The following is a 56,116-nucleotide window of genomic DNA, read 5'->3' as shown; positions in this document are numbered from 1 at the left end:
TGTCCGACGGGCGCCCCGTGCTGGCGATGACCCCGCGCGGAAAAGCGCTGACCCAGGCGCGGGTGCGGGAACTGGCCGACGGTCCCGGCGCGATCATCCTGTGCGGCCGGTTCGAAGGGTTCGACGAACGCCTGTTCGAAGCGCGCGACATCGAACCGGTCGCGATCGGCGATTACGTGCTGTCGGGTGGAGAAATGGGGGCGCTGGTGCTGCTCGACGCTTGCGTCCGGTTGCTTCCCGGCGTAATGGGCGCGGCTTCGAGTGGTATCGAGGAGAGCTTCGAAAGCGGCCTTCTCGAATATCCTCAATATACCCGACCCTATGATTGGGAAGGGCGTGTGATCCCCGAGGTGTTGCGATCGGGGGATCATGCGCGGATCGCGGCGTGGCGCAAGGCACGTTCGGAATCCGATACACGGCTATGGCGGCCGGACCTGTGGGAGCGTCATGTCGACGCTCGGGTTCGTTCGCCCTCTGGCGCGCACAAGCAAGACGAAGGTCAGAAGAAATGAACCTCCTCCAGACGCTCGAAGCGGAACAGATCGCCAAGTTCCTCGAATCGAAGTCGATCCCCGAATTTCGCGCTGGTGACACCCTCAAGGTCGGCGTGAAGGTCGTCGAAGGCGAGCGTACCCGCGTGCAGAACTACGAAGGCGTGTGCATCGCACGCTCGAACGCCGGCATGGGTTCGTCGTTCACCGTCCGCAAGATGAGCTTCGGTGAAGGCGTCGAGCGCGTGTTCCCGCTCTATTCGCCAAACATCGATTCGATCGACGTCGTGCGTCGCGGTGTCGTGCGTCGCGCGAAGCTCTATTATCTGCGTGGTCGCACCGGCAAGTCGGCGCGTATCGCCGAGCGTCGCGATCCGCGTCCGGCAAAGGCAACCGCCGCCGAGTAATCGGTTGCGTGCTTTTGCGCGAAGTAAGGGGCGCGGTGACCAGTGGTCGCCGCGCCCTTTTTTCTGTCGCACCTGCCGGATACCATGCGGTATCGGCTAATCGTGCAAAGCCGTTCGCGATCATTGAAAGGGACTTTGGTGGAACGCATCCCGCTCCGCGACCCAGCCGATCGGCGGTCTGCCAACACCACCTATCGTTTCATCGCCACCGCGGCACGATTGACGTTGTCGCTGTTCGGCCGGCTGGAGGTTGTTGGAACGGGGCAAGTCCCGGCGGATGGCGGAGTCATCGTGGCGAACCACATCGGCTGGCTCGACCCGCTATGGATCGGGTTGGCGGTTTGGCCACGACCGGTGTTCTTCATGGCCAAGCGCGAACTGTTCATCCCGGTGTTCGGATCGATCCTGCGGTCCGCTGGCGTATTTCCGGTTGATCGCGGTGCTCCGGGGCCTAGTGCGCTCAAATTGCCGCTGGAAATATTGGCGAACGGCGGCTTGCTGGTGATTTTTCCGGGCGGCACCCGTAGCCTGCAACTCGACAGCCTGAAGCGCGGTGCGGCGACGATCGCGACCCTTGCAAACAAACCGATACTTCCCGTTCACTATGCCGGCCCAGCGCGGCTCCGGCTGCGCGATCTGCTGCATCGCCCAACAGTTACCGTGGAACTGATGCCGTACATCCTGCCGCCGGAGCGCAACGGTGCCAAATTACGCGAAGTGACGGAAACGCTCTCCAACAGGATCGGCGAAGCCATCCATGGCGATCGAAGCGAATGAAGGGCGGGTCTTCTACACCTGGTCAGGCGTCGCGATCGGTGCGGATACGGTAAAGCGCAGGCCCGGCGCGTTGTCGCTTTCCTCTATCGTCCCGTCGAGCCGCTTGATCATCGCGCCCAGCATCCGCGTGCCGAAGCCGGTGCGAGTGCCGGTGCGCCCCTGTCCCCGGTCGGCGACGGTCAGGCGGAAGCGGTTGCGGACCTTTTCCAACGTGATCGCGATCGGCCCGGGCTGTCCGGCATAGGCATATTTCTGGGCGTTGATGACCAGTTCGACCAGCACCAGCCCGATCTGCACCGCTGCATCGGCGGTGATGAGCAGGGGGGCAAGGTCCATGGTCAGCCGCCCGGTCCATTCCGCGCCCATTGATGACTGCATCTCGGACAACAGGTCCTCGATATAGCGGCCGAGGTCGATGACGGTTACCGTATCCTCCGAATAGAGCCGGCGATGGACCAGTGCGACCGCCGACAGCCGCCGCTGCGCCTCGCCCAGATGGCGGGTCAGCGTCGGGTCGTTTTCGGCATTGGCCTGCATCGCCAGGAACGCGACCACCAACTGCAGGCTGTTCTGCACCCGGTGGTTCACTTCCTTGATAAGCGTTTCCTGCTGGGCGAGCAGCGCATCCTTGTCGGTCACCGCACGGGTCAGTTCGCGGTTCAACTCGCGAATGCGGCGACGCTGGCGCACGTCGAACAGCAGGCGGGACAGGCGATGCGCCGCCTCTATCTCCGCCGGGCTCCACGGGTGGGCGCGACCACGGATTTCCTCACTCCATGCCGCGAACGACGCGCGGGGGGTGAGCGGCTGGTTCGGGTCCTGGCCAACGGCCTTGTGCGGATTGCCGGCCCATTGGATCGTCTGCAACGTTTCCGCACGGAACCACAGCAGGACCACCGGTTCGTCCGCCGACAGGGTGATAGCAAGCAGCCCGCTGGCGAGATCGCGATACGCCCGTGCCGATGGCAGCCTTTGTTCCAACGAGGCGGTGTGGAGCAGGATACTGCCCTGCGTGCGTATCCATTGCAGGATGTCGGCGATGGTTTCGGGCGGCGGCACATGGCCGCTCGAATGCAGCATCGCCCCCCGTTGCAACACGAAGCCATCGGCATGGAGCAGCCGTTGCAGATCGCTGGCGATCAGCGCCGACATTTGCTCAGGATCATATTCCTGCGCCAGCCGCTGGGCCAGCGCATCCTCGGCCGTACGCAGCCGCAGGCGTTCGCGATATTCGGCGGCTTCTTCCTTTGCCCCGACCTGCTGGGCGAACGACGCCGCGATCAGCTCGCACGTCTTGCGTTGCAGGTAGGACAGGTTGCGGGGGCTGCGGTGATGGCACGCGACCAGCCCCCACAGCACGCCGTCCTTGACGATCGAAACCGATGCCGATGCGGCGACGCCCATGTTCTTGAGATACTGGACATGGATCGGCGACACCGCCCGCACGCCGATGTTGCTCAGGTCCATGTCGACCAGTGTCGGATCGATACCGATGATCGGCGCCGGGACATAGGCCGCATCGGGGATCACCCGGACCCGATTGCGGACATAGAGCGCGCGCGCCTGGCGCGGGATGTCGGACGCCGGAAAATGGTGGTTCAGGAATCCGTCGATGTCCGGCGCATGGCGTTCGGCCACGACCTTTCCGGAATCATCGTCCAGAAAGCGATAAATCATCACCCGGTCAAATCCGGTGAGACGCGAGAAGATGGTCGCGGCGCGGGCCGTCAGGTCGTCGAGATCGACGGCCCTTGAGAATTCCTCGCCGCCATGTTCGATCCACGTCAGCGCGTCGTCGGTCCCGGGCTCGCCCGGCGCGGTCGGCTCCAGCTCGATCAGCCATACGCGGCCTTCGCGACTGGCCACGGCGGACAGCGTCTCGGTCGTGACGGTTCCCAGGTTGACCGGGCCGGCGACGGTCGATCGCAGTATTGCCAGCCCGGCATCACCGATCAGGCCGGAAATGGGTCCGCCCAGCCACTGTGCACCTAGCAACGCCGTGACATCGCCCGCTCCACCGACGACGACCCCGTCGACGGGATCGACGATCAACAAAATGCCGTGCGGCTGAATCGCCCCCGGCATATGGATCGGTTCGCGGTCGCAGACGGTCAGATCATGCCCGAGGGTGGAAAGCGAGGTCGCCAATCCGTCATCCTGGGCATTTGCACTGGTTGCCACGCGTAGCCCTTTCGTCATCCGATTACTGCCCGGCGACTGGGATCGTAGCGGGAACGTATTGCAGTATAACCGAAAGCGACTTTCATCAACCGGTACCGGTCGCGCCGTCAAGCACTTGGCGAACACGCATGGCCAGATCGACCCGCTTATACGGCTTGCCGATCAGGTCGAATTCGGTGCCGCGTGCATCCACCCGTTCGATCGATGCCTCGGCATAGCCCGTGGTCAGCAGCACCTTCAGCCGGGGCCGCATCCGCCGTGCTTCCCGCGCGACCATCACCCCGTTCATTCCACCGGGCATGATGAGGTCGGTGAACAGCAGGTCGATCGCCGCATCGCTCTCCAATATCGCGATTGCCTCCGGCCCGTTGCCTGCGCGGAGTGCGGCATAGCCAAAATCTCTGAGGATTGCTTCGGCCAGATCGCCGACGTCGCGCTGGTCCTCGACGATCAGTACGGTTTCGTCGCCGCGCAGGTCGCTGTCGCTGCGCGTGCGATGTTGTCGGATAGGCTCAGCGACCGATCGCGCGGCGGGGAACAGCAGGCAGACGGTGGTGCCGCGGCCTTCCTGTGATTTGATGTGCAGCGCCCCATCGGACTGTTTCATGAAGCCATAGACCATCGACAGGCCAAGGCCCGTACCCTTGCCCTGATCCTTGGTCGTGAAGAACGGTTCGGTCACGCGGGCGCGGACTTCTTCCGACATGCCGGTCCCGGTATCAGCGATCGACAGCGCGACGAATTCGCCGCGCAGTTTGTCGCCATAGCGCGGATCGCTGCCGTCGAGGGTAACGTGTTCGGCCGAAATCATGATCGTGCCGCCATCCGGCATCGCATCGCGGGCGTTCATGACGATACCGATGACCGCCGCCTCCGCCTGCACCGGGTCGATGCGGGCGTTGCACTGTTCACCGCATGGTTTGACGTCGATCGTGATCCCCGCGCTGCCAATCGTGCGCTTCAGCATCGGCAGCAGCGTCCGGACCAGTTCGTCGACATTGGTGACCCGGCCCGACAGCTTTTGTCGCCGGGAAAAGGCGAGCAACTGCTGCGTCAGCTCCGCGCCGCGATCCGCCGCCTCCATCACCGCACGCAACGAGCGGCGGGCGCGATCGGTGGGAAGGGGGCGTTCCTGGCTTCGGTCGATCTGATGGAGCAGGACGTCGGTAAAGCCCTGGATCACGGTCAGCAGGTTGTTGAAATCATGCGCGATGCCGCCGGTCAGCTGCCCCACCGCCTCCATTTTCTGCGCCTGTCGCAGCGCTTCCTCGGCATCGCGGCGGCGCGTGACGTCCAGCTGCGATGCGAAATGATAGCGCAGCGTATCGTCGGCATCGAACACGGGCGAGATGAACAGCGCGTTCCAGAAGGCGCTGCCGTTCTTCTTGTAATTGATGATCTCGACCGACGTCTCACGCTGTTCGCGGATCGCCCGGCCAATCTCGGCTACCGTTTCCTGGTCGGTGTCGGCCCCCTGCAGGAACCGGCAGTTGCGCCCCAGTATCTCCTCGGCATCATAGCCGGTCATGTTGAGGAACGCGGGGTTGGCAAAGATGATCGGGTTGTCGGGCAGGTTGGGATCGGTCACGATCATCGGCATCCGTGTCGTCTTGACCGCGGCAAAGAAGATGCCGTTGCCCGGATCGTGCATTTCCGGACCCGACATCGCCGCCTGGCGCTGCACGATGTCGAGCGGCTTTTCCGGGCTGGGGGGTGAGGACATGAACGGGCCTGTCGGTTCGAGTAGGAGGGACAAAGGTCGCGAGCGAGCGATTTGGTTCCGGAACGATCGGACCCGACGTCGCGCTCCGCTCGTTCCCGCACCATGAACTCATTTCGCCAGACCATCGCCCGTCAAGTCCGTGGCCTGACCGGGGCCGGGGATGGCGCGATCGACCTCCGGCGACCGCCGGGTGACGACGGGCTGTTCGGACCGGCATCGGTCAGCTGGCGGGTACATGGCGACTTTTCGTCGATGATGATCGGCGGCACGGCCGCGCTGCTGATGCAGATGCTGCATCCCGGCGCGCTGGCGGGGGTGTGGGACCACAGCAATTTCCGGTACGACATGCTGGGCCGCCTGAAGCGGACCGCGCAGTTCATCGCCGCCACCACCTATGGCAGCACTGCCGAGGCCGGACGGCTGATCGATCATGTCCGGCAGATTCATGATCGGGTGCATGGGGTCCTGCCCGACGGTGCGCCCTATGACGCCAACGACCCCCACCTGCTGACCTGGGTCCATGTCGCCGAGACCGATTCGTTCCTGCGCGCCTATCTCCGCTACCGCGACCCGCATCTGCCGCGCGCCGACCAGGACCGCTATTTCGCCGAGAATGTCGTGGTCGCCGAGCGGCTGGGCGCACGCGACGTGCCCGCCAGTCGCGCGGCGGTGGATGCGTGGCTGCTTGCGGCGCGGGGCGAACTGCGCTGCGACGTCCGCACCCGGACGGTGCGCGACGCGCTGCTGCACCAGCCGCTGCCCAATCCGTTGCTTAAAGGGTTCGGCGCGCTCAACACCGCCGCCGCGATCGACCTGCTACCGCCCTGGGCGCGGGCGATGCTGGAACTGCGCAGCACCGCGCCGCTGGGCGTGCGTGCCGGGGCGCAGGGCATGGCGCGGATGCTGCGCTGGGCGCTTGGCGGATCGGCGTCGGAAAAGACGGCGCGGGCGCAGGGTTAGCGCGGCGGCAGCTTCGCCCTTAGCTCCTCGACCCACACCGTCGCCACGCCGTCCGACGGCGCGCGCCAGTCACCACGCGGCGACAATGCCCCCCCGGCCGACACCTTCGGCCCGTTGGGAAGAGCCGACCGCTTGAACTGGCTGGTCTGGAAGAATCGCCACAGGAACTTCTCCAGCCATGTGGCGATGGTTGCCAGGTCGTAGCTGCCCTTTGCTTCCTCCGGAAAATCGATCGGCCAGCGTCCGGCAGCGGCATCGCGCCACGCGTGCCAGCACAGGAATGCGACCTTCGACGGCCGCTGCCCATAGCGGACGATATGGTGCAGGAAGAAATCGTTCAGCGCATAGGGACCGACGCGGTCCTCGGTGCTTTGCATCCGGCCATCGGCGTCGGCGGGGACCAGTTCGGGCGAAATCTCGGTATTCAGGATCGCGTCGAGCACGGCATCGGTATCGCGGTCGAACTGATCGGTGCGGATGGTCCAGCGGATGAGGTACTGGATCAGCGTCTTGGGCACGCCGGCATTGACGCCGTAATGGCTCATATGGTCGCCGACGCCGTAGGTGCACCAGCCGAGCGCCAGTTCGGACAAGTCGCCGGTCCCCAGCACCAGCGCCTCGCGCTGGTTGGCCAAGCGGAACAGGTAGTCGGTGCGCAGGCCCGCCTGCACATTCTCGAACGTCACGTCATAGACCGGCTCGCCGCTGGCGAAGGGATGGCCCATATCGCCCAGCATCTGGCGCGCGGCGGGACGGATATCGATCTCGTCGCCGGTGATCCCCAGCGCCCGCATCAGCTTCCACGCATTGCCCTTGGTCGCCTCACCGGTCGCGAAGCCGGGCATGGTGAAGCCCAAAATGTCGGTGCGCGGGCGGTCCAGCCGGTCGAACGCCTTGGCCGCGACGATCAGGGCATGGGTGGAATCCAGCCCCCCCGACACGCCGATCACCAACCGTTTGGTCCCCGACGCGACCAGCCGCTTGCGCAACGCCTCGACCTGGATGTTGAACGCTTCGTAGCAGTCGTCGTCAAGCCGCTCGGGCGTGTTGGGGACGAAGGGGTAGCGCCGCACCGGCCGGAGCAGCCCGATATCGCCCTGCGCCGGCGCATGGTCGAACGCGATCCGGCGAAACCGTGTTTCGGGGTGGCCGCTGGCCGCCGCGCAGTCGTTGAACGTGCCCATCCGCATCCGTTCCAACCGCAGCCGATCCAGATCGACATCGGCATAGGCGATGCCCGACGACTGGTCGAACCGGTCCGACTGGACCAGCAGCTCGCCCAGTTCGTGGACGGACCCTTGTCCGTCCCATGCCAGGTCGGTCGTGCTCTCGCCGATGCCGGCCGCCGCATAGATATAGGCAGAGACGGTCCGCGCCGATTGCGACGCGCACAACATCTCGCGGTCGCGCGCCTTGCCGATGACGATGTTCGATGCCGACAAATTGCACAGCACCAGCGCGCCGGCCATCGCCCCGGCGGTCGAGGGGGGGAGGGGCGACCAGAAATCCTCGCAGATTTCGGCATGGAACACGAAGTCGGGCAGGGCGGTGGCGGCGAAGAGTAGGTCGGTTCCGAACGGTACTTCCTGTCCGGCCAGCGTCATCGTCAGCCCGGTCAACCCGACGCCGGGCGCGAACCAGCGCTTCTCATAATATTCGCGGTAATTGGGCAGGTATGTTTTGGGAACCACGCCCAGGACGCGCCCGCGCGACACCGCCACCGCGCAATTATACAGGCGTCCGTTGCGGCGAAGGGCGGCCCCCAGCAGCAGGACCGGGCGCAGTTCCGCGCTGGCCGCGACGACCGCCGCCAGCGCCGCTTCGGTCGCATCGCACAGCGCGTCCTGCAGATGCAGATCGTCGATGGCGTAGGCGGACAGGTTCAGTTCGGGAAAGACCAGCAGGTCCGCGCCCGCGTCATGCCCCTGCCGCGCCAGTTCGATCGCGGCGCGTCCGCCCGCCGCGGGATCGCCGACATGGGCGGGCGGGGTACACGCTCCGACGCGGAGCAGGCCGTGGCTGTGGATCGAATGAAACGGATGCATGGTCATGCCCGCATCCTAGGGACGCACGACCGGGGCAACAAGGATGGTCACGTAGATCCGGGCTGAAGCACGAGATCGCGGCCATAGTTGATTCCGTCACCCTACACATAGCCGTTCGGTTCGAGCAGCTTCGAGCTTGTCGAGAAGCGTCTGTCGAAAACGGTCCGCCCCGGGGAAGGCGTTCTCGATACGCGCTCTCGACAAGCTCGATCGCTACTCGAACTGAACGGGATGCAGTTGCTGGACAAAGTTGCAGGTTAGACCTGGGCGCAACCTCTGCCCCCAGCCTCAAACCTTAGCGGCGTAGATCATCCGGCCTTCGCCCAGCAGGTCGAACACGCGCGCCAGATCGCCTTCGGCCACCGCGAAACAGCCCTGGCTGCGGCCGAGCTTGCCGTGCTGCGCGATCATTTCCGGGTTGGCATACCATGCCCCGTGGACGACGATCGCCCGCATGAGCGCATTGTCGTTGGTCGGGTCCAGCCCGAGAAGCCGCTGCGACCGGCCATGCTTGCCGACATAATAATTGTCGGTGATGAACGCGCCTTCCGACGTGGCGTTCGAATCGGGTACGTTGCTGAAGCGCGTCAGCGACCCGCAATGTGCCGGGTCCGATCCGCTCCCATGCGCAACGCGCATCGCGGAGACGACACCGCTATGCATGTCGATGAACTGAAAACGTGGATGGGCCGAATCGACCGCAAAGTCGGCGATGGCGATGCGGTCGGTCCGGCCGATCCGTCCGGCATGGCGATCCATCGACGCCAGCGCGCGTTCGAACAGCCGGGGGTTGACCGTGGCCGGTGCCCGCATCTGCTTGACCGGGGCGGCCGGGACGGGGGCGGATGCCAGCCGCTGCGGCGGCGGCACGATGGCCGCATTCTGCCGAACGGGAATGATCGCGTTCGTCGTGCAACCCTGTGCCAGCACGGCGCCGGCCAACCCGCCTGCCGCCTTCAGCACCGCTCGCCGCGATCGAACTGCTTCGTCCCGCATCCAATTCCTCGCCAAATCGTTGAGACTTAGAGATACGGGCGACGCGCCTTCCATTCAATTAACATGGAGGCATCCGTTCCGCCGCTTGTCGTGTTGGGGGAACGGGCGGTCGAGTCCGTCGAATATGGTTACCGCCAAATTTGCCATTCTGGCCGCGCTGCGGAATAACTGGGCCATGACCTTCGCGCTTCGCCTTGGCCTGCTGCTGGCTATCCTGCCGCTGCCCGCCATGGGGCAGGAGCCGGCGTCTCTTGCCGTCGAACGGGCGGCGGTGGCCATGCAGCCGGGCGACCATCGCTGGGCCGATGATCCGTCGTTGCCGGGACCGGTCAGCATCGTCGTCAGCGTGCCGATGCAGATGGCCTTCGTCTATCGCGGCGATCGGTTGATCGGTGCGACGACGGTATCGACCGGCAAGCCGGGCAAGATGACGCCGATCGGTGAATACACCATCCTGCAGAAGCGGCCGTTCCATCGGTCGAACCTCTACAACAACGCGCCGATGCCGTTCATGCAGCGGTTGACGTGGGACGGGGTGGCGCTCCACGCTGGCAACCTGCCGGGTTTCCCTGCGTCGCATGGCTGCATCCGGATACCGACCGCGTTCGCGCGAAAGCTGTTCGAAGCGACGCAGCTCGGCGGACAGGTGGCGGTGGTCAACGACGTCATCGCCTTTCCCGCTTATCGCCCGGCCGATGCCGCGCCGCAATTGTCGGTTAATGCGGTTGCTGCGCTTGCCAGCCGAGACGACCGGGTGAGCATTGGAACTGGCCATGACGCGCCGCACTGACCGGTCGATGCTGCTGCTCGGGCTGCTGCTGGCGGGCTGTGGTGGGGGCGGGGAGCCGGTGGCGGAGAACGCCGTCGCGCCGATCCCGACTCCCAAGCCTGTTGCAACACGGGTGGCACCGCCCGCGACACCAGCCGCCACCGGCTCGGTGCCGGAACGACTGACTGTGACGACCAACGAACCCTTCTATACGGTCCGGATCGCGGGCGACTCCCTGCTGCTGAGCGGCGTCGACCTGCCCGAACGACGCTTTCCGGTAACCGATCGCCGAACCGCTGCCGATGCGCGCGAATGGGAGGCGCAGGCCGACGGGCGAACCCTACGCGTCCGCGTCGTCCGCGCGCCGTGCAAGGACGATATGTCGGGCGCCCCGCGTGACTTCAGCGCGACGCTGACGGTGGACGGTCGGACGGTGCGGGGCTGCGGCTTTGTCGGAACACCCGCTCCACCGCCGGGCGAGGAGAGGGCGGCTCCGCCCGACACCATCCCGATGCAGTTCGTCGGCCGCTGGAACCGCGACGCCGCCGCCTGCACCCGCCCGGCCGCCTTGATCGAGGGCGTGCGGGTGACGCCGAACGAACTGTGGTTCCACGAAAGCGTCGGCGCGGTGAAGCGGGTCGAGCCGCTCAGCGCCGGGCGGTTTCGCATCACCGCCGATTATGATGGCGAGGGGCAGCGCTGGACCGCGACGCAGACGTTGCGCGTCGATGGCGATCGCCTGACGATCGTGACCGATGGTCAACCGTTCAGCAGGATACGCTGCCCGTAGTAGCAGTCGCCAGCGCGACGGCGCCCAGCAACTGTTCGCTGGTAAAGGGCTTGGTCAGCACCGGTACGCCGATCTGCGTGTCGCCGATCTCGGCGAACCCGGTGATGAGCAGGACGGGCGTATCCGGGCAGCAGGCGCGGACCCGGGCGGCCACGTCGGTCCCCGACATGTCGGGCATGGCATAGTCGGTCAGCACCATGTCGAACCGCTCGCCTGCCTCCAGCACAGCGACCGCGCGGACGGCAGAGTCATGGACCACGACGCTGTGGCCGGCTGCCTCTAGCTGCGCGGCGACGACGGCGCGTACTTCGGGGTCGTCCTCGACCAGCATCAGGCGGCGGGGAACGATCCGGTCGATCGCCGGCTGGACGGTCGTGACCGGGCCGGCATCGATCCGCGGCAGCCACAGGTGGATGCTGGTGCCGCGCCCCACTTCGCTGTCGATCGTCACGTCGCCGCCGGCGGCTCGCGCCATCGCGCGCACCATCGGCAGGCCCAGGCCGGTGCCGGCCCCCTGTTCTTTTGTGGTAAAGAAGGGTTCGAACACTCGCTCGCGCACCGCGCTGTCGATGCCGCTGCCGGTATCGCTTACCGAAACACGCACGAACGGGCCGGAAAAATCGGGCAGGAACGCGGCGGCATCCTCGATATTCGCCGTGCCGATCCGCACCGTCCCGCTGCCGTCCATCGCATCGCGCGCGTTGATCGCGAGATTGAGGATGGCGAGTTCGAACTGTCCGACATCGGTTCGCACCGACCAGCACGGCGCGACAAAGTCGTACGCGACACGGATGCGCCCGGCAGCTGTGCGGACGATCAGTTCCTCGATCGACCGGATCACATCGTCGGGCTGGAAGATTTCGGCAGCAAGGTCGCGTTGCCGACTGAAGCTGAGCAGCCGGCGGGTAATGGCGCTGCCGCGCCCCGCCGCCTCACCTGCCGCTGCCAGATAGCGTTGCAATCGCTCGCGATCGTCGATCCGCCGTCCGGCCAGTTCGAGATTGCCGATGATCGCCGCCAGCAGATTGTTGAAGTCATGGGCGATGCCGCCCGACAGCGTGCCCAGCGCCTCCAGCTTTTCGGACTGGTGGTGGCGTCGCTCGGCTAGCCGCCGGTCGGTGTCGTCGCGCTCGATCTTCAACAGATAGCGCTCGGTGCCGATGGTGAACGGAATACGCCGGATATGGGTCCAACGATCGCCCGATGGCTCGGCCAGATGGCGGTCCTCGGTGTCGCTGCCATCCTGCGTCATGATCGTGAGGTCACGCGGGTCGATGCCATCGGGTCGCGGCGCGCCGCGCACGACTTGGCCGTCGCAGTCGAGGATCGTCACGATATCCCCCGAACTGTCGGCCAGCCCGCGAAACGCAGCGCGCTCGAACGCCAGCGCCTGACGCAATGCGAAGCGGTCGGCGGCGGCGGCGATCATCGCGAGCAGCGCTTCGGCATCCCATGGCTTGTTCGCATAGCCGCTGATCGCGCCCTCATTGAGCGCGGCGACGACGGCCGACAGGTCGGCATAGCCGGTCAGCAGGATCGCCTCCGCCTCGGTCTGCGCACGGGCACGGGCGAGGAACTGGCTGCCGGTCAGCTCCGGCATTCGTTGATCGGACACGATCACTGCGATGTCGGGATGACTCCGCACCAGTTCCAGCGCCTCGACCGGCGAAGCGGTCGACAGGATGCGGTACCGGTCCTCCAGCAGATCGCTAAGCGCAACCAGAATCTCCGGCTCGTCATCGACCAGCAGCAACAAGGGCAGGGAACCGGGCATTTCCATTACGGACGTGCTGGTATCGTGATCGTGAAGGAAGCGCCACCCTGCACGGCGCGATCGATGGCGATCGTGCCGCCATGCGACCGCACGACGCCATATGCGATGGCGAGGCCGAGGCCCGTTCCCGCACCCACATCCTTGGTCGTGAAGAATGGCTCGAAGACCCGTTCCCGCCGGTCGTCGGGGATGCCCGGGCCGTTATCGTCGATCCGGATGCAGAACATGCCGTCGGCGGCGCCGGTAGCGATCACGATCCGTCCGGTCGCCGGATCGACCGCATCGGCGGCGTTGGCGACGATGTTCATCACGACCTGATTGACCAGCGCCCCCGAACATTCGAGCATCCGGTTAGGGCCGTAGTTCCGGATGACCTCGACCGTGCCCAGGCGCGGGGCGAGCAGGGTGAGAACCGCGTCGATCGCGTCGGGGATGTCGATCATCGACACCTCGCCATCGTCCAGTCGCGAAAATCGGCGGAGCTTGACGACAAGTTCCTGAATGCGGGTCAGGCCGGAGCGGATCGACTGCAACCGGTCCGATGCCTTGGTCAGCAGTGCGGTGCGGGCGGTATCGTCGGCGGTGGCGGCATTGGCGACGGCGCGCTCGACCGTCGCCTGATGAGCGAGGATGAACGCCAACGGATTGTTGATCTCATGCGCGATGCCGGCGACGAGTTCCCCGAGGGACGCCATCTTGGCCGACTGGACCAGTTGCGCCTGCGTCTCGCGCAACAGGGCGTTCGCACCGGCCAGTTCGTCGTTGGCCCGGGCGAGGCGTTCGGCGGAATCGGCTTCGGCCCGTGCCTGCGCCAGCGCTATCGCCTGCGCCCGCTCGCGGGCGATGCCGGCGGCTTCCTCATCACGTGCCAGCTTGCGGCGGACGATCGCGCGAATTCGGACGAGCAGCATGTCGCCGTCGCGTCCGCGCGACACCACGTCGTCCGCACCCGCGGCAAGACCCGAGAGCACCGTCGCCGGTTCGGCATCCTCGGTCAGCGCGACCAGTGCAACACCGCTCGCCCGTTCCGTCCGACGCCCATCCAGCGCTGCCGACAGGTGGAAGCCGGGTGGATCGCGCGGCTCGACGACGAGGATGCCGTCGGCGCTTTCCGTATCGATCGCCGCCAGCGCGTCGGCGATCGCATCGACATGGACGACATGATAGCCCTCGGTCGCCAACTGCGTCACCAACCGGTCCGACGGATCAGTATGCGGTGCCAGTAACAGCAGCCGGGCCTGCCTCAGCGCTGCGGCGGGACCGTCGCCCACCGGCCGCGCCCGCACCTGCCGCAGCAGTGCACGGACGCGCGACAGGATCAGTTCGGCACCGCCGCGTTTGGGCACATAGGCGTTGGCACCGCTGTCGAGACCCTGGCGTTCGACGTCCGACGCATCGTCGCCGGTCAGCATCAGGATGGGCAGGGTCCGTGTCGCCCCCGTCTGCCGCACGATCCGCACCAGTTCGTCGCCGTTCATGCCGGGCAGGCGGTAATCGACGATCAGCAGGTCGGGACGACTGTGGTTCAGCGTTTCGAGCGCGGTTTCGGCGTCGCGGGTCCGGTCGATGCGAAACCCGGCGCGTTCGAACATCCGGCGCAGTTGCAGCGCCTGCGTATCCGAATCCTCGATCAGCAGGATGGCGGCGTCTTCGCTCACCGGGGGCGTTCCACGATCCGGCGGACGTGCGGCGCGATCAGGTCGAGCGGGAGCGATAGCGCGCCCGCCCGGTGGGCGGCGGCAGGCATCCCATAGACGACCGACGTGCTGGCGTCCTCCGCCACCGCATGTCCCCCCGCCGCGAGCAGCGCGCGGACGCCGGTCGCGCCGTCCTCCCCCATGCCGGTCAGCACCACTGCGAGCGCGGCACCGTCGATTGCGGTTGCTGCGCTTTCGATCAGGCGGGTAGCGGAGGGACGCTGGCCGCCAACCGGGCCGTCGGTCGCGATCCGCAAGGTGCCGCCGCGGGCCAGCATCAGATGGGCGTCGCCCGGCGCGACGTGAATGGTTCCGGCGCGCGGCATTTCACCGCTTAGGGCGATTTCGACCCGTTGCGGCACCACGCTGTCGAGCCAGCTGGCAAAGCCCGCCATGAAGCTGGCCCCCATATGCTGCACCAGCAGCACCGGGACGGGCAGGTCGGCCGGAAGCGCGCCGAACAGTCGGGCTAGTGCGGGCGGTCCGCCGGTGGACGCGGCGACGAGCAGGACGGACGGCGTGCGCTGTCGGGGCGGCTGGACCGGGACGACCGGCGTGGCGGGCATCCGCCGCCGCACGACCGCCACCTCGCTCATGATCGCCAGCTGCGTGCGAATCTCATGCGCGACCTGCGCATAGGCGGCATCGCCCAGACCAACCGGCTTTTCGACGACCGACAGTGCGCCGGCGCGCAGGGCGTCCATGCTGGTGCCCATTGCCCCGCCGTCCATGCTGGCGGAGATCACCACGATCGGGGTTGGGTGATCGGACATGATCCGCCGCGTCGCCTCCAACCCGTCAATGCCGGGCAGGCGGATGTCCATCGAGATCACATCGGGTTTGAGCGACGGCAACGCGTCGATCGCTTCCTCCGCCGTGGCGAAGCTGGCGGCGACGGTTAGGCGCGGATCGCTGCCGACGATATGGGTCAGCAAGGTGCGAACGACCGTCGAATCCTCGACGATCATCACGCGCGCGGGAGCAGGTCGGACAGTCATCGCGTCAGATCAGCTGCTGAACGACGCCGATCAACATGCCCTGATCGAAATCCTGCTTGGTCACATACGCATCCGCACCCAGACTCAGGCCGCGTTCGATGTCGTCAGGGCTGTTGCGCGATGTCATCATGATGACCGGTAAAGTTTTGAGTGCCGGATCGTTCCGTATCGCCGCCAATAGCGCGAAACCATCCATGCGCGGCATTTCGACATCGGCGACGACCAGATCGATCGCGTCGAGGCCGGAACGCAGCCGTTCCAGCCCCGCCAGGCCATCGACCTCGACCAGCACGTGATACCCCTGCGCCTCCAGGATGCTGCGCTCCAGCGTGCGGGTGGTGATCGAATCGTCGACGACCAGGATCGTTCGCGTCCGCGCCTCCGCCTTTTGTACGGCAAAGGGCGTGGGCGTCCGGGCGGACGTCCGGTCGCGCACCAGTTGCGTCGGATCGAGCACCAGCACGACCTCTCCGTTCAACAACACCGTACCCAGCACCAGCGGCAGGTCGGCGGCGATGGCGGCGGCATCGCCGACCAGCAGCGCGCGGACGTCGCTGAGCGCATCGACGATCAGCACGCGGCGGATGCCATCGGCCTCCACCACCACCGCCTGAAGCGTCGTGCCGGAGTCCGGCTGGGCAATGCCCAGCGCATCGCCCAGCCGGGATACGGGCAGCGGTCGGCCATCGACCGGCAGCATCAGGTCGCCACCGCTGGGCGACAGGTCGGCCGGTGTGATCCGCAGCACCTGTCGCACCGCGTCGGACGGCAGGGCGCAGAGCATCTCGCCGACCTCGACGAGCAGCAGCGTACGACGGGTGAGCGTGACGGGAACGGCGATGGTCAGGACCGTACCGCCGTCCGATCCGGGTGCGATGCCGGCCGATCCGTGCAGCCGGCGCGCGACCTCCGCCACGACCGACAGGCCGATCCCGCGTCCCGCGACCTCGTCCAGCCGTTCGGCAGTGGACAGCCCTTGTTCGAACAGCAGGGCGTACAGCGCCGCGCCGCGCGGGGGTGGCGCATCGGCAGGGATCAGTCCGGCGGCGCGAGCGCGTACGACGATCGCGTCGTCATTCAGCCCCGCGCCGTCGTCGCGTATCGCGATGGTCAGCCGGCCACGATCGATCCGGGTGTCGATGGTGATCGTGCCGGCATCCTCCTTGCCGGCGAGGCGACGGCGATTGGGCGTTTCGATGCCGTGCCGCACCGCGTTGCGCAGGACGTGCAGCAGCGGATCGCGCAGCGCGTTGAGGATGCGGCGATCAGCCTCCCCATCGGTATCGGTCGTCCGCAGTCGCGCGACCTTGCCCTCGGCGGTGGCCAGTTCACGGACGGCGCGTTCATGGCCGTCGAACAAGGTCGCCACCGGTTGCAGGAGCAGGCGTTCGCCATCCCGCTCCAGCTCGGCGCTCGACCGGTCGAGCGCGTCGCATAGGCGACCATGAAGACGGCGGATGCGGTCGAGTTCGGTCATCGCCTGTCGGAGCCGGCGGGCAGCTTCATCGCCGGTGGCGGATAAGAGCGGCGACAGCGCCGCAAGATCATCGGCGAGCGTGGACAGCCGATCGGCGACCATTCCCTGTTCGGCTACCTGCGTCGCCATGACGTGCAGCGAGCGTCCCAGATTTTCTACACGGTGACCGGAGATGGCGACGCGCCGTTCCGGCTCGTTTTCGGTCGAGGGGGCAGACGGGGGTGGCGCCGCGCCATCCTCGATCGCATCGGCCAGACGACGTAGTTCGCCGATCGCGATTTCGTCCATCGCCCGGTCGCCGCGTTCGATGGCGAGGATCAGCGCCTCCGCCTCATGCGCCGCCGCTTCGCTATCAGGCAGTTCGACCGCGCGTGCCGCCCCTTTCAGGCTATGCGCACGGCGGCTCAACTCGCGCAGGTCGACGCTGCGGCCGGCATCCGCATCGGCCAGCGCCGCGCGGATGCCGGCCATATGTTCGGCCAGTTCCGACGCGAATGCCGCCAGCAATTCTGCCTGAAGCTCGTCCACGCGCGCGCCCGACCGTTACAGGCGGTAGCGTTCGGTCAGGCCGACCAGCGTGCGCGACAGTTCGCCAAGGTCGCTCGCGGCCTGATCCAGCTGGCGAGTGGAGGCGGCGGTCTGTTGCGACGCCTCGCGGATATTCTGCAGCGCGATGGTGACCTGTTCTATGCCGATCTGCTGCTGGTTGGTCGAGGCGACGATCTGCTGGAAGGTCTGCACATTTTCCTGCACGCGGGTCGCCAGTTCCTCGATCGCGGCATGGCCGGCATCGGTGCGTTCCTTGCCCGATGCGACGCGCTTTACCGCTTCCTCGGTCAGCATCACCGACGAATTGATCCCGCGCTGAATATCGCCCAGGATCGAGCGGACGTTGCGGGTCGCGCCCTTTGCCTGATCGGCCAACTGCTTCATCTCAGATGCGACGATCGCGAAGCTGCGCCCCTGTTCGCCCGCCGCCGCCGCCTCGATCGAGGCGTTGAGCGCAAGGAGATGCGAGCGTTCCGACACGTCGTTGACGGTCGCGATGATGTCGCCGATCGCCTGCGTCTTTTCCGAGAGGGCGACGATGTTGGCCGCGACGGCCTCTGCCTGTTCACGGATCGCGTCCATCGCGCGGGCGGTGTCGGTCACGGCGGTGAGGCCGGCGTCGCTGACCTGCGCCGTCGCCTGCGCCTGTGCGATCACGTCCTGCGCACGGCGGGTGATTTGCGCGCCGCTATGCGTGATCTCGTCGACCGTTGCGGCGGTTTCCTGCACGGCGGCCAGCTGTTCCTCGACCGAGGCGGCCTGTTCCTGGGTCGATGCGCGGATTTCGGTCGTTGCGGCGTTCAGGTCGTTGGTGGCGGCACGGTTCTGCGTCGCGATGGTGCGCAAGCCCCCGACCATGTCGTTCAGCGTTCGCCCGAGCTGTCCCAGTTCGTCCTTGCCGGTCGTATCAGTGGTCGTCGACAGATCGCCTTCGCCGATCCGCCCGACGAAGGCCATGAACGAATCGAGCGGGCGGACGATCGAACGGCGGGTGGTCACGGCGACGGCAATCGCGACCGCGATCGCGACGATCAGCCCGATGATGATCGAAATGCGGCTGGTGTTGTAGACGTCGCGGGTCGCGTCCTGTCCGCGTTCGATCGCGACGTTCAGCGTCTCGCGCGCCTGGCCGACCCGCGCGACGACGACCGCATGATCGCGCACGATCTCCGGTTCGATCGCCAGCGTGGCTGTGCGGTCGCCCGCGGTGATCGCGGCAAGCTGCGTTTCGACATCGGTGCGCGTCTGGGCCAGTGCGGCCTCGCTCTGCGCCAGTTGCCGGGCCATGCGCGCCCACAGTTCCGACCGCGCGCCCGTTACCGAATTGTCGCGATAGGCTTCCGTCGCGCGTTCCTGTTCGGCCAGCCCGCGCTGCGCCTCCTCGATCGCGTTGCGCCATCCGGTCGTCGCCTCCCGCACCCGCGCATTGTCGCCGGTCAGGAACGCCTGCACCAGGGCCGACCGCTGTTCGACCTTGCGGGACAGGGCATGATCGATGCGGTTGAGCGCCTCCATCGACGCGAGGTCGCGTTCGACGATCAGGTCGACGGTCCTGCGGACTTCGCCGATCTGGACCAGCGCATAGATGCCGAGGGCGAGGAGGATCGCGGTGAGTGCCGCAAAGCCGGCAGCGATCCGGGTAGAGACGGACAAACCTTATCCTTCCTAAAGACGAGCGGGGAGAAGTCGTTCGATCAGCACGACCGGGTCGATCCGTGTCAATCGTTCGTCGCCATCGATGACGAGCGTGGCAAGCGCCCCGGTCGCTTCGGCTCGCGGGATCGTCACGACGCCCGACACGGCATCGACCGCCAGCGCGATCCGCGGCGCGTCGTGCCGCAGGACGATCATCGCAGTCGCGCCGGCGGTTTCGCGGTCGAGCAGGTCGGCCAGTGCGAACAGGTTGACGACTGTCCCGCGCCACGCGACCAGACCGGCGAGCGGCGTCGGCGGGTGGGGCAGGCGCGTGATCTTTGGCAACGGTGCGACCGCGCGGACGCAATCGATCGGCAGGCCGTGCGCGACACCCCCCAGATCGAACACCAGCAGCGTTTCGGTCGGACGGTCATCGGCCTGACGCTCCTGTGCGACGGCACGCTGGCGTGCGGCGAGGATCGTGGCGATGGCATCGGCATCGAACCCGTCGGCCATGATCGTCGGTGCGCTCACCGGTCGGTCCCGATCATGTGGCGGATAGCGGCGGTCATCGCGCCGGCGGTCATGCCGTCGCCTTCGGTCAGTTCGGTGTCGGGCGCAAGGGCGCTGGCGACGCGGAGTGCGTTGGTCAGGCTGCGGCGACCATCGGGTGCGCGGCCCTGCGCCAGCAGGTAATGGCCGAACTGGTAGTGCGCCATGGCGAAGGACCGGTCGAGATACAGCGCGTCGCGAAAGGCGCGTTCGGCACGTTCCTTGTCCCCCGTCGCCAGTGCGTCGAGTGCGGCGAAATAATGCGCGACCGGATCGGGGGTCGGAGTCGCCGCTGTTGCCGCAGGGGCGGGCGGGGGCATCGGCGTCCAGATGGGAACGGGCTGCGGTGTACGCGCGGCCGGCGGCGACGGGGACGGTGCAGGCAAGGGGGCGGGTCTCCGCCGCGTACCGAGTGCGCGATAGGTCAGGATGCCGGCGGTCAGATCGCTGTCGGCGACCGCATCGAAACCGGGATTGGGTTCGGCATGGCCGAGCAGCAGGATGCCGTCCCTTGTCAACCGCCCGGCCAACGCCCCGACGATCGCGTTCGCGTCGTCGTGGCTGAAATAGATCAGCAAGTTGCGGCACAGGATCAGGTCGTACTCGCTGAAGCCCAGCGGCGCGGCGGCATCGATCATCGCCAGCAGGTTGTGGCGTTCGAACCGGGCGATGCCGCGATAACGATCCTTCAGTCGATAGCGCTCGCCGATCCGGTCGAACAGCCGCGCCCGCTCGCCCTCGCCCATGGTGCGTAGCGCCCAGGGCGAGTATTCCGCCTGCCGCGCCGCCTCCAATGCCGTTTCGTCTATATCGGTGCCGGTCAGCGCGATGCGCCAGTCGGTGATGGCGTCGCCCAGCAGATCGGAGAGCAGGATCGCGACCGAATGCGCCTCCGCCCCGGTCGAACAACCCACGCTCCAGATCCGCAGTCGCTTGTCGTCGCGGTGGCGGTCGATCATCGCGGGCAGAATGGCGGTGCGGAGCGCCTCGAACTGTTCGGCGAAGCGGAAGAAGAACGTCTCGTTGATCGTGACCGCGCTTTCGAGCAGCGGCCATTCCGGATCGGCCGGATCGCGCAGGCGAGCGCGATAATCGCTCAGCTTCGCGTCGCCGGTCGCGGCCATTCGCTGGGCGACACGATCGGCAAGCTGTGTGTCCTTGTCGCTATAATAATGATGGCCGGTGCGGGCGATGACCAGCGCCTTGACCTCGGCAAAGGCGTCGTCGCCGGTCATGCCGCGCTCCATTGATCGCGGCGCTCGGCGGCGGCTGCGGTCAGCGCCGCCAGCGTCGCCCGCTCGCCTTCCAGCAGCAGCCGTTCGGGGTCGATGACATGGGCGGTGCCACCACCAGCCAGCGGTAGTTCGCCGGTGATTGCGGCATTCAGGCTGTGGCCGGGCGCGAGCGGTTCGGCGGTTCCGGTCGCGACATCCTCGGCCCGGTCGACCAGCAGGCAGATGTCGTGGCGCAGTCGGACGAGATGCGCGAACAGGTCTACCCCGGTCACCTGCGCCTGCGGGTCGAGCAACACGCGCGGGGCGAGCACCGGTACAGGTCGCCCCTGCAGCGTGACGAAGCCCAGCAGCGGACGGGGCAACCCCGGCGGCGCATCGATCGGCAGCAGCGGCAACACCTCCCGCACCGCCGCCATCGGCAGCGCGAGGCGGCTATCGTCGATGCGCAGGATCAGGAACGACGCGGTCATTACCGGTCGGCTATATCGCGCTTCGCCAGCAGCGCCAGATCATCTGGTGTATTGACGTTGGCTATTTCCGACGAGCCGGTCAGGCCGTGTGCGCCGACACGGTCCGCAAAGGCACGGACCGATCGCGAGCCGCCCTCGGTCAAAAGTGCTTCAAGCGTGACGGAAGCACTCGCCGGCCACCACCCCACCACCGGAAGATCGGCCAGATAGACGGCCGGGCCGACGGTCGAAAGTCGTTCGCGCAGGTCGGCGGGCAGGAGGGGGGCGTCGCACGGCAGCGTCAGCACCTGCGCAAATCCATGCGTCGCGGCATGATGCAGCGCGGCCCCGATCCCGCCCAGGGGGCCGAGGTCGGGGGCGGGGCGGTCGGGAATGCACCGTACGCCCGGATGCGACCGTCCGACGACCACCAGCGCATCGACCTGCGGCGCGACGGCGTCGATCACCCGATCGATCAGCGCCCGCCCGTCGAGCGTCGCCAGCGCCTTGTCGCTGCCGAAGCGGGTCGAGCGTCCGCCGGCAAGGATCGCGCCGAGGACGCGGGTCACGATGCCAGCACCGTATCGCCGCGCACCAGCGTCCGCAGCGGCAGGCCGGCGGTGGCGGCGCGGTCGAGCGCGAGGGTCGTCGCCGCCGAAAGCGTCGCGAGTAACGGGCAATTCGCGAGCACTGCCTTTTCGACCAGTTCGAACGAGCAGCGTGACGACAGCAGGGCAAAGCCCCCGTCCCAATCCTGCCCGGTACGTCGCATCGCACCGATCAGTTTGTCGAAGCCGTTGTGTCGGCCGACATCCTCGCGAACCATCCGGACCGCTCCGTCGGGGGCGCACAGTGCGGCGGCGTGGGTCGCGCCCGTCGCCCGTGCCAGCGGCTGATGATCACGCAGCGCCGCGGCCGCCCGCATGACGGCCGCCGGGCTGGCGCTGCTTCGCGCGGACAGGATGGGCAGCGGCCGCAGCGCCTGTTCGAGATTTTCGATCCCGCACAGCCCGCACGACGATTCCGACACCCGGTGGCGCACCCGGTCCGCCACCCGGTCATGGCGTTCGGGCGTCAGCGTCACGCGCAGCAACGTCCCCGCCGCCGCCGGATGGACCGCAACGTCGATCACTTCCGCCGCGTCATCGACCAGCCGTTCGGCGAGTACGAACCCATAGGCGAGGTCGTCCAGGTCGGCCGGCGTCGCCATCAGCACGGCATAGCCGAGCCCGTTCACCTCGATCGCGACGGGTGCCTCGATCGCGACGGCGCGTTCCTGTGTTGCCGCATCCCCCGATGCCGCCACCCGGTCGAACCGCCGGGTGGCATATCCCCCTTGCTCCATCAGCCGACGATACGCACCGGCACCGCCTTCGACGCCGGCGTCTGCGACCCATGGTCGTGCCAGCCGAGCGGGACGAGCGGGTTGAGTTCGGGATAATAGCCCGCGATGCAGCCGTCGGGCAGGTCGAACGGCACGACCTTCAAACCGCCCACGCGGCGGTCGATGCCGTCGTCGCCGTCGCCGACGATCGTCACGATCTGTCCCTTGTGCAGCCCGGCCTTCTCGATCTCCTGCGGGTTCATCAGCACCACGTCGCGCGTGCCTGAAATGCCGCGGAAGCGATCGTCATAGCCATAGATGGTCGTGTTGAACTGATCGTTCGACCGGAGCGTCACCAGCCGCAGCCGGCCCGGTGCATCGGGAATGTTCGTTCCCGACAGCGAGCGGGGCACGGTAAACTCGGCCTTGCCGCTCTCCGTCTTCCACACCCGTTCGCGCGCCGCATTGCCGCGATAGAAGCCGCCCGGCGTGAACATGCGTTCCTCGAAATCGTGGAATTCCTCGGGGTAGGTCGCCTCGATCAACTTGCGGATCTTCGCATAGTCGCCGGTCCAGCCGTCCCAGTCGACCTTCGGATTGGAGTCGAGCGTCGCCTTGGCGATGCCCGCGACGATCGCGACCTCGGATTTCAGATGCTCGCTGGCCGGTTCATGGGTGGCGATCGATCCATGGATATGGCTGAACGTATCCTCGATGGTGACGATCTGCTCGCCGCCCGCCTGCTTGTCGACCTCGGTCCGCACGAGGCAGGGCAGGAGATAGGCGACCTTGCCGTTGATGAGGTGGCTGCGGTTGAGCTTGGTCGCGATCTGCACGGTCAGGCGCATCGTCGGCCATGCCGCCTCGATCCGTTCGAGATCGGGAACTGCACGCAGGAAATTGCCGCCCAGCGACAGGAAGGCGTCGACTTCCCCTTTCAACAGGTCTTCGCAGGCGGTGACCGTATTGTGGCCATGGTCCATCGGCGGTTCGAAATCGAACAGTTCGCGCAGGCGATCCATCGGTACCAGTTCGGGCTTTTCCGAAATGCCGACGGTGCGCTGGCCCTGCACGTTGCTGTGCCCACGGACCGGGGACATGCCGGTGCCGACCCGGCCGATATTGCCCTTCATCAGCAGCAGGTTGACGTAGGTCGCGACGTTGTCGAACCCGTTGACCTGCTGCGTCAGGCCCATGCCGTAGATGCCGATCGTCCGGTCGGCCTCGACATAGACCTGCCCTGCCGCTTCAAGATCGGCACGGGACAGCCCGCTTTCGCGTTCGAGATCGGCCCAGTCGGTTGCGCGGACCATCGCTTCGAACTCGGTCCAGCCATGGGTGTGCTGCTCGATGAAATCGACGTCGAGGACATGGACCTTGTGCTCGGCCCAGCTTCTGTCCTCGGCGGCGAGGACGTGTTTGGCGAGGGCGATCATCACCGCGACGTCGCCGCCGGGCCGGACCTGGTGATATTGGCAACTGATCTTCGTTTCGCTGCGCGTCGCCATTTCGAAGGGGTTCTGCGGGTCGGTGAACGCGATGAGGCCCGGTTCCTTGACCGGGTTGAAGGTCACGACCTTGCAGCCGCGCTTCACCGCGTCGCGCAAGGGGTGAAGGAAGCGCGGGCTATTCGACCCGGTATTCTGGCCGAAGAAGAACATCGCGTCGCAATGTTCGAAATCGTCGAGGATCGACGTGCCAACAGGTGCGCCGATCGTCTTCTTGAGCGCGACCGACGTCGTCTCATGGCACATGTTCGAGCTGTCCGGCAGGTTGTTGTGGCCATACAGGCGCGCGAACAGGGCGTAGAGATAGGAGGTTTCGAGGCTGGCGCGACCGGAGGCGTAGAAGATCGCCTTTTTCGGGTCGATCGCGCGCAGTTCGGCACCGATGGCTGCGAAGGCTTCGTCCCAGCTGCATTCGACATAATGGTCGGTGGCGTGGTCGTAGCGCATCGGATGCGTCAGCCGTCCGACATGTTCGAGATCATAGTCCTTCCACGTCTTCAGTTCGCTGACCGAATGTTGCGCGAAAAAATCCGGGGCGCAGCGGTTGGGGGTCAGATCCCACAAGGTCGCCTTTGCGCCGTTCTCGCAGAATTCGAACGGATGCGGCTCGGCCGGTTTACCCCATGCGCAGGAGGTGCACATGAAGCCCTTGGTCTTGTTCTGGCGGGCGAGTTGCGCCAGCGCGGCGGGGCGGTTGCGCTCTTTGCCTAGGATCTTCGACATCCCCCTGACCGAACCCCAGCCGCCCGCCGGACCGTCATAGCCTACCACATCGTCCCGATCCGCCACGGCAATTCCTCTGCTACGCCTGTGGCGTAGGCTACGCCGGGCGGGGGGATAGGTTCCGGTCCTCAGTCGATCAGTTCGAGTGCCAGCGCCGTCGCTTCGCCGCCGCCGATGCACAATGAGGCGAGGCCGCGCTTCTGTCCGCGGGTTTCCAATGCCGAGAGCAAAGTCGCCAGCACCCGCGCGCCGCTGGCGCCGATCGGATGGCCAAGCGCGCAGGCGCCGCCATGGACGTTCACCCGGTCGTGCGGCAGGCTCAGGTCGTGCATCGCCGCCATGGTGACGCAGGCAAAGGCTTCGTTGACTTCGAACAGGTCGACCTGCTGCGCGCTCCAGCCGGCCTTTTCCAGCGCGCGGCGCATCGCGAAGACGGGGGCGGTGGCGAAGCGTGCCGGGGCGTGAGCGAAGCCGGCATGGGCAACGATCCGCGCGATCGGGGTCAGGCCCAGCCGGTCGGCGACCGATGCCCGCGCCAGCACCAGCGCCGCTGCGCCGTCGGAGATCGAGGAGGCGTTGGCGGCGGTGATCGTGCCGTCCCTGGCAAAGGCGGGCTTCAGCGTCGGGATTTTCGATACGTCACCGCGCGCAGGCTGTTCGTCGAGGCGGACGGTGGTCGTGCCCTTGCGACCGGCGATGTCGATGGGCACGATCTCACGATCGAACGCGCCGGATGCCTGCGCCGCCTGCGCGCGCCTTAGCGATTCGATGGCGAAGGCGTCCTGCGCTTCGCGCGTGAAGCCGTAGGCGGCGGCGGTTTCCTCGGCGAAGCTGCCCATCAGCCGGCCGGGCTCATAGGCATCCTCCAGCCCGTCGAGATACATGTGGTCGATCAACCGGTCGTGCCCGATCCGTGCGCCGCCGCGATGGCGTTGCGACAGATAGGGGGCGTTGGTCATGCTCTCCATGCCGCCCGCCACGACGATGTCGGCGGAACCGGCGGCGATGCCGTCGGCGGCCATCATCACCGCCTGCATCCCCGATCCGCACATCTTGTTGACGGTCGCCGCCTCGACATGCTGCGGCAGGCCCGCGCCCAGCGCCGCCTGTCGCGCCGGGGCCTGGCCGAGGCCAGCGGGCAAGACGCAGCCCATATAGATGCGCTCGACCGCTTCACCCGACAGGCCGGCACGCTCGACCGCTGCGCCGACCGCCGTCGCGCCGAGCTGCGTCGCGGTGGCACCGGACAAGGACCCCTGAAAACTGCCCATCGGTGTGCGGGCATAGGACAGGATGACGACGGGGTCGGACATGAACGCTCTCCGGGACAATTCTTGTTTCGTTTGTTATCATCTAGGGCGATGGCCGCGTCGTCGCAATCGCGCTAGGCGCTCGGCCATGTATCCCGCGCTGCCTCCCGTCTTCTGGCCGATCCTGTTGGGGGTCCTGGGCGCGGTGTTCGGCAGCTTCATCGCGACGGTCGCCATCCGCTGGCCGGCGGGGCGATCGACGCTGGCCGGGCGGTCCGCTTGCGATGGGTGTGGACGGACCCTGACGGCGGCGGAATTAGTGCCGCTGCTCGGCTTCGTCGCACTGCGGGGGCGATGCCGGACCTGCGGGTCGCGGATCGCGGCGAGGCATGTCGTGACCGAATTGCTGGGGGCGGCGATCGGCGTCGTGGCGGGGCTGGTTGCGCCGGGATGGGAGGGCGTTGCCGGCGCGGCGTGCGGCTGGCTGCTGCTGGCGCTGGGTGCGATCGACCTTGCCGCGTTCTGGCTGCCTGATGAGTTGACGGGGGCGCTGGCGGTCGTCGCACTAGTGGGTGGCGTAGCCGGGCTTGGCGTCGATCTGCAGGCGCGTCTGATTGGGGGCGTGGCCGGCTTCGGGGTGCTGTGGCTGGTCGCCGAAACCTATCGCCGGGTGCGCGGGCGGGTTGGATTGGGCGGGGGTGATCCAAAGCTGTTCGGCGCAATCGGTCTGTGGCTCGGCTGGCGTGCGCTGCCGCAGGTGTTGCTGATAGCGGCGCTGGCCGGACTGGCCGTCGTCGTTGCGATCAGGCTGGCCGGTCACCGGGTGACGGCGGCCGACCGGTTGCCATTGGGCACGTTGCTTGCCGGGGCGGCGTTCCTGTGCTGGGCCGTCTAGGCCGATTCGATCCGATATTCGATCGGCTTGAAGCTCCCACCGTTGGACGCCGGGGCCGAGCAGGCGGTCAGCCCGATGATGAGGTCCATCGCCGCACGAAAGGTGATCGCGTCGCCCGCCTTGCTGAGCGGCGGCAGGACGCTGAGCCGGCCGGTGGCGCCATCGACCGGCACGTTCATGAAGCAGTTGAACGCCACCGGGATACGGTCGGGCTGCACGCCATAGGGTTCCAAAGCGGCGGCAAGGTTGCCGAAGCAGCCGCGATGCGGCGGCAGGTCCGGATAGAAATGATGAAAGGTGTCGTAGGAGCAGGGCGTCAGCAGGAAGTCGTGCGTGCCGACGGTGTCGGCGACGATCTCCAGCATCACCCGGCTACGGTTCGAATAGAGCGCGTGGCCGGTCGTCAGGCGGATCGTCTCGGCATAATCCAGCGTCCGGCCCGATGAGATCACTTCGTCCAGATCGTCGGCATTGAACGCCAGCAGGTCTGCGACCTGGCATCCGCGAGGATCGACGACGACCAGCGTGTCGCCCTTCGCCAGCCGGAACGCCGTGCCCGAGCGTTCGGGGATGGTGACGTTCACTTCGGCTCGCCCGAATAGTGGAACGGGCAGGCCCAGCGATCGTCGACCACCCGGCCGCTATACTGACGCGCCTCGCTGGCCGCGCCGTGACGGGCGAGCATCGGGTTGCGGCTGCCCGCCAGCGCTTCGTCGCGCACGAGAATCTTTTCGCGCATCGTCTCATATTTGCCCTCGGCCCGCAGCCGTTCGAACTGGTCGTGCAGGTTGAAGACGAGGGTGGGGCGGGCGAACCGTCGGGCCGGGCGGCTGGCGCGCGGGTGAAGGCCGACGATGAAGAATGCCTCGCCGCCGAAGCTCAGCGAGAAATGCGGATTGTCGGGATCGGTGCTAACCCGCGCATCATAATCCTGCCCGCGCCACACATCCTTGTCGGACAGCGACTGAACCCGCTGCCACAATGCGCGCTCGAATTCGGGTTCGGACAGGCCGTCCGGCCCTTCGAAGATGACCGCGAAGCTGCGGTACATCGCCCGGTCGCGGCGATAATCTTCGGCCAGCCGCATCAACGCATCATGGATGCGGACATCGTCCCACGCGCTGTCGATCCGGGAGCAGGCGAGCACATGGAGCGTGCCCCGCGCCATGGCCGACTTCGCGCCGACGCAGGGAAAGGCGCGGTCGTCGACATGGTCGAACAGCAGGGCTTCGAGGCTGTCCTGCGCCTCATGCTTCCAGTTGAACATTGCGGAGATCCCGGCCGGTGATGGGAACGACACTACGTTTCGCGTGCGATACCGGTTCCGCCAGTTGACGGGCGACGGGGACGGCGGCACGATCACGCCCGTGAACAAACGACTGCTTCTGGACGACTTCCTTCCGTATCGCCTGTCGATCGCATCGAACCGGGTTTCGGATGCCATCGCCTCCACCTATCGTTCGCTGTTCGGGCTGCGTATTCCCGAATGGCGGCTGGTGACGGTCATCGCGGAGAGCGAGGGGATCACGCAGCAGGCGCTGTGCGTCGCCACGCGGATGGACAAGGTGACCGTCAGTCGCGGCGCGATCGCGCTGGTCGATCGCGGACTGGTCGAGCGCAGCGCCAATGCAGGGGATCAACGGTCCCATCTGTTGAAGCTCACCAGGTCCGGACGTGCCCTGTACGAAGAGGTCGCGCCCAAGGCGCTGCTGATCGAGCAGGAACTGTTCGCGTCGTTCAGTGCGCAGGAAATCGATGTCCTGCGCGACATGCTGTCGCGGGTACAGTCGGCAGCCGACGCGATGGAGCAGGCCACGTCCGCTCAATAGCGGTCGCGACGCGGCTTCATCTGGCGCTTGCTGGGCAGGCTGTCGGCCAGGCGGGCGCCGCGCCGTCCCATCGGCAGGGGATGTCCCACAGTCGAATCCACGGCGGTCTGCCGCTCGGCCTCCGCGTTGATCTCTGCGCCGATCAGGATCGCAAGGCTCGATACGAACAGCCACATGAGCAACACGACGACCGCGCCCAGCGCGCCATAGGTCGCGTTGTAGTTGGCGAAATTGGCCGCGTAGACGCCGAACGATACCGTCGCCAGCAGCCAAAGTACGGTAGCTGCCATCGACCCGACCGATAGCCAACGCCATTTCGCCCGTGCCCGGTCCGGCCCATAGCGATAGGCGAAGGCGATGGCGGCGCTGGCGATCATCGCAGCGACCAGCCATGTCGCGCCCTGGATCAGAATTGCCCCGGCGGTCCCGAGGAATGCGGTCTGGCCGCGAATCCACGTCAGTACGCCCGCCGACAGGATGCCGACGATGGCGGCAAAGATCGCGGCGACCGTCAGCATCGCCGACAACAGCGTCGTGGTGACGATGCTGCGTTCGTCCTCTTCCTCGTAGATCACGTTCAGCGCCTGGATGATCGCGCTCGCCGCGCGCATCGCGCCATAAATCGACAGCAGCAGTGCCACCAACAGGCCCAGTCCCGCCTGGGTCGACGCCGTGGTCACGACCGCGATCAACTGGTCGGAAATCAGCCGCGCAGCGTCGGCCGGCACCAGTTCGAAGATCGTTTCCATGTGGCGGGCAACGGTCGAGGGGTCGGCGATGAGCCCATAGGTCATGACGATCGCGCCCAGCAGCGGCACGAACGACAGAAACGCATAGAAGGCCACCCCCGCCGCCATCAGCGTCAGATTGTGATAGCCGACCATGGTATAGACGCGGATGAAGATCGCCCGCCATGCCGGCCAGGGATGTTGCCATGGATGTTCGGACGCGCTGCCCGGGACGGTGGCCGGATCGATCGGCGGTACGGTATCGGTCAACGCTGCTCCCCTTTTGCTGCCATGCACCAACGCAGGCGCGCCCGGATCGGATGCAGCTTAATTTCAATGTGAACCAATTCCCTGTCTTGGCGTTGTCGGTTCACGGGAGCTGCGTGTCGTAGCGTCTGCGAAGGGGACGGGGACAGGGTTTTGGGGGAATTTCGCGCACGGACGGTTATTGCGCTGCTCGCCGGTACGATGTTGGTTCCCATTGCCGACGCGCAGGAGCGGCAGCCGCAACCGGCCTCGGTCACTGCGCCGCAGCAGCCCGCCGAACCCATCGTCCCCGATCGCGAATTCGACACCGCGCTACCCACCTTGTCCGGTGACATCAATGCTCCGCTCGAGCCGCTGTCGGCGTTCGATGCCAAGCCCGCACCGGTGCCGCAGGTTCAGCCGCTCCCGGCGCCGACCGCGCCCGTGACCGAGGCGCAGATCCCGGCGGAAACCCTTCCCGACGCGGTACTGCCCGAAGCGCCTGAGCTTGCCCAACCCCTGACGCCGTTGTCCTCGTTCGACGTGACGCCGGTGGAAGTCGCCGGGGTGGACGACAAGCGCGCGGTGGAAATCCGCTACGATACGGTCGTCAACGGACTGGATGCGATCGACGGCGAAACGCAGTTTCGGGCACTGTCGGCGCTGCGCGAGGGTGATGGCAAGGCCGCCAATGCCGCGATGGTACAGGCGCGCGCCAAGGAAGACGAACAGCTGGCGGTCCGCATCATGCGGGCCAAAGGCTATTATGACGGCACCGCCACGTCGGCGATCGAACAGCCGCCGGGTGGCCGCGTGCGTGCAGTGGTCACCGCCGTTCCGGGCAAGCAGTTCACGCTGGGATCGATCCGCATCGATACCCAGCCGACCATCCCGCCGAACCTGGTCGATCGCGAATTGCCGCTGACGGTGGGCGATCCGATCGACGCAGAACGCATCCAGGCGGCCGAGGCGAATGTCAGCCTGAAGCTGCCGCAGCAGGGCTATCCCTTCGTCCAGGTCGGCGAGCGTGACATCCTGCTCGACGATACGACCGTCACCGGGGCCTATACGCTGCCGGTCGCGACGGGACCGCGATCGTCGTTCGGCACCTATTCGACGACGGGCAAGCTGGCCTTCGATGCCGAGCATGTCGGGGTTCTCGCCCGGTTCGAACAGGGTGAATTGTACGATAATCGCAAGGTCGACGATCTGCGCGCCGCATTGGTGGCGACGGGATTGTTTTCCGGCGTTTCGGTCGAACCGCAGCGCACCGGCCAGATCGCGCCCGATGGTACCGAATCGGTCAACCTGCTGGTCAAGCAGGATGCCGGGCCGGCACGGACGCTCGCCGGTGAGGCGGGCTATGGCACGGGGCAGGGCGTTCGCCTCGAAGGATCGTGGATGCATCGCAACCTTTTCCCGCCCGAAGGCGCGCTGATCGTGCGCGGCGTCGCGGGGACGCAGGAGCAGGGCGCGGGCGTCACCTTCCGCCGATCCAACGCCGGGCGGCGTGACCGCACCTTCCAGCTTCTCGCGAATGCCAGCCGCAGCAATTACAACGCGTTCGAGGCGTTTACCGGGACGCTCGGCATCCGCTGGTCATATGACTCGACACCGATCTGGCAGAAGCGGTTCACCTATGCCTATGGCGGCGAGTTGATCGGCACCAACGAAGACACGTACGACTTCGACGTCGGCGGCCGCCGACGCAAGACCTACGGCATCGCCGCGCTGCCGCTGTTCGCCGGGTTCGACACGTCCGACAATCTGTTGAACCCGACCAAGGGCTTCCGCCTGAAGCTGAACGTCAGCCCCGAAGCATCGGTGCAGGGTGCCGTGCGTCCCTATGGCCGGTTCATGGTCGAGGGCACCGCCTATTACCCGATCGGCGAGAGCGTCGTCATCGCCGGACGCGCGCGGGCCGGATCGATCCAAGGGATCGCGCGCGACGATCTTGCCCCGTCACGGCGTTATTATGCCGGTGGCGGCGGATCGGTGCGCGGCTTCGGGTTCCAAGAACTCGGCCCCCGCACGCCGGAGGTGGACGAGGACGGTAACAATCTGAACCGTCCGATCGGCGGGCGCAGCCTGAACGAGTTCGCGCTGGAGGCGCGGTATCGGTTCGGCAATTTCGGGATCGTGCCGTTCATCGATGCCGGGCAAGTCTATGAATCGAGCCTGCCCAAGGGATCGGACCTGCGCTTCGGCGCCGGTATCGGTGGTCGTTTCTACACCAATTTCGGCCCGATGCGGGTCGACGTCGCAACGCCGATCGCCCGGCGCCCCGGAGAATCCAAGATCGCGCTCTATATCTCGATCGGGCAGGCATTCTGATGACCGACGCCGACATGCCCGCCACCGAAACCGTCGTCGTGCGCGACCGGCCGCTCTGGATCAATATCCTCAAATGGATCGGAATCGCGCTCGTCGCGCTGCTGATCCTGCTGTTGGCACTGGTGTTAGGGTTGAATACCGGGCCAGGGCGTGGGTTTCTGGTCGGCAAGCTCGACGGTTACACCACCGCATCGGGATTGAAGGTCAATATCGGCCGCATCGACGGATCGCTATACGGTGCGATGAGGGTCCGGGACCTGCGCCTGAGCGATACCAGGGGCGTGTTCGCCTATTCGCCGGAAATCGCCGTCGACTGGCGGCCCTTCGCCTTTGCGAACGGGCATGTCGACATTCGCAGCCTGACCAGTCCGCTGGTCCGCTATGCGCGTAATCCGGTATTGAAGGATACGCCGCCGGGCGACCCCAACGCGCCGCTGCTGCCCGATTACGACATCGATGTGAACCGCTTGGCGGTCGACCGGATCGAAGTCGGGCCGGCGGTGACCGGACAGCGCCACCTCGCGAAGCTCGACGGCGAAGTGCACATCGCCGACCGCCGCGCGCAGGTGACGGCGAATGCCGCGACCCTCGCCGCGCCGGGTGTCGCCGGGGGCGACCGCGTCGCGCTGAAGCTGGATGCCGTTCCCGATGACAACCGCTTCGACGTCGATGCGCGGATCACCGGGCCGGCCAATGGCATGATCGCCGGGATGGCCGGACTGAAGGCGCCGATCGTCGCGACGGTCGACGGGCAGGGCGACTGGCGCAACTGGCGCGGGCGGCTCGCCGGGACGTTGGGCGGGCGTCCGCTTGCCGATCTGGCGCTGACCGGACGTGAGGGCCGCTTCACGGTGCGCGGATCGACTCAGCCGGGGCTGATCCTGATCGGGCCGGTCGAGCGACTGACCGCGCCACGCCTCGACGTGGCGATCGACGCCAGGTTTGCCGATCGTAAGGCCGACACCCGTATCCAGCTGCGCTCCAGCGCGCTGGCGGTGAATGCCACTGGTCTGCTCGACCTGGGCAACAGCCGGTTTGGCAATTTCCGGACCGAAGCGATGCTGCTGACGCCGGGCGCGATCGCCCCGAACCTCAACGGCCGATCGGTTCGCGCGGCGGTGGTGCTGGACGGCGGGTTCGGCACGCCGACTGTCGATTACAAGGTGCAGGCGGCTGCGCTGGGCTTCGGCGAAACCGTCGTCGAACAGCTTTATGCCGAGGGGCGGGCGACCGTCGATGCCGACCGCATCCTCATTCCGATCGCGGCCAAAGCACGGCGAATTTCCGGGCTGAACGCCGCAGTTGGCGGTCTGGTCACCAACGTCGCGATCAATGGCGATCTGGCCATCGCGGGTGACCAGGTGCTGTCCGACAATCTGCGCATCCGGTCTGATCGAATCGACGCGACCGCGATCGTCGCCGCGAATCTGACCACCGGGCGATACACCGGTGCGATCAAGGGGCGGATCAACGATTACGAGGTTGCCAGCATCGGCATCCTGAACCTGACGACCGATGCCAGCCTTTATACCGCGCCACAGGGCGGGTTCGGGATCAAGGGGCGCGTGGTTGCCCAGACCACCCAGCTGTTCAACGAGGGCATTCGCAACTTCCTCGGTGGCAACGTGACCACCACGCGGGCCGATGTCGGTGTCGGACCGGACGGGATCGTCAGCTTCGCCAATGTCCGGATGAACGCACCGCAGTTCCGGATCACCAACGGTTCCGGCCACTATGATCCGGCGGGGCCGCTGCTGGTCAATGCCGATGCCTATTCGACGCAATATGGTCCGCTGACCGCACGGGTTACGGGCACTGTCGCCGCACCGCAGGTCCTGCTGCGGGCGGCACGCCCGGGCGTCGGTGTCGGTCTGGCGGGCCTAGAAGCACGGGTGCGCGGGCAGGGCGATCGGTATGCGATCCAGGCAACCGGCAATACCGATTACGGCCCGTTCCGCGCCGATGTGCTGCTGTCGACCGCGCCGCGGCTGGCGGCCGACATCCGATCGGCGACCTTTGCGGGCATGAACATCGACGGCCGGGTCGAAGCGACCAACGCCGGACCGTTCGTCGGCCGGGTGAACTTCGCCGGATCGGGCGTGGCCGGCGTCGCCCGGTTGTCGGCGCAGGGCAGGTTTCAGCGTGCGGACGTCAACGCCCAGGCATCGAACGCGGTCATTCCGGGCAATATGGGCCTGCGGATCGGCCGCGCGATCGTGACCGGTAGTGCCGTGCTGTACGACCAGCCGGAAATCGTCGCCGATGCGCAGGTCGCGAACCTGTCGATGGGCGATTTCGTGCTCCAGCGCAGCCGCGCCAAGATCAACTATCGCGGCGGCAACGGCACGGCGCAGATGTTCGCCGAAGGATCGTCGGGTGTGCCCTTCCGCGTCGCCGCCAATGCCCGACTGCGGCCGAACGAATATCTCGTCGCGCTGCAGGGCGTCGCCAATTCGATCCCGTTCCGCACCGTCAATCCGGCGCGGATCGCGTCCGCACCGGGGGGCTATCGCCTGTATCCGACGCGGATCGATTTCGATCAGGGGTCGATCCGGGCGGCGGGCGTCTATGGCAACGGTATGTCGATCCAGACCCGGCTCGACCGGCTGGACCTGAGCATCGTCAACGCCTTCGTGCCCGGCACCGGGATCGGCGGCACCGCGACCGGCAGCCTCGACTTCGCGCAGGCGGCGGACCAGAGCTTCCCCCGTGCCGATGCTCGCCTGACCATCCGCAATTTCCAGCGGACCAGCCTCGCCTCGGTCTCCGAACCGGTTGATATCGTTTTTGCCGGTGATCTCCGGCCCGAAGGGGGCAGCGGTCGAGCGCTGATCCGTCGGGGTACGACCACGGTCGGGCGGATGGTCGCCAATCTGCGCCCCCTGCCTCCGGGCAGCGGATCGTGGGTGACGCGGATGCTGGCGGCGCCGTTGTCGGGCGGTATCCGCTATAACGGACCGGCAGGCGTGCTGTTCTCCTTTGCCGGGCTGGCCGACCAGCAATTGTCGGGACCGATCGGCCTTGCCGCCGATTTCGGCGGGCGGGTGCAGGCGCCGCAGCTCACCGGTGTCGTCCGGGCGAACAACCTGACCTATGAGAACGAGGCGCTGGGCACCCGGCTAACCAATGTCGGTATCGACGGACGGTTCACCAACGACCGGTTCGAATTGACCCAGTTCCGCGCGCGCGCCGGCGAAGGCACGGTCAACGCGCAGGGAACGGTCGGGCTGGCGTCGAACAGCGGCTTCCCGATCGATATCCGTGCCCAGCTGCGCGATGCCCAGCTGGCACGCAGCGATGCGCTGGGCGCATCGGCGACCGGCGACATCCGTATCCAGAACGGGCGTGACGGTGGACTGATCTCGGGCGACATCCTCATTCCGGAGGCGCGGTACCAGATCATCCTGCAGGGCGCGGCCGAAGTGCCCGAACTGACCGGTGTCCGGCGCAAGAGCGACGCGAACCGGCCCACTGCCGCGCAACAGCGGCAGGCGGCGGCGTCGGCCGGTCTGTTCCGCCTCGCGCTGCGGGTGCGTGCCAATAACCGGCTGTTCGTGTCGGGCATGGGGTTGGAGTCGGAATGGCAGGCGGACCTGCGCATCGCGGGCACCTCCTCGGCACCGACGATCAACGGCCAAATGCGGATGATCCGGGGTACCTATTCGTTCGCGGGCAAGCGGTTCGAGGTCGAACGCGGCGTGATCCGGTTCGAGGGCTCGGACTTCACCAACCCGGTCATCGACATCGCGGCGACGACCACCGCCGAGGGCGTGACCGCAACGATCAACGTCACTGGCACCGCCCAGGCACCACAGATCGCGTTCAGTTCCACCCCGGCGCTGGCGCAGGACGAGGTGCTGTCGCGACTGTTGTTCGGCAGTTCGGTGACGAACCTGTCGGCGACCGAGGCGATCCAGCTGGCCGCCGCGCTCAATTCGCTGCGTGGGTCGGGCGGCGGCGGGCTGAACCCGCTGGGCAAGCTGCGCTCGGCGACCGGGTTCGACCGGCTGCGCGTGCTGGGCGGAGACGAGGCGAGCGGACGCGGTACGTCACTGGCGGCGGGCAAGTATCTGACCGACGACATCTATGTCGAGATCATCACCGACGCGCGGGGCTTCACCGCCACGCAAATCCAGATCGCCCTGTCGCGGACGCTCAGCCTGTTGTCGCAGACCGGATCGTTCGGCGGGTCGAACGCCTCGCTACGCTACAGCCGGGATTATTGATTGGGGCGGCGGCGGGTAACGCCGCCGCCGTCACGTCACCGCTTGCGCGATACGCCGCCGGCGAGTGCGGCGATCATGGCATCGCGCAGCGGCTTGGGTTTGAGGTCGATGTCGTAGGGACAGCCCCGCGCGATGGCGCCGTCCGGACGCGGCTCGAACCCGCGCAGCCAGCTATACCTGTCGCTCAACCCCCAGGCGAGGACGTCGCCCAGCTGCGGATAGGACAGTATGATGTCCAGATAGGCGCGCGCGAAGTCGGCGACGCCTCGGTCGCGCAGACCGATGGCGACCGGCAGGCCGCGATCCCGTACGTCGAATTCGGTGATGACCAGCCGGTAGCCCATGCCCACGACCCGGTCGAGGAAGCGCCGCCATTCCGGCTCCAGCCGGTGCGCGACGGCACCGGCATCGCCGGTCGGCTGGAACAGGCCGATATGCGATTGCACGCCCAGCGCATCGACCGGCGTGCCGCGTCGACGGAAGTCCTCCAGCAACGACAGCACGCCCGCGCGATGTTTGTTGTTGCCATCCTCCCAGCTCATATAATCGTTATAGACCAGCTCGGCATGAGGCGCGGCGGCGCGCACGGTGCGGAAGGCATGGTCGAGGACATTCGCCGTTCCGCCCATGGCACGCGACAGCGACGTCTCGCGCAGGGTGCCGGTGTCGGGGTCGACCGCCTCGTTCACCACGTCGTAGCTGTCGATCTTGCGGCCATAGCGTTTGGTCACCGTATCGATATGGCGGTCGAGAATGTCGGCGGCGGCCGATGCGGGGCGCTGCCCGAAATCCTGGTTGTTGAGCCATGCGGGAAGCCATTTGGAATAGGCCCAGTAGAGGGTGTGTCCGCGCATCGCGAAGCCGTTCCGCACGGCCCAGTCGACCATCGCGTCGAACTGCGCAAAGTCGAACCGGTCGGCGGCGGGGCGGATCGCCTGCCACTTCATCTGGTTTTCGGCGACGAGTACCGCGCAGTCGCGTTGCAGCAGCGCGGCATAGGCCGGATTGTTGAACGATGCGGCATCGCGTCCGGGCGGTGCCCAGGCGAAGGCGGAACCGAACCGTCGGCCGCGTTGTGCGGCAACAGCCTTCAACGTTGAAGGTGCAGGGGCGGCGGGGGCGGCTGGCGCGGCGAGCATCGCTGCCCCTCCGGCCAGCACGCTGCGGCGATCGATCCTGGTCATACGCTCTACCAATCCTCGCTCTTCGACGTGGTAGCGTTACCATGATTGGGATGATATGTTCGAGTCAACGCCGTCGGTCAGACGGGATGAGGGGATGCAAGATGCTGAAAGCGCTCCGGTGGATTGTGGTGCTGTGCGTTGCCTGGACGACGCCGGTCCGTGCCGAGGACGGCTATGACCTTTGGCTGCGCTATCGTGCGCTCCCTGCACCCCAAGCGGCGGCAGTTGCCGCCCGCGCGACAACGATCGTGCGCGAGGAGCAGGATGCGACGATCGCCCTTGCAGCGACGGAACTGGAGCGCGGTCTGTCTGGGCTGACCGGGCGGCGGATCGCCGACGGTGTTGTGACCGATGGTGCTATCCTGATCGGCACCGGGGCGTCGGCCCGGATCGCGGCGCTGCGCCTGCCGCTGTCGCAGCTGGGGCCGGAGGGTTATGTGCTGCGGTCGGTGACGGTCGAGGGGCGGCCGGTGACCGTCATCGCGGCGAACCGACCGGTGGGCGTGCTGTACGGCGCGTTCCGGCTGCTGCGGATCGCGCAGACGGGGCAGGCGCTCGACCGGCTGTCGATCGTCGATCGACCGCGCCTGTCGCTCAGGGTGCTGAACCATTGGGACAATCCCGACCGCTATGTCGAACGCGGCTATGCCGGGCAGTCGCTGTGGGACTGGCAGAAACTGCCGGGCTTCACCGATCCGCGCTACACCGATTATGCGCGGGCCAACGCGTCGGTCGGCATCAACGGGACGGTACTCAACAACGTCAATGCCAGCCCGGACATGCTGACGCCTGCGTTTCTGGGCAAGGTCGAGCGGCTGGCCGCGATCTTTCGGCCCTGGGGCATCCGCGTCTACCTTTCGGCGAAGTTTTCCGCGCCGATCGAGGTCGGCGGGCTGAAGACCGCCGATCCGCTCGATCCCCAAGTCGCGGCGTGGTGGCGGGCCAAGGCCGACGAAATCTATACCCGCATTCCCGATTTTGGCGGCTTTCTGGTAAAGGCCAATTCGGAGGGGCAGCCGGGTCCGGGTGACTACGGCCGCAGCCATGCCGAGGGGGCGAACATGCTGGCTGCGGCGCTGAAACCCCATGGCGGGGTCGTGATGTGGCGGGCGTTCGTCTATGCCCATGACAAGCCGGAGGATCGCGCGAAGCAAGCCTATAGCGAGTTCCAGCCGCTCGACGGGAAATTCGCCGACAATGTGATCGTGCAGGTGAAGAACGGGCCGATCGATTTCCAGCCGCGCGAGCCGTTCCATCCGCTGTTCGGCGCGATGCCCCGCACGCCGTTGATGATGGAAGTGCAGATCACCAAGGAATATCTGGGGTTCGCCACCCACCTCGCCTATCTGGGACCGATGTGGGAGGAGGTGCTGCGCAGCGACACCTATCGCCCACGGAAAGGCTCTACCGTCGCCGATGTGCTGGCACGGCCGGACGGGCTGAGCGGCATGGCCGGGGTCGCGAATGTCGGGACCGACCGCAACTGGTCGGGGTCGCAGTTCGATCAGGCGAACTGGTATGCGTTCGGGCGGCTGGCGTGGAATCCGGACGACCGGGCGGAGGCGATCGCGCGCGACTGGGCGGCGATGACCTGGGGCCAGTCGGTGGCCGGGCCGGTGACGGCGATGATGCTGCGGTCGCGGCAGGCCGTGGTGGATTACATGATGCCGCTGGGGCTGCATCACCTGTTCGCGACGGGCCATCACTATGGGCCGGGGCCGTGGGTCGACGATCTGGCGCGACCCGACTGGAACCCAGTCTATTATCACAAGGCCGACCGGAACGGGATCGGGTTCGATCGGACGCGCAGCGGCAGTGATGCGGTGGGCCAATATGCGCCGGCGCTGGCCAGGCGATGGGGCGATCCGGCGACGGTGCCGGAGGACTTGCTGCTGTGGTTCCACCACGTGCCGTGGGAGCGGCGGATGGCATCGGGGCGGACGCTGTGGGAGGAACTGATCGGGCGGTACGACCGGGGCGTGGCCGAGGTCGCGGCGATGCCGGCGCAGTGGGCGACGCTGAAGGGGCAGGTCGACGAGCAGCGTCATGCCGAGGTCGGCCAGTTCCTGACCATCCAGCGGACCGAGGCGCAGTGGTGGCGCGATGCGTGTATCGCCTATTTCGCCGAGGTCTCGGGGCGGGCGTTGCCGGCGGGCGTGGTGCCGCCGCCGCATCCGCTGGGTTGGTACAAGGCGATCCGGACGCCCTATGCGCCGGGCAATGGGCGGTAGGCTGTTTGGGCGTTGCCGTTGGGGAGGCGGCGCCTGCTGTTGTTGGAGTTTGATCTACCTTGTTTGGACCTAGCGTCGTCCCAGCGAAGGCTGAAATCTGTCGGGTCTAGCGTAGGACAGGAGCCAGTCGAGGCTCCAGCCTGCGCTGGGGCAACGTTTTCAGGTAAATGGATCAAACAGCTAGGATCGATCGACCTTCAGCTACGCCGAGTGTCGCTTCTGATCGACGCCGCCAGCTTCTCCGTCACCCCGGACTTGTTCCGGGGTCCACCGAGCCGCAATCCCGGTCGATAGAGGTTCACGCCGCACCATGGACCCCGGAACAAGTCCGGGGTGACGAATGGGCGGGGCTATTGTTACGAACGATCACCAAAGCTCGTGACGACTGCCAATGTAAGTCGCTGCAACATCGGATTTTTTAGTCCAAAGTTCACAAAGTTCACACTCGCCGCGTTCTGGCACCGGGATACGCATCCCGGTGCCAATGCAAGTCAATAGCGACGCAGCAGGCCGGTGAGCTTGCCCTGCACGCGCACCTGCTCGGGGCGATAGCGTTGCGGGTCGTAGCTGCGGTTCGCCGGGTCGAGGCGGATCATCGCCCCTTCACGCCGGAAATATTTCAGCGTCGCCTCGCTATCCTCGATCAGCGCGACCACGATTTCGCCGTCGCGTGCGGTTTCGGTGCGGCGGACCAAGGCATAGTCGCCATCGAGGATGCCGGCTTCGACCATCGAGTCCCCGGCGACTTCGAGCGCGTAATGATCGCCCGCACCCAGCAGGGCGGCGGGGACGGGGAGCGTCGCCTGCCCCTCGATCGCCTCGATCGGGACACCGGCGGCGATGCGGCCGTGCAGCGGCAGTTCGACGACATCGTTGGCCGGTTGCGGGGCGGGACGGGGCGCGGGCTTGGCCGCCGGCTTCTTCGCGACCGGGCGATCGGGCATCCGCAGCACCTCTAGCGCGCGGGCGCGATTGGGCAGGCGGCGGATGAATTCGCGTTCCTCCAGCGCGGAGATCAGGCGATGGACACCCGATTTCGACTTGAGGTCGAGCGCCTCCTTCATCTCCTCGAACGAGGGGGAAACCCCGGTCGCCTTCAACCGGTCGTCGATGAAGCAGATCAACTCGTGCTGCTTACGCGTCAGCATAACGTCCTCCGTCGGAACAGACGTGGAACCAATAGGAAACGATTTATACCCCGTCAAGCGAGTTGCAGGATTTCCGCCGAGTCGCCCGCATCTGCCGCCGGGGCGTGGGGGGCACGTACGATCAGGCAGTCCGACCGGGCGAGCGTGCGCAGCATCGAACTGTCCTGAATGGCGGCGGTCGAGACCTGTCCGTCGATCAGGGTGGCGCGCAAATAGTCCTGGCGCGCGCCGTTGGCGGGGAGCGGATGGGCAAGCCTGGCGCGGACCGTGCGCGGCATCGGATCGGCCGCACCGGCGATGCGCGCGGCGAGGGGGCGGACGAACAGCAGCGCGGTGATGAACGACGACACCGGATTGCCGGGCAGGCCCAGCACAGCGGTATTGCCTAATCGGCCGGCCAGCATCGGCTTGCCCGGCCGCAGTGCGATCCGCCAGAAGTCGAGTTCGCCGCCCGCCGCCGCCAGCGCGGGGCGGACGAGATCATGATCGCCGATCGACGCGCCGCCGGTGGTGACGAGCAGGTCGCAATCGACCGAAGCGAAGGCGTGGACCAATGCCTCCATCCTGTCGGGCAGGATGCCGAGGTCGATGCGTTCTACCGGCAGATCAGCGAGCAGCCCGGCGAGCATCAGGCCGTTGGATTCGGGAAGCTGGTCGTCGCGCAAGGGGTGTCCGGCGGGGACCAGTTCGTCGCCGGTCGCCGCGATGGCGATGCGGGCACGACGGCCAACCGACAGCGTGCCATGGCCTGCGATCGCGGCCAGTGCGGCGCGGGCCGGGGTGATGCGATCGCCCGCCGCGATCAGCAGGTCGCCTTCGCGGAAATCCAGGCCGGCGCGACGGACATTGCCGCCGCGTACGGGGCCTTCGCCCGACAGGTGCAGGCGGGTGCCGTCGCGGGTGGCTTCCTCCTGCACCAGCACGCAATCGGTGCCGGCAGGCATCGCCGCGCCGGTGAAGATGCGGGTGGCCTGTCCGGGGGACACCGTGCCGGGGAAGGAAGTCCCGGCGGCGCTTTCGCCGATCACCTCCCACGGGCCGGGCAGGTCGTCGAAACGGATCGCATAACCGTCCATGGCGGAGAGCGGGCGTGCCGGTTGGGTGCGGAGGGCGATGACGTCGGTCGCGGCGTAGCGGCCGAGGGCTTCGGTCAGGGGGAGGGTTTCGGGGACAACCGCGCGGGCGAGGGAAAGGACGCGGGCCTGTGCTTCGGCGACTGGGAGGAGGGACATAGTGAGGCCTTTGGTTCTGATCGTCACCCCGGACTTGATCCGGGGTCCCGCTTTCTCTCTCGAACAGAAGTAAGAAGCGGGACCCCGGGTCAAGCCCGGGGTGACGTTAAGGGTAGAGTGGTTGCACCTCGGTCGAGGGCGAAACCGGCGCTTAGGCCCGCACCCAGTCCCCCGACTTGCCGCCTTGCTTCTCCAGCAGGCAAATTCCTTCGATCACCATCGCCTTGTCGATCGCCTTCGCCATGTCATAGATGGTGAGGAGTGTGGTGGAAGTAGCTGTCAATGCTTCCATTTCCACGCCGGTCTTGCCGTCGGTAGCGGCGGTCGCCGTGACGCGGATCGCACCATCTTCGAACGCGAACTCGACCGATGCCTTCGTCAGCGGAAGCGGGTGGCAGAGCGGGATCAGGTCGCTGGTGCGCTTGGCGGCCATGATCCCGGCGACGCGCGCGACAGCGAGGACGTCGCCCTTCTTCACCAATCCGTCGCGGATCGCGTTAAGCGCTTCGGGTGCCATGACGATCCGACCGGTGGCGACGGCGATGCGGCGGGTCGCGACCTTGCCGCCGACATCGACCATGCGCGCGCTGCCATCGGCGTCGAGATGGGTGAGGCTCACCCGATCATCGCCCGGGTCGCGGATTCGACATCGGCATGGCGCATCAGGGCCTCGCCGATCAGAAAGCAGCGGACGCCGTGGTCGGCCATCGCGTCGAGGTCGGCACGGGTGGTCAGGCCGCTTTCGGCGACGAAGGTACAGCCGGCGGGTGCATGGCCGACCAGTTCATAGGTTCGCTCAAAACTGACCGTGAAGTCCTTGAGATTGCGATTATTTACGCCGATCAATCGCGACTTGAGGTTCAGGGCGCGGTCGAGTTCGGCGCGGTCGTGGACCTCCACCAGCACATCCATGCCGCGTTCGATCGCCGCCGCCTCGATCTCGGCCATCTGCGTGTCGGACAGCGCGGCGACGATGATGAGGATCGCGTCGGCCCCGAGCGCGCGGGCCTCGGCCACCTGCCACGGATCGACGTTGAAGTCCTTGCGCAGCACCGGCAGGTTGCACGCCGCGCGGGCGGCAATCAGGTAATCGTCGGCACCCTGGAAATAGTCGATGTCGGTCAGGACCGAGAGGCAGGCCGCGCCGCCCGCCTGATAGGCGCGGGCATGGGCGGGGGGATCGAAGTCGGCGCGGATCAAACCCTTGGACGGGCTGGCCTTCTTGATCTCGGCGATCAGCGCGTGGCCGGGTTTCGCGTCGAGCGCCGCGCGAAAGCCGCGGGGGGCCGAGCGCTCGGTCGCGCGGGCGTCGAGGTCGGCAATGCTGGCGCGGGCGCTGCGGTCAGCGACTTCGGCGTGCTTGGTGGCGAGGATGGTGTCGAGCATCGTCATGAATAGGCGATCCATTGGTCGAGCAGGCGGTCGGCAGCGCCCGAATCGATAACCTCCGCCGCGCGTTCTGCTCCGTCGCGCAGGTCGGTGGCGGTGTCGGCGATCAGAAGCGCGGCGGCGGCGTTGAGCAGCACAGCGTCGCGATACGGACCCTTCTCGCCGCGCAACAGCGCACGCAGCGCGGCCGCGTTATGCGCCGCATCGCCGCCACGAATGGCGCTGATCGGATGGCGGGACAGGCCGGCGTCTTCGGGCACGATGCGGTCGGCCATGGTCATGCCGACGGGCACGACGATGGTCGGACCAGCGCCGGAAATTTCGTCCAGCCCCTCCTCCCCCGACACGATCAGCGCGGTTTCGGCCCCCAGAAGCTCCATCGCCTCGGCATAGACGCTCGCATAATCGGGGCGGGCGATGCCGATGAGCTGGCGGGTGGTACGCGCCGGATTGGCGAGCGGACCCATAAGGTTGAAGATGGTGCGCCGCCCGATCCGCTGGCGGATGGGGGTGATGCGCTTCATCGCCGGATGATGGTTCGCGGCGAAGAGGAAGGCGATGCCGATGTCCTTCAGCGTCGATTCCGCCATCGCGCCGGCCACGCCCATGTCGAGGCCCAGCGCTTCGAGGGTGTCGGCGGCGCCGGCCTTGCTGGAGGCGGCGCGGTTGCCGTGCTTGGCGACCGGCACGCCGGCAGCGGCGACGACCAGGCTAACGGCGGTGGAGACGTTCAGGGTGTGATGTCCGTCGCCGCCGGTGCCGCAGACATCGATCGCGTCCGCCGGGCCGTCGATCGGGATCATGCGGTGGCGCAGGGCGCGGGCGGCCTCGGCGATCTCGATGCTGGTTTCGCCGCGTAGCGCGAGGTCGGTGAGGAAGGTGGCGATGGCGTCGTCCGACACCGTGCCGTCGAGGATCGCGGCGAACGCTTCGCCTGCGCTTTCGTGGCTGAGCGGCGTCGACGGATCGGGGAGCAGGGTGGTGACGGTCATGCCGGCAGGGTCGCAGGCAGTCCCGCGTCCTTCAGGAAATTGGCGAGCATGGCGTGGCCGTGTTCGGTGGCGATGCTTTCCGGATGGAACTGCACGCCGTGGATCGGCAGGTCGCGGTGGCGGAAGCCCATGACGCTGCCGTCCGACGCCGTGGCGTTGACCGCCAGCACATCGGGAATATCAGTCACGATCAGCGAGTGATAGCGCGTCGCGGTGAAGGGCGAGGGCAGGCCGGCGAAGACGCCGGTGCCGTCATGGTCGATCGGCGAGGTCTTGCCGTGCATCAGCCCGCCACGCACGACCTTTCCGCCGAAATGCTGGCCGATCGCCTGATGGCCCAGGCACACGCCCAGCAGCGGGCGCTGCGCCTGCGCACAGGCGGCGACCAGGTCGAGCGAGATGCCGGCTTCGGTCGGGGTGCAGGGACCGGGGGAGATCAGGAAACCCTGCGCATTGCTGGTCAGCGCATCGGCGGCGGTCATGCTGTCGTTGCGCTCGACGCGAACCTCGACGCCCAGTTCCATCAGGTAATGGACGAGGTTCCAGGTGAAGCTGTCGTAATTGTCGATGACGAGGATCATGGCACCGCCATAGCGTCCCGTCGCGTCCGTGCAACGTCCGGAAATATTCCGACGTTCATCCCGTGCTAATCAGCGAGTGCGGTTAAGTGGCGTAACGAGGAGACGGACGATGATGCGCATGGGTTTGGCGGGACTGGCACTGGCGATCGCGGCGCCCGCGCTGGCACAGGATGCGCCCGCCGATCCGCCGCAGCGGGTGCGCAACGCCACCGTCTATGGCGAGGAAGCCTGCCCCAAGCCCGACAGCGACGACGAGATCGTGGTCTGCGCGCGGCTGGGCGAGAATGAGCGCTATCGCATCCCCAAGCGGTTCCGCAACCCGCCCGACAAGTCGTCGGCCGGGGCGAGCTGGGCGGTCAGGGCCGACAGCGCGATGGAAGAGGCGCGGGTCGGGCGGCCGAACAGCTGTTCGGTGGTCGGCACCGGCGGGCAGACCGGCTGTACCCAGGCGATGCTGCGGCAATGGTTCGCGTGGCGGCGCGACCAGCAGGCGCAGCAGCGCGACATCCCGTAACGATCAGGCGGCGTCGTTGATTTGCGCGAGGCTGTCGTCGTAGCGGTAGAGGCGCCCCTCGCGTTTCGACGCATAGAGCGCGGCATCGGCGCGGCGGCGTAGCGCATCGAGCGTCGCTGCATCCTCCGGGAAACAGGCATAGCCGATACTCGCGCCGACCGGCGCGGCGACATCGCCGTCGATGCGGTAGCGCCGCGTCGACAGCGCGTGGTGCACCCGTTCGGCCAGCTTCCGGGCGGCATCGGTGGACAGGTCGCGAACTGCCACCATGAATTCGTCGCCACCCAGTCGCGCGATGAAGGCCGTGTCGGGTGTGACATGCCGCAGGCGCGCCGCGACCTCCACCAGCACACTGTCGCCCGCCGCATGGCCATAGCGGTCGTTGACGGGTTTGAACCGGTCGAGGTCGATGCACATCAGCACCAGCGGGCATTGCGGCGTGTCGGCCATCTGCCCCAGCGTCTCGTCGAGGCCGTGGCGATTGACGAGGCCCGTCAGCGGATCGTGCCCGGCCAGGTAGCGGTTGCGTTCGGCAGCCTCCAGCGAGAGCGCCAGCATCCGTCCGAAATTGCCGAGCAGCGCGCGGACGCCAACGAACAGCGGGACGGTCATCGGCAGGAGCAGCCACAACAGCGGCTCCCCCGACAGCGCCAGGCCGATCTTGAACGGCAGGTCGCACAGCATCACCATCAGCGTCGCCAGTCGCGGCACCGCATAGTTGCGCGCGCAGATCGGTGCGATCAGGCCAAGCGTGAACGCCGTGGCGATGGCCGTCAGCACCAGATCGCCGGTCAGGGCGATGGCGGCGGCCGACAGACCCTGCAACGTGCACCACGCGATCGACAACAGCATCGATGGCTCGATCGAGGGCAGTCGCCCGTCGCGATCGTCCCGGCGTACCTGCCGTACGACCTGCAGCCGCATCGCCAGGACGATCAGTTCGAGGACGGTGAAGATCCAGAACCCGATCTGCCCGGTTCGGATCGCCGCGGCGATGCAGACCGACAGGCCGGACACGGCGGCCATGATAACGACCGACGGCGCCGACAGGACGGTGGCATGAAGCATCGGGCGCGCCGAATCGGGCACCGCCACGACAGGATCGGCAAGCCAGGCGAGCGGCCCGTTGCTACCTTTCAGGCGTGCCTGGCGCTGATGCTCCATTTCGTCGATCCCGGATGCGTACGATCAGACAGAATGATCCGGAAAACCCTGTAATCCCGTTAATTTGTCTTGCCCGTCCGGCGGCAGCGGTCGGAGCAATAGACGACGTTTTCCCAATCGCGCGCCCACTTCTTGCGCCATGCGAACGGACGTTCGCACACCGGGCAGACTTTTGTCGGCAAGTCGCGCTTGGCGACGCCCTGCGGCATCAGCGCGGTTGCCGGTCGAGGAAAGCGGCGACCTGCCCCAGATCGACCGAGCGGTCGAGATAGGTCTGGCCGATCCCGCGCGCGAGCAGGAAGGGCAGGGTGCCGCCCTCGCGCTTCTTGTCGTGCAGCATATGACCGACCAGCGTGTCGCCCGACGCGGCGATGCCGGCCGCGGCGAGGCTGTCGGGCAGGCCGGCGTCGCGCAGATGCGCGGCGACCCGTGCCGAATCCTCGGTGCGGCACAGCCCCTGTTCGGCGGAAAAGGCGAAAGCGAGCGCCATGCCCGCCGCGACTCCTTCGCCGTGCAGCAGCGATCCGTCGAAGCCGGCCTCCGCCTCCAGCGCATGGCCGAAGGTGTGGCCGAGATTGAGGAGCGCGCGGGTGCCGGTCGTCTCGCGCTCGTCGGCGCCGACGATGCGCGCCTTGGCGTATACCGATCGGGCGATCGCGTGCGAACGGGCCAGCGGATCACCGAGCAACAGCGCGGTGCCGTTCGATTCACACCACGCGAAGAAATCCGGATCGTCGATCAGCCCGTATTTCACGACCTCGGCATAGCCCGCGCGGACTTCGCGGGGCGGCAGCGTGTCGAGCGTCGTCGGGTCGATCAGCACCAGGGCGGGCTGATGAAACGCGCCGACCAGATTCTTGCCGGCGCGGGTGTTGATGCCGGTCTTGCCGCCCACCGACGAATCGACCTGTGCGAGCAGGGTCGTCGGCACCTGTACGAAGCCGCAACCGCGCTTCAGGATGGCGGCGGCGAACCCCACCAGATCGCCGATCACGCCGCCGCCCAGCGCGACGATATGGTCACCACGCTCCACGCCCAGCGCCAGCAGCGAATCAAGCAGTGATTCGAGCGTCGCCCAGCTTTTCGATCCCTCGCCCGCCCGGATTTCGATCGCCTCGCTGGCGATTCCGCACGTGGTCAGCGAATCGCGCAAGGTGGCGAGGTGCATCGGCACCTGCGCATCGGCGACGATCACCATCCGCCGGCCGCGCGCGATCGGGCCGAGGTGATCGCCGGCGCGGGCCAGCACGCCGTCCTCGATCACGATGTCGTAGCTGCGGTCGCCAAGCGCGACGGGGATGACGGTCATTGGCCGATGGCTTTCAGGATAGCGGAGACGGTGGCGTCGTGCGGCGCGTGCTGGCTGACGATATGGATCGGCGCAAGCGCATAGACCGGGTTCCGCACGCGGGCGAGTTCGGTCAGCACCTTTTGCGGGTCCTTGCCGCGCAGCAGCGGGCGGGTATCGCGCCGGCGCACCCGGTCGGCCAGCACGGCGGGCGACGCGTCGAGCCAGATCGCCAGCGCCTGATCGAGGATCAGCCCACGGGTATCGGGCTGCATGAACGCGCCGCCGCCGGTCGCGATGATCTTCGGCGTGCCATCGATCAGCCGGGCGATGACCCGGCGTTCGCCATCGCGGAAATGATCCTCGCCGAACCGTTCGAAGATTTCGGCGATGGTCATGCCGGCGGCATGTTCGATCTCGTTATCGGCATCGACGAAATCGAGCTTCATCCGCTGCGCCAGGCGGCGGCCGACGGTGGATTTGCCCACGCCCATCAGCCCGACCAGCACGATCGGGCGGCCGGTCCAGCGGGGGGCGGGGTGGGGCAGGGAGTCTTGAATTTGCAGCATTGCGGGAGGGGCTATACAGCCGCCCCGCCGATCGGGCAAAAGGCGCGTCGCCGTCTTTTGCCCTGGCCCCTAATATTCGGGACGATCTGATCCATGTCGCGTTCGCTTGTCATTCTTCTCGTCGTCCTCGTCGCGCTGGTCGCGGGCATGTTCGTTCTGGCGGGACGTTCGACCGAGCAGCAGCCGACCCAGATCGAAAAGGCGGTCGCGCTTGAAAACCTCGCCAACTGACCGGTTGCGCGTCGGGATCGCCGCCGCCGCGTTGATCGCGGTCGCGGTGCCGGCGATCGGGCAAGATGTGCCCGAATCGCTGTTGCCGCCCGGTTTCGGCGACGCGCCGGCCCCCGCCCCCACGCCGACCCCGCGCGCCAGTCCGCGTGCCGCCCCGCCCGGTGGGCCGAATTTCGCGCCGACCGCACCGATCGTGCAGCCCCTGCCCGGTGTTCCCGGCGTGGCGGGGGCGGAGCCGACGCCGGTGCCCAGCGCGACGGCAACGCCGACCCCGATCAGCCCCGACGCGCTGCGCCAATATGAGTTGCCCGATTATGCACGGCGCTCGACCGCCAGCATCGGCATCGCCGGACAGGGCGGGGCATTTGGCGGCAATGCCTTTGGCGCGAGCGACGGTCCTTGGCTGCAGCGAATCATGCGGTCGCTCGACGCGCCGGTCGTGTCGCGCTGGGTCTCGATCGGTCTCCGCCGGGCGCTGGTGTCCGACATCGCCACGCCATCGGGCGTCGATGGCGCGGATTTCGCGGCCGAGCGGGCGTGGTTGCTGGTGCGGATGGGGGAGGTAGCACCGGCCCGTGCGCTGGTCCAGTCGGTCGACATCGACAATTATACGCCGAAACTGTTCCAGATCGCGATGCAGGCGATGCTGGCGACCGGCGATCCGGCGGGGCTGTGCCCGCTGACGACGCCAGCGATGCAAGTGTCGAACGAACGAGGCTGGCGGCTGGCGAACGCCATCTGCCTCGGCCTGTCGGGCCAGGCCCGCGAGGCCGGGCGGATCGTCGATCAGGCGCGGCGACAGGCACCAGGCGGCGGCGCGATCGACGTGGCGCTGGCCGAAAAGCTGGTCGGCAAGGGCGCGCAGGGTCGCCGCGCCGCGACGATCGAATGGGACGGGATCGACCGGTTGACCGCGTGGCGATATGGCATGGCCGCCGCCAGCGCGACGCCGGTGCCCGCCGGCCTGTTCGGCGGGGTTGGTCCGCAGGTCCGTTACTGGCACGCCACCGCGCCGCAATATGCGCCCAATGTGCGGTTGACCGACGCCGATCTGGCCGCCGCGCAGGGCGTGTTGTCCAGCGAGGCGCTGGTCGATCTCTATGCCCAGCTGACCACCGACGAGGACGCGACCAGCACGCAGACCGCGCTGGCGACCGATCTGCGCACCGCCTTTACCGGCAGCGATGCCGATCGGCTGGCGATGCTGCGCCAGTTCTGGGAACCGGCGATTACCACCGATCTGGGCTATGCCCGGCGGGTGTTGACCGCACGGGCGGCGGCGATGATCGCGCCGGTGGCGGATCATGCGGGCGACGCCGATCAGCTGATCGCGGCGATGCTGACCGCCGGGCTGGACCTGCCGGCGCTGCGCTGGCGCGGGATCGTGCCCGTCGGCAGCGATGGCTGGGCGATGCTGACCGTTGCCGACCCGATGGGCCGGTCGGTCGCACCGGGTGCGGTGTCGGACTATGCCGGACAGAATGCGCGTAAAGGACAGTTGCTGTTCGCCGCGCTGGCCGGGCTTGGCCGGTTGCCGCGCGATCAGGTGCAGGGCATGGCCCGCGAACTGAACGTCGCGGTCGGCGCGCGCAACGCATGGACCGATGCGATCGACCGGGCCGGCGTGAATGGCGAGGGCGGCACGGTGCTGCTGCTCGCGGCGACGGGGATGCAGACGCGCGACTGGCGCGGCGTGCCGGCCGAAGCGCTGTTCCATATCGTTGCGGCGCTGCGCGCGGCGGGGCGCGAGGGCGAGGCACGGATGATCGCGGCGGAAGCGATCGCGCGTTCGTGACGGACCCGGCGTGAGCGCGCCCGGCGGCGACCGGGTGTTGATCGACCGCTTTCTGGAAATGATGGCGGCGGAGGCGGGCGCGGCGCGCAATACGCTGTCCGCCTATCGCACCGACCTGTCGCTGGCGTCGGAAGCGCTGGGCGGGCGGCTGTCGGGCGCGGATGCGGATGCGATCGGGCGGCTGGCCGATGGCTGGTCCGCGCTGGCCAAGGCGACCGTCGCGCGCAAGGCAGCGGCGCTCCGGCGATTCTTTGCGTTTCTGGCCGAGGAAGGACTGCGCGCCGACGATCCCGGGGGGGCGCTGCCCCGGCCCGGCACGTCGCGTGGATTACCCAGGACCCTGTCGAGCGGGGACATCGATGCGATGTTCGCCGCGATCGACGCGCGGACCCAGCGGGTGCCGCCCGACCGCAACGACTTGCGCCTGTCCGCCCTGTTCGAGCTGCTCTACGGATCGGGGCTGCGCGCGACCGAGCTGGTGTCGCTGCCCCGCGGGACCATCGCGTCCGACCGGCCCTATATGATCCTGAAGGGCAAGGGCGGGCGCGAACGGATGGTGCCGCTGTCCGATCGGTCGCGTGCCGCCGTGGCGCGATGGCGGGCGCATGTGCCGGGCGACAGCGCGTGGCTGTTCCCGTCGGGCAAGGGGCATTTGTCGCGGATGCGGCTGTACCAGATCGTGAGGGCGCTGGCCGGGGAGGCGGGGATCGCGCCCGACCGGATCAGCCCGCACGTGCTGCGCCACGCCTTTGCCACGCACCTGCTGGAAGGGGGCGCCGACCTGCGCGCGTTGCAGGCGATGCTGGGCCATGCCGATATCGCGACCACCGAAATCTATACCCATGTTGATGCGTCGCGGCTGGTGCAACTGGTCAACGAACGCCACCCGCTGATTGACGCCGGGCGGACACGGCCATAGGGCGCGGAACCATGGCTACCTTCCTTGATTTCGAAAAACCCATCGCCGAACTGCAGGCGCGCATCGACGAATTGCGCGATACCGCCGCCGATGGCGAGCTGGACATCGCGACCGAAATCGGGCGATTGCAGACCAAGTCCGACCGGCTGCTGCGCGAAACCTATGCGAAGCTGACTCCGTGGCAGAAGACGCAGGTCGCGCGTCATCCCGAACGGCCGCATTTCAAGCATTATGTCGCGGCGCTGGTCGACGACTTCATGCCGCTGGGCGGCGACCGTGCCTTTGCCGACGATCAGGCGATACTGGGCGGCATCGGCCGCTTTCGCGGCCGCAAGGTGATGGTGATCGGCCATGAAAAGGGCGACGATACCGCCACCCGCCTGCGCCACAATTTCGGCATGGGCAAGCCCGAGGGCTATCGCAAGGCGATCCGCCTGATGCAACTGGCCGACCGCTTCGGCCTGCCGGTGGTGACGTTGGTCGACACGTCGGGTGCCTTTCCCGGTATCCAGGCGGAAGAGCGCGGACAGGCCGAAGCGATCGCGCGGTCGACCGAGGCTGCGCTGAACCTGGGCGTGCCGATGGTGTCGGCGATTCTGGGCGAAGGCGGATCGGGCGGCGCGATCGCGCTGGCGGCGGGCAACAAAGTGCTGATGATGGAGCATGCGGTCTATTCGGTTATCTCGCCGGAGGGTTGCGCGTCGATCCTGTGGCGCACGGCCGACAAGGCACCGGAAGCGGCCGAAGCGATGCGGGTGACCGCGCAGGACCTGAAGGCGCTGGGCGTGATCGACCGTATCGTGGCCGAGCCGCTGGGCGCGGCGCATCGCGATCCGGCGGCGGCGATCGCTGCGCTGGGCGATGCGATCGATGGGGAACTGACCGGACTGGCCGCGCAGGATGCGGCAGCACTGCGGCAATCGCGGCGGCAGAAGTTCCTGGCGATGGGGCGGCTGTAACCGCCTGAAGCGATCCCGGCCCGCTCCCCCGACCGGCTACCGATACAGTGGCGGGACGGGGCAGCGGGCCGGGAACGTCCGAACCTCCGCCCTAAGGCGAGCGCCCTACGACGCCTTCATGTTGGCGGAGACGTTGCCGAAGGTCAGCTTGAGCTTGTTGCCCAGGCCCTGCATGGCGGCGATGGCGGCCACGGCGATCAGCGCTGCGATCAGGCCATATTCGATGGCCGTCGCGCCTTTGCGATCCTTGATGATTTTCAATAACTTGACGGTCATGTTTTGTTCCCCTTCAAGGAATGGGGTGGCGGGACCCCCGTCCCGCCACCCCACGCCATCGAGCTAACGTCTTACGACGCCTTCATGTTCGACGTGACGTTGCCGAAGGTCAGCTTCAGCTGGTTGCCCAGGCCCTGCATCGCGGCGATGGCGGCGACGGCAATCAGCGCTGCGATCAGGCCGTATTCGATCGCGGTGGCACCCTTGCTGTTCTTCAGGAAGGTACGGATCTTCTGCATAATCTGCTCCATGGTTCTGCGTGCTTCAATTCCCGGTCATTCGAAACCAGGTTTCGTCCGACGGGTGCAGATTAGCGGGAGCGCGGTTGACAAAAGTTTAAAGAAATATCGGCGGGATCATTATGATGGTTAACCCCGCGGTCCGTTCTGCGTAACGTTCAGGGTTATACCGTTCCACAGGTCGCTGGTGGTCTTTCCCAACTGTGCTACGGCGGCGATAAGGCCGATCACGATGAGCGCCAGGATCATGCCATATTCGATGGCGGTTCCGCCGCGCTGGTCCCGCCACAGGCTGCGCAGGGCGCGCAGGGTTGAACGCATGACGGAGGACTCCTGTTGAACGTCGCGCCAATTCCTATGTCGAATGAGGTTAAGAAAGTGTCGTCCACCCCTGTCCCGATTTTACTGGTAACCGCCGCGGCGATGATCGACGGCGACGGGCGGGTGCTGGTGCAACAGCGGCCGCCGGGTACGTCGATGGCCGGCTTATGGGAGTTTCCCGGCGGCAAGGTGGAGCCGGGTGAGACGCCCGAGGCTGCGTTGGTCCGCGAACTGGACGAGGAACTGGGCATCGTGGTCGATCACCAGTGTCTGGCCCCGGCGGCGTTCGCCAGCGAGGCGCTGGGCGAGCGGCATTTGTTGCTGCTGCTCTATGCGTTGCGCAAGTGGAACGGGATTCCGGTCGCGCACCATGCGACCGCGCTGCAATGGCTGCGACCGGTGCAACTGCACGCGCTGCCAATGCCGCCGGCCGACCGGCCGTTGATCGGATTGCTGGAGGCTTTGGTCTAGATGTTCTGCCCATCCTTGTTGAAGCAGGCGTCATGCCAGCCTTCGCTGGGGTGACGTTCCCGCACCGATGGATCAAACTCTAGGCGCGCGGGCGCAGCGTGTCGGCTAGCGAGGCGGTGGCGCTGCCGCGACGGGCGGGCTGGGGCTGGCTGGGGGCGGGTGCCCAGCCGGTCAGGTAGATGACCTCGAACTGTTCGGCGGTGCGGCCGTCGGGATCGGCGCGGTCGGCAAAGGCCGATGCGGCGGCGACCAGCCCGGCGCGGCCGAGCGGGGCCGGCTCCAGCAGTCCGGTCGCGCCCATGCCGCGCAGGTCGTCGACCAGCTTGCCGATGCCGGCATAGCGCACGGTCAGCGTTTCCGAATCGGCCACCGGCAGCGCGAAGCCGGCGCGGACCAGCAGGTCGCCGGCCGATCGAAGGTCGATCTGCGGATGGACGCGCGCAGCGGGCCGGTCCGCCTCGGCGGCAAGCAGCGACTGGCGGAGGGTGGCAAGCGTGCGGCCGCCGGTAAAGGCGGCGAGGAACAGGCCGTCGGGGCGCAGGCTGCGACGGATCAGTGTCAACGCACCGGGCAGGTCGTTGACGCCGTCGAGCACGCCGACCGACACCACCAGGTCGAACGCGCCATCGGCGAAGGGCAGGCGGTCCTCGTCCCCCTGCACCCCGCCGGCCGCGCGGGCAAAGGCGAAGCCGGGATCGAAGCGCACTACCCGCGCGCCCGGCGGCGGCGTGAACGCGGCATCGGCGCAGCCGAGGTCGAGCACGTCCGAAAAGCTGCGCGTCACCGCCTGCAACCGGTCCTCGACCCCCTCCAGCATATAGCGGTGCAGGAAATCGGCGCGGGCGAAGTCGGGCTGGGCGCGGTCGCGGTGCAGGCGGCGGCGGGGGCGGGCGAAGAGATCGGGGGCACTCACGCCGCGCCTTGTGCCGTGCGGCGGGCGCGGCGACAAGGGCAAGCGATGCGCCTTGCTCCTACGCCCGCCGCCGCGATCGCGCACCTGGTCGCTCTGGCGCTGCCGCCGCGCTGTCCGGGGTGCGGGGTGGTGGTGGAGGCGGATCATCGCTTTTGCGCGGGCTGCTGGTCCGGCCTGCGGTTCCTGGGCGATCCGGCCTGCGCGGGTTGCGGCGTGCCGATGACGATCGATCAGGGGCCGGGGATGCGATGCGCGCCCTGTCTGACCAAGCCTCCGGTGCATGACGGGGTCCGGGCGGCGGTCGCCTATGGCCCGGTCGCGCGCGATGTCGCGCTGAAGCTGAAATATGGCGGACGGCTGGCGCTGGCGACGACGATGGCGCGGTTGATGTACCGGCATCTGGCGGCGGATGCGGACTGCCTGGTCCCGGTGCCGCTCCACCGTTGGCGGCTGTGGACGCGCGGCTATAATCAGTCGGTGCTGATCGCGGCGGCGTTGGGGCGGATGGGCGGCGTACCGGTGCTGCGCGATGCGCTGCGCCGGACCCGCGCCACGCCGTCGTTGCGTGGGCTGAGCGGCCGGGCGCGGGCCAGGGCGGTGCGCGGTGCCTTTATCGTCGCCGATCCGGCGGCGGTCGCCGGGCGATCGGTCGTGCTGATCGACGATGTGCATACCAGCGGCGCGACCGCCGACGCGTGTGCCACGGCGCTGCGCCGGGCGGGGGCGGCACGGGTCACGGTCCTGTGCTGGGCACGGGTCGTCGGTGCGGATGATTGACAAGGGGCGCAAGCGGACACAACTGATACGAATGGCAAGCATCCTCATCTACACCAAGGCCTTCTGCCCCTATTGCACGCGCGCCAAGCGGCTGCTCGACGACAAGGGCGCGGCCTATGAAGAGATCGACATCAGCATGGGCGGGCCGAAGCGGCAGGAGATGCTGGCGCGTGCCAATGGCCGGACGACGGTTCCGCAGATCTTCATCGGTGATACCCATGTCGGCGGGTCGGACGATCTGGCCGCGCTGGAGCGTGAGGGCCGGCTGGACGCGCTGCTGACGGCATGAAACTGGCGCTGCTCCAGATGACCGCCGGCATCGATCCCGATGCCAATGCGGCGGTGCTGGTGGATG

54 protein-coding genes (2 of these 54 only partly in view) are annotated in these 56,116 nt (G+C 67.2%); 20 read left to right on the top strand and 34 right to left on the bottom strand.

Annotated elements, in window-relative coordinates:
- From trmD to ASE83_RS16295, 3 genes are all read left to right on the top strand, one after another.
- A protein-coding gene (trmD, locus tag ASE83_RS16305; protein ID WP_055792782.1) for a tRNA (guanosine(37)-N1)-methyltransferase TrmD crosses the window boundary here: on the top strand, positions 1-512 show its 3' portion. Its footprint begins 226 nt before the window's first position; only the last 512 of its 738 coding nucleotides appear in the window; its start codon lies beyond the left edge, outside the window; it ends in the stop codon at positions 510-512.
- Positions 509-898, top strand: a complete 390-nt coding sequence (rplS, locus tag ASE83_RS16300; RefSeq protein ID WP_055792779.1) for a 50S ribosomal protein L19 — start codon at positions 509-511, stop codon at positions 896-898. The genes trmD and rplS overlap by 4 nt, the downstream gene beginning before the upstream one ends.
- 138 nt (positions 899-1,036) lie before the next feature.
- Positions 1,037-1,675 (top strand): lysophospholipid acyltransferase family protein, encoded by a 639-nt coding sequence (locus ASE83_RS16295; RefSeq protein ID WP_055792777.1) that lies wholly within the window; start codon positions 1,037-1,039, stop codon positions 1,673-1,675.
- Positions 1,676-1,687: 12 nt separating this feature from the next.
- Here ASE83_RS16295 and ASE83_RS16290 read toward each other — a convergent pair whose 3' ends face one another.
- The gene (locus ASE83_RS16290; RefSeq protein ID WP_235513296.1) at positions 1,688-3,856 is read right to left on the bottom strand and encodes a histidine kinase dimerization/phosphoacceptor domain -containing protein; all 2,169 of its coding nucleotides are present in this window, start codon (positions 3,854-3,856) and stop codon (positions 1,688-1,690) included.
- An 85-nt stretch (positions 3,857-3,941) separates the two neighbouring features.
- A complete protein-coding gene (locus ASE83_RS16285; protein ID WP_055792774.1) occupies positions 3,942-5,579 on the bottom strand; it encodes a histidine kinase famiy protein in 1,638 nt (545 codons plus the stop codon).
- A gap of 102 nt (positions 5,580-5,681) precedes the next feature.
- Between ASE83_RS16285 and ASE83_RS16280 the strand changes: the two genes are divergently transcribed.
- A complete protein-coding gene (locus tag ASE83_RS16280; protein ID WP_055792771.1) occupies positions 5,682-6,539 on the top strand; it encodes an oxygenase MpaB family protein in 858 nt (285 codons plus the stop codon).
- Here the strand turns inward: ASE83_RS16280 and ASE83_RS16275 are convergent.
- Both ASE83_RS16275 and ASE83_RS16270 read right to left on the bottom strand, forming a co-directional pair.
- Positions 6,536-8,590: an NAD(+) synthase gene (locus ASE83_RS16275; protein WP_055792767.1), complete on the bottom strand. Its 2,055-nt coding sequence runs from the start codon at positions 8,588-8,590 to the stop codon at positions 6,536-6,538. The genes ASE83_RS16280 and ASE83_RS16275 overlap by 4 nt on opposite strands.
- Before the next feature lie 282 nt (positions 8,591-8,872).
- Positions 8,873-9,580, bottom strand: a complete 708-nt coding sequence (locus ASE83_RS16270; protein WP_055792764.1) for a murein L,D-transpeptidase catalytic domain family protein — start codon at positions 9,578-9,580, stop codon at positions 8,873-8,875.
- A gap of 175 nt (positions 9,581-9,755) precedes the next feature.
- On the opposite strand from ASE83_RS16270, the gene ASE83_RS16265 reads away from it, so the two are divergent.
- Both ASE83_RS16265 and ASE83_RS16260 read left to right on the top strand, forming a co-directional pair.
- Positions 9,756-10,370 (top strand): L,D-transpeptidase family protein, encoded by a 615-nt coding sequence (locus tag ASE83_RS16265; protein ID WP_082443442.1) that lies wholly within the window; start codon positions 9,756-9,758, stop codon positions 10,368-10,370.
- On the top strand, positions 10,354-11,139 hold the full coding sequence (locus tag ASE83_RS16260; protein WP_055792761.1) for a COG3650 family protein: 786 nt from the start codon (positions 10,354-10,356) through the stop codon (positions 11,137-11,139). The genes ASE83_RS16265 and ASE83_RS16260 overlap by 17 nt, the downstream gene beginning before the upstream one ends.
- Here ASE83_RS16260 and ASE83_RS16255 read toward each other — a convergent pair.
- The 12 genes from ASE83_RS16255 to ASE83_RS16200 form a co-directional block, all read right to left on the bottom strand.
- Positions 11,117-12,913 (bottom strand): response regulator, encoded by a 1,797-nt coding sequence (locus tag ASE83_RS16255; protein ID WP_162236632.1) that lies wholly within the window; start codon positions 12,911-12,913, stop codon positions 11,117-11,119. The two genes, ASE83_RS16260 and ASE83_RS16255, sit on opposite strands and share 23 nt — an antisense overlap.
- A gap of 5 nt (positions 12,914-12,918) precedes the next feature.
- A complete protein-coding gene (locus ASE83_RS16250; protein WP_055792752.1) occupies positions 12,919-14,571 on the bottom strand; it encodes a response regulator in 1,653 nt (550 codons plus the stop codon).
- Positions 14,568-15,608: a chemotaxis protein CheB gene (locus tag ASE83_RS16245; protein WP_200921916.1), complete on the bottom strand. Its 1,041-nt coding sequence runs from the start codon at positions 15,606-15,608 to the stop codon at positions 14,568-14,570. The genes ASE83_RS16250 and ASE83_RS16245 overlap by 4 nt, the downstream gene beginning before the upstream one ends.
- 4 nt (positions 15,609-15,612) lie before the next feature.
- A complete protein-coding gene (locus tag ASE83_RS16240; RefSeq protein ID WP_055792745.1) occupies positions 15,613-17,613 on the bottom strand; it encodes a hybrid sensor histidine kinase/response regulator in 2,001 nt (666 codons plus the stop codon).
- Positions 17,614-17,628: 15 nt separating this feature from the next.
- Complete coding sequence (locus ASE83_RS16235; RefSeq protein ID WP_055792742.1) at positions 17,629-19,287, bottom strand: methyl-accepting chemotaxis protein; 1,659 nt, start codon at positions 19,285-19,287, stop codon at positions 17,629-17,631.
- A gap of 12 nt (positions 19,288-19,299) precedes the next feature.
- The gene (locus tag ASE83_RS16230; protein WP_055792739.1) at positions 19,300-19,803 is read right to left on the bottom strand and encodes a chemotaxis protein CheW; all 504 of its coding nucleotides are present in this window, start codon (positions 19,801-19,803) and stop codon (positions 19,300-19,302) included.
- A complete protein-coding gene (locus ASE83_RS16225; protein WP_055792736.1) occupies positions 19,800-21,056 on the bottom strand; it encodes a CheR family methyltransferase in 1,257 nt (418 codons plus the stop codon). The genes ASE83_RS16230 and ASE83_RS16225 overlap by 4 nt, the downstream gene beginning before the upstream one ends.
- Positions 21,053-21,526, bottom strand: coding sequence for a chemotaxis protein CheW (locus ASE83_RS16220; protein ID WP_055792733.1), 474 nt, complete (start codon positions 21,524-21,526; stop codon positions 21,053-21,055). The genes ASE83_RS16225 and ASE83_RS16220 overlap by 4 nt, the downstream gene beginning before the upstream one ends.
- On the bottom strand, positions 21,526-22,074 hold the full coding sequence (gene mobA, locus ASE83_RS16215; RefSeq protein WP_055792730.1) for a molybdenum cofactor guanylyltransferase: 549 nt from the start codon (positions 22,072-22,074) through the stop codon (positions 21,526-21,528). Before mobA ends, ASE83_RS16220 begins: the two co-directional genes overlap by 1 nt.
- A complete protein-coding gene (gene fdhD, locus ASE83_RS16210; RefSeq protein ID WP_055792727.1) occupies positions 22,071-22,850 on the bottom strand; it encodes a formate dehydrogenase accessory sulfurtransferase FdhD in 780 nt (259 codons plus the stop codon). Before fdhD ends, mobA begins: the two co-directional genes overlap by 4 nt.
- A complete protein-coding gene (locus tag ASE83_RS16205; RefSeq protein ID WP_055792724.1) occupies positions 22,850-25,126 on the bottom strand; it encodes an FdhF/YdeP family oxidoreductase in 2,277 nt (758 codons plus the stop codon). The genes fdhD and ASE83_RS16205 overlap by 1 nt, the downstream gene beginning before the upstream one ends.
- Before the next feature lie 62 nt (positions 25,127-25,188).
- Complete coding sequence (locus ASE83_RS16200) at positions 25,189-26,373, bottom strand: acetyl-CoA C-acyltransferase (protein WP_055792721.1); 1,185 nt, start codon at positions 26,371-26,373, stop codon at positions 25,189-25,191.
- An 85-nt stretch (positions 26,374-26,458) separates the two neighbouring features.
- Here ASE83_RS16200 and ASE83_RS16195 point away from each other — a divergent pair, with 85 nt between their 5' ends.
- Positions 26,459-27,205: a prepilin peptidase gene (locus tag ASE83_RS16195; protein ID WP_055792716.1), complete on the top strand. Its 747-nt coding sequence runs from the start codon at positions 26,459-26,461 to the stop codon at positions 27,203-27,205.
- Here ASE83_RS16195 and ASE83_RS16190 read toward each other — a convergent pair.
- Positions 27,202-27,789: a DUF1989 domain-containing protein gene (locus tag ASE83_RS16190; protein ID WP_156353258.1), complete on the bottom strand. Its 588-nt coding sequence runs from the start codon at positions 27,787-27,789 to the stop codon at positions 27,202-27,204. The two genes, ASE83_RS16195 and ASE83_RS16190, sit on opposite strands and share 4 nt — an antisense overlap.
- On the bottom strand, positions 27,786-28,472 hold the full coding sequence (gene gntA, locus ASE83_RS16185) for a guanitoxin biosynthesis heme-dependent pre-guanitoxin N-hydroxylase GntA (protein ID WP_055792710.1): 687 nt from the start codon (positions 28,470-28,472) through the stop codon (positions 27,786-27,788). Before gntA ends, ASE83_RS16190 begins: the two co-directional genes overlap by 4 nt.
- Before the next feature lie 100 nt (positions 28,473-28,572).
- Between gntA and ASE83_RS16180 the strand changes: the two genes are divergently transcribed.
- Positions 28,573-29,034 (top strand): MarR family winged helix-turn-helix transcriptional regulator, encoded by a 462-nt coding sequence (locus ASE83_RS16180; protein WP_235513295.1) that lies wholly within the window; start codon positions 28,573-28,575, stop codon positions 29,032-29,034.
- Here ASE83_RS16180 and ASE83_RS16175 read toward each other — a convergent pair.
- A complete protein-coding gene (locus tag ASE83_RS16175; RefSeq protein WP_235513294.1) occupies positions 29,028-30,032 on the bottom strand; it encodes a YihY/virulence factor BrkB family protein in 1,005 nt (334 codons plus the stop codon). The two genes, ASE83_RS16180 and ASE83_RS16175, sit on opposite strands and share 7 nt — an antisense overlap.
- Before the next feature lie 198 nt (positions 30,033-30,230).
- On the opposite strand from ASE83_RS16175, the gene ASE83_RS16170 reads away from it, so the two are divergent.
- Both ASE83_RS16170 and ASE83_RS16165 read left to right on the top strand, forming a co-directional pair.
- Positions 30,231-32,342 carry a BamA/TamA family outer membrane protein gene (locus ASE83_RS16170; RefSeq protein WP_082443427.1) on the top strand — a complete coding sequence of 704 codons (2,112 nt, stop codon included), beginning with the start codon at positions 30,231-30,233 and terminating at the stop codon, positions 32,340-32,342.
- A complete protein-coding gene (locus ASE83_RS16165; protein WP_055792707.1) occupies positions 32,342-36,568 on the top strand; it encodes a translocation/assembly module TamB domain-containing protein in 4,227 nt (1,408 codons plus the stop codon). The genes ASE83_RS16170 and ASE83_RS16165 overlap by 1 nt, the downstream gene beginning before the upstream one ends.
- A 35-nt stretch (positions 36,569-36,603) precedes the next feature.
- On the opposite strand, the gene ASE83_RS16160 is transcribed toward ASE83_RS16165, so the two are convergent.
- Positions 36,604-37,752 (bottom strand): endo-1,4-beta-xylanase, encoded by a 1,149-nt coding sequence (locus tag ASE83_RS16160; RefSeq protein ID WP_055792703.1) that lies wholly within the window; start codon positions 37,750-37,752, stop codon positions 36,604-36,606.
- Between the two features lie 101 nt (positions 37,753-37,853).
- Here ASE83_RS16160 and ASE83_RS16155 point away from each other — a divergent pair, with 101 nt between their 5' ends.
- Positions 37,854-39,983, top strand: coding sequence for an alpha-glucuronidase family glycosyl hydrolase (locus ASE83_RS16155; RefSeq protein ID WP_156353256.1), 2,130 nt, complete (start codon positions 37,854-37,856; stop codon positions 39,981-39,983).
- A gap of 491 nt (positions 39,984-40,474) precedes the next feature.
- On the opposite strand, the gene lexA is transcribed toward ASE83_RS16155, so the two are convergent.
- The 6 genes from lexA to ASE83_RS16125 all read right to left on the bottom strand — a co-directional run bounded on the left by lexA (position 40,475) and on the right by ASE83_RS16125 (position 45,325).
- Positions 40,475-41,131, bottom strand: a complete 657-nt coding sequence (gene lexA, locus ASE83_RS16150) for a transcriptional repressor LexA (RefSeq protein ID WP_055792697.1) — start codon at positions 41,129-41,131, stop codon at positions 40,475-40,477.
- A 53-nt stretch (positions 41,132-41,184) separates the two neighbouring features.
- Positions 41,185-42,363, bottom strand: a complete 1,179-nt coding sequence (locus tag ASE83_RS16145) for a molybdopterin molybdotransferase MoeA (RefSeq protein ID WP_055792694.1) — start codon at positions 42,361-42,363, stop codon at positions 41,185-41,187.
- Positions 42,364-42,514: 151 nt separating this feature from the next.
- Positions 42,515-42,982, bottom strand: coding sequence for a cyclic pyranopterin monophosphate synthase MoaC (gene moaC, locus ASE83_RS16140; protein WP_268794984.1), 468 nt, complete (start codon positions 42,980-42,982; stop codon positions 42,515-42,517).
- Positions 42,979-43,755 (bottom strand): indole-3-glycerol phosphate synthase TrpC, encoded by a 777-nt coding sequence (gene trpC / locus ASE83_RS16135; protein WP_055792690.1) that lies wholly within the window; start codon positions 43,753-43,755, stop codon positions 42,979-42,981. Before trpC ends, moaC begins: the two co-directional genes overlap by 4 nt.
- Positions 43,752-44,744, bottom strand: coding sequence for an anthranilate phosphoribosyltransferase (gene trpD, locus ASE83_RS16130; protein WP_055792687.1), 993 nt, complete (start codon positions 44,742-44,744; stop codon positions 43,752-43,754). Before trpD ends, trpC begins: the two co-directional genes overlap by 4 nt.
- Entirely contained in the window at positions 44,741-45,325 is a 585-nt protein-coding gene (locus ASE83_RS16125; RefSeq protein WP_055792684.1) for an anthranilate synthase component II, read from the bottom strand. Before ASE83_RS16125 ends, trpD begins: the two co-directional genes overlap by 4 nt.
- Before the next feature lie 109 nt (positions 45,326-45,434).
- Between ASE83_RS16125 and ASE83_RS16120 the strand changes: the two genes are divergently transcribed.
- Complete coding sequence (locus ASE83_RS16120; RefSeq protein WP_055792681.1) at positions 45,435-45,839, top strand: hypothetical protein; 405 nt, start codon at positions 45,435-45,437, stop codon at positions 45,837-45,839.
- Positions 45,840-45,842: 3 nt separating this feature from the next.
- Here ASE83_RS16120 and ASE83_RS16115 read toward each other — a convergent pair whose 3' ends face one another.
- Genes ASE83_RS16115 through ASE83_RS16105 form a run of 4 tightly spaced genes read right to left on the bottom strand, consistent with a single transcriptional unit; the run spans position 45,843 to position 48,860 of the window.
- Positions 45,843-47,003 (bottom strand): GGDEF domain-containing protein, encoded by a 1,161-nt coding sequence (locus ASE83_RS16115; protein ID WP_055792678.1) that lies wholly within the window; start codon positions 47,001-47,003, stop codon positions 45,843-45,845.
- A 59-nt stretch (positions 47,004-47,062) separates the two neighbouring features.
- A complete protein-coding gene (locus tag ASE83_RS18275; RefSeq protein WP_082443426.1) occupies positions 47,063-47,212 on the bottom strand; it encodes a DUF2256 domain-containing protein in 150 nt (49 codons plus the stop codon).
- Positions 47,212-48,312 carry a 3-dehydroquinate synthase gene (gene aroB / locus ASE83_RS16110; RefSeq protein WP_055792675.1) on the bottom strand — a complete coding sequence of 367 codons (1,101 nt, stop codon included), beginning with the start codon at positions 48,310-48,312 and terminating at the stop codon, positions 47,212-47,214. The genes ASE83_RS18275 and aroB overlap by 1 nt, the downstream gene beginning before the upstream one ends.
- The gene (locus ASE83_RS16105) at positions 48,309-48,860 is read right to left on the bottom strand and encodes a shikimate kinase (protein ID WP_055792672.1); all 552 of its coding nucleotides are present in this window, start codon (positions 48,858-48,860) and stop codon (positions 48,309-48,311) included. The genes aroB and ASE83_RS16105 overlap by 4 nt, the downstream gene beginning before the upstream one ends.
- 93 nt (positions 48,861-48,953) lie before the next feature.
- Between ASE83_RS16105 and ASE83_RS18835 the strand changes: the two genes are divergently transcribed.
- From ASE83_RS18835 to ASE83_RS16090, 4 genes are read left to right on the top strand one after another with little or no spacing between them, the layout of a single operon-like run.
- On the top strand, positions 48,954-49,091 hold the full coding sequence (locus tag ASE83_RS18835; RefSeq protein WP_200921915.1) for a hypothetical protein: 138 nt from the start codon (positions 48,954-48,956) through the stop codon (positions 49,089-49,091).
- On the top strand, positions 49,072-50,886 hold the full coding sequence (locus ASE83_RS16100; protein ID WP_055792669.1) for a hypothetical protein: 1,815 nt from the start codon (positions 49,072-49,074) through the stop codon (positions 50,884-50,886). Before ASE83_RS18835 ends, ASE83_RS16100 begins: the two co-directional genes overlap by 20 nt.
- Before the next feature lie 10 nt (positions 50,887-50,896).
- Positions 50,897-51,805 carry a tyrosine-type recombinase/integrase gene (locus ASE83_RS16095; RefSeq protein ID WP_055792666.1) on the top strand — a complete coding sequence of 303 codons (909 nt, stop codon included), beginning with the start codon at positions 50,897-50,899 and terminating at the stop codon, positions 51,803-51,805.
- A gap of 11 nt (positions 51,806-51,816) precedes the next feature.
- Positions 51,817-52,764: an acetyl-CoA carboxylase carboxyltransferase subunit alpha gene (locus tag ASE83_RS16090; RefSeq protein WP_055792663.1), complete on the top strand. Its 948-nt coding sequence runs from the start codon at positions 51,817-51,819 to the stop codon at positions 52,762-52,764.
- A gap of 105 nt (positions 52,765-52,869) precedes the next feature.
- Here the strand turns inward: ASE83_RS16090 and ASE83_RS16085 are convergent, their stop codons facing one another.
- From ASE83_RS16085 to ASE83_RS16075, 3 genes are all read right to left on the bottom strand, one after another.
- Entirely contained in the window at positions 52,870-53,040 is a 171-nt protein-coding gene (locus ASE83_RS16085) for a Flp family type IVb pilin (protein ID WP_055792660.1), read from the bottom strand.
- A 71-nt stretch (positions 53,041-53,111) separates the two neighbouring features.
- Positions 53,112-53,279 (bottom strand): Flp family type IVb pilin, encoded by a 168-nt coding sequence (locus ASE83_RS16080; RefSeq protein ID WP_055793027.1) that lies wholly within the window; start codon positions 53,277-53,279, stop codon positions 53,112-53,114.
- Between the two features lie 129 nt (positions 53,280-53,408).
- On the bottom strand, positions 53,409-53,600 hold the full coding sequence (locus tag ASE83_RS16075; protein WP_055792658.1) for a Flp family type IVb pilin: 192 nt from the start codon (positions 53,598-53,600) through the stop codon (positions 53,409-53,411).
- A 102-nt stretch (positions 53,601-53,702) separates the two neighbouring features.
- Here ASE83_RS16075 and ASE83_RS16070 point away from each other — a divergent pair, with 102 nt between their 5' ends.
- Positions 53,703-54,071, top strand: a complete 369-nt coding sequence (locus tag ASE83_RS16070) for a (deoxy)nucleoside triphosphate pyrophosphohydrolase (protein ID WP_235513299.1) — start codon at positions 53,703-53,705, stop codon at positions 54,069-54,071.
- A 79-nt stretch (positions 54,072-54,150) separates the two neighbouring features.
- Here the strand turns inward: ASE83_RS16070 and ASE83_RS16065 are convergent, their stop codons facing one another.
- Positions 54,151-54,984 (bottom strand): class I SAM-dependent methyltransferase, encoded by an 834-nt coding sequence (locus ASE83_RS16065; protein WP_055792649.1) that lies wholly within the window; start codon positions 54,982-54,984, stop codon positions 54,151-54,153.
- Between the two features lie 45 nt (positions 54,985-55,029).
- Between ASE83_RS16065 and ASE83_RS16060 the strand changes: the two genes are divergently transcribed.
- The 3 genes in view from ASE83_RS16060 to ASE83_RS16050 are tightly spaced (at most 31 nt apart) and all read left to right on the top strand, a layout consistent with a single transcriptional unit that may run on beyond the window.
- On the top strand, positions 55,030-55,761 hold the full coding sequence (locus ASE83_RS16060; protein ID WP_055792646.1) for a ComF family protein: 732 nt from the start codon (positions 55,030-55,032) through the stop codon (positions 55,759-55,761).
- A 31-nt stretch (positions 55,762-55,792) separates the two neighbouring features.
- Complete coding sequence (grxC, locus tag ASE83_RS16055) at positions 55,793-56,050, top strand: glutaredoxin 3 (protein WP_055792642.1); 258 nt, start codon at positions 55,793-55,795, stop codon at positions 56,048-56,050.
- A protein-coding gene (locus ASE83_RS16050; RefSeq protein ID WP_055792640.1) for a carbon-nitrogen hydrolase family protein crosses the window boundary here: on the top strand, positions 56,047-56,116 show its 5' end (the start). It continues 755 nt past the right edge of the window; 70 of the gene's 825 nt are visible here — the first part of the coding sequence; the start codon lies at positions 56,047-56,049; its stop codon lies off the right edge, out of view. The genes grxC and ASE83_RS16050 overlap by 4 nt, the downstream gene beginning before the upstream one ends.

The organism is Sphingomonas sp. Leaf32, assembly GCF_001421765.1.
In the GTDB taxonomy this organism is placed as follows: Bacteria; Pseudomonadota; Alphaproteobacteria; order Sphingomonadales; family Sphingomonadaceae; genus Sphingomonas.
This window is presented reverse-complemented; position numbering and strand designations above follow the sequence as displayed.

What these genes read in the sequence shown, in the direction of transcription:
- rplS (WP_055792779.1), top strand. Translation starts at nt 509, where the DNA reads ATGAACCTCCTCCAGACGCTCGAAGCGGAACAGATCGCCAAGTTCCTC.
- ASE83_RS16285 (WP_055792774.1), bottom strand. Translation starts at nt 5,579, where the DNA reads ATGTCCTCACCCCCCAGCCCGGAAAAGCCGCTCGACATCGTGCAGCGC.
- ASE83_RS16280 (WP_055792771.1), top strand. Translation starts at nt 5,682, where the DNA reads ATGAACTCATTTCGCCAGACCATCGCCCGTCAAGTCCGTGGCCTGACC.
- ASE83_RS16275 (WP_055792767.1), bottom strand. Translation starts at nt 8,590, where the DNA reads ATGACCATGCATCCGTTTCATTCGATCCACAGCCACGGCCTGCTCCGC.
- ASE83_RS16270 (WP_055792764.1), bottom strand. Translation starts at nt 9,580, where the DNA reads ATGCGGGACGAAGCAGTTCGATCGCGGCGAGCGGTGCTGAAGGCGGCA.
- ASE83_RS16265 (WP_082443442.1), top strand. Translation starts at nt 9,756, where the DNA reads ATGACCTTCGCGCTTCGCCTTGGCCTGCTGCTGGCTATCCTGCCGCTG.
- ASE83_RS16260 (WP_055792761.1), top strand. Translation starts at nt 10,354, where the DNA reads ATGACGCGCCGCACTGACCGGTCGATGCTGCTGCTCGGGCTGCTGCTG.
- ASE83_RS16255 (WP_162236632.1), bottom strand. Translation starts at nt 12,913, where the DNA reads ATGCCCGGTTCCCTGCCCTTGTTGCTGCTGGTCGATGACGAGCCGGAG.
- ASE83_RS16245 (WP_200921916.1), bottom strand. Translation starts at nt 15,608, where the DNA reads ATGACTGTCCGACCTGCTCCCGCGCGCGTGATGATCGTCGAGGATTCG.
- ASE83_RS16225 (WP_055792736.1), bottom strand. Translation starts at nt 21,056, where the DNA reads ATGACCGGCGACGACGCCTTTGCCGAGGTCAAGGCGCTGGTCATCGCC.
- ASE83_RS16220 (WP_055792733.1), bottom strand. Translation starts at nt 21,526, where the DNA reads ATGACCGCGTCGTTCCTGATCCTGCGCATCGACGATAGCCGCCTCGCG.
- fdhD (WP_055792727.1), bottom strand. Translation starts at nt 22,850, where the DNA reads ATGGAGCAAGGGGGATATGCCACCCGGCGGTTCGACCGGGTGGCGGCA.
- ASE83_RS16200 (WP_055792721.1), bottom strand. Translation starts at nt 26,373, where the DNA reads ATGTCCGACCCCGTCGTCATCCTGTCCTATGCCCGCACACCGATGGGC.
- ASE83_RS16195 (WP_055792716.1), top strand. Translation starts at nt 26,459, where the DNA reads ATGTATCCCGCGCTGCCTCCCGTCTTCTGGCCGATCCTGTTGGGGGTC.
- gntA (WP_055792710.1), bottom strand. Translation starts at nt 28,472, where the DNA reads ATGTTCAACTGGAAGCATGAGGCGCAGGACAGCCTCGAAGCCCTGCTG.
- ASE83_RS16170 (WP_082443427.1), top strand. Translation starts at nt 30,231, where the DNA reads ATGTTGGTTCCCATTGCCGACGCGCAGGAGCGGCAGCCGCAACCGGCC.
- ASE83_RS16165 (WP_055792707.1), top strand. Translation starts at nt 32,342, where the DNA reads ATGACCGACGCCGACATGCCCGCCACCGAAACCGTCGTCGTGCGCGAC.
- ASE83_RS16160 (WP_055792703.1), bottom strand. Translation starts at nt 37,752, where the DNA reads ATGACCAGGATCGATCGCCGCAGCGTGCTGGCCGGAGGGGCAGCGATG.
- ASE83_RS16155 (WP_156353256.1), top strand. Translation starts at nt 37,854, where the DNA reads ATGCTGAAAGCGCTCCGGTGGATTGTGGTGCTGTGCGTTGCCTGGACG.
- lexA (WP_055792697.1), bottom strand. Translation starts at nt 41,131, where the DNA reads ATGCTGACGCGTAAGCAGCACGAGTTGATCTGCTTCATCGACGACCGG.
- ASE83_RS16145 (WP_055792694.1), bottom strand. Translation starts at nt 42,363, where the DNA reads ATGTCCCTCCTCCCAGTCGCCGAAGCACAGGCCCGCGTCCTTTCCCTC.
- trpC (WP_055792690.1), bottom strand. Translation starts at nt 43,755, where the DNA reads ATGACGATGCTCGACACCATCCTCGCCACCAAGCACGCCGAAGTCGCT.
- trpD (WP_055792687.1), bottom strand. Translation starts at nt 44,744, where the DNA reads ATGACCGTCACCACCCTGCTCCCCGATCCGTCGACGCCGCTCAGCCAC.
- ASE83_RS16125 (WP_055792684.1), bottom strand. Translation starts at nt 45,325, where the DNA reads ATGATCCTCGTCATCGACAATTACGACAGCTTCACCTGGAACCTCGTC.
- ASE83_RS16120 (WP_055792681.1), top strand. Translation starts at nt 45,435, where the DNA reads ATGATGCGCATGGGTTTGGCGGGACTGGCACTGGCGATCGCGGCGCCC.
- ASE83_RS16115 (WP_055792678.1), bottom strand. Translation starts at nt 47,003, where the DNA reads ATGGAGCATCAGCGCCAGGCACGCCTGAAAGGTAGCAACGGGCCGCTC.
- ASE83_RS18275 (WP_082443426.1), bottom strand. Translation starts at nt 47,212, where the DNA reads ATGCCGCAGGGCGTCGCCAAGCGCGACTTGCCGACAAAAGTCTGCCCG.
- aroB (WP_055792675.1), bottom strand. Translation starts at nt 48,312, where the DNA reads ATGACCGTCATCCCCGTCGCGCTTGGCGACCGCAGCTACGACATCGTG.
- ASE83_RS16105 (WP_055792672.1), bottom strand. Translation starts at nt 48,860, where the DNA reads ATGCTGCAAATTCAAGACTCCCTGCCCCACCCCGCCCCCCGCTGGACC.
- ASE83_RS18835 (WP_200921915.1), top strand. Translation starts at nt 48,954, where the DNA reads ATGTCGCGTTCGCTTGTCATTCTTCTCGTCGTCCTCGTCGCGCTGGTC.
- ASE83_RS16090 (WP_055792663.1), top strand. Translation starts at nt 51,817, where the DNA reads ATGGCTACCTTCCTTGATTTCGAAAAACCCATCGCCGAACTGCAGGCG.
- ASE83_RS16085 (WP_055792660.1), bottom strand. Translation starts at nt 53,040, where the DNA reads ATGACCGTCAAGTTATTGAAAATCATCAAGGATCGCAAAGGCGCGACG.
- ASE83_RS16080 (WP_055793027.1), bottom strand. Translation starts at nt 53,279, where the DNA reads ATGCAGAAGATCCGTACCTTCCTGAAGAACAGCAAGGGTGCCACCGCG.
- ASE83_RS16075 (WP_055792658.1), bottom strand. Translation starts at nt 53,600, where the DNA reads ATGCGTTCAACCCTGCGCGCCCTGCGCAGCCTGTGGCGGGACCAGCGC.
- ASE83_RS16070 (WP_235513299.1), top strand. Translation starts at nt 53,703, where the DNA reads ATGATCGACGGCGACGGGCGGGTGCTGGTGCAACAGCGGCCGCCGGGT.
- ASE83_RS16060 (WP_055792646.1), top strand. Translation starts at nt 55,030, where the DNA reads ATGCGCCTTGCTCCTACGCCCGCCGCCGCGATCGCGCACCTGGTCGCT.
- grxC (WP_055792642.1), top strand. Translation starts at nt 55,793, where the DNA reads ATGGCAAGCATCCTCATCTACACCAAGGCCTTCTGCCCCTATTGCACG.